Here is a 47,059-nt window from a genome sequence, read left to right on the forward strand (position 1 = left end):
AGAGCGGACATACCAGCAGAAAATGTATATGAAGTGAACATGTCTGAAAAAACAAATGCACTGAATGCTTATGTAAACGGGATCGGATCAAATCTACGGATCGTCCTATGGGATACAACACTTAATAAATTAAGTGATAACCAAGTCTTGTTTGTAATGGCTCATGAGATCGGTCATTATGTGATGAATCATCTGTACTGGAACTTGATTTCATCAATCGTGCTATCGTTCTTAGGATTATGGCTCGGAAATATAATCTATCGAAAATGGATTGAGAAGTACGGCAAGTCATGGGGGATAAAGGGGATAGGAGATCTAGCTGCACTTCCCGCACTGCTATTGATTTTTTCTCTGTTAAGCTTTGCTATATCTCCAGTCGAAAATGCGGTTTCAAGAAAAGCAGAACGTGACGCTGATCTGTATGCCATTCAGATGACAAACAATCCGAAAGCAGCAGTTGGTGCATTTCAGGAACTCGCGACCGTTTCTTTAAGTGAAGTGAACCCACCGAAGCTTGTTAAATGGTTCTTATACGGCCATCCGACCATGCTGGAGCGCATTCATTTCTTGGATAGCTATAAGACGAGTAAAAAGATGGAATGAAAATGAAAACTGGCTTCTTTGAAAGTGGAAATGTCACTTCAAGAAGCCAGTTTTTGTGGATTTATGAAGAAAGTGTTGTGTGTAATGTGTTTTTGTAGTTGATTCTTAGGATTTATGCTCGGTCCTTGGGATTTATGCTCGGTCCACGAGATTTATGCTAAGTCTACGGGATTTATGCTCGATCCACGAGATTTATGCTCGGTCCACGAGATTTATGCTCGATCCTTGGGATTTATGCTCGGTCCATGAGATTTATGCTCGGTCCTCGGGATTTATGCTCGGTCCACGAGATTTATGCTCGGTCCTCGAAATTTATGCTCGGTCCACGAGATTTGATTCCCATTGCCTTTCCACATATTTTCTAACACCGTCACCGCATTAAGCCGCTCAATCACTGCACAGCTTTCAAACTAACATTTGGCAAAACGAGTACTTCTACACGGCGGTTCTTTGCTCGTCCTTCTTGTGTTTTATTCTCTGATTTCGGACGGTATTCTCCATAGCCGCTTGCACTAACTTGATTCGGTTTCAATGCGGGATTCTCGAGCAGAACGCGCATAAAGTTAATACCTCGCAATGCGCTGAGTTCCCAGTTCGATTGAAAGTTTGCCGTGCTGATCGGTACGTTATCCGTATGGCCAGCGATTACAATATTTCGAGGTGGCGTTGTAACGAGTAGGTCAGAAAGTTTTTTTCCGATCTCTCTAGAACCAGGTTTCACTGTGGCACTTCCAGAATCGAACAAAGCATTATCTAAGATGGTGATCAACAAGCCGTTCTCTGTGAGCTTTGTTTGAAGACTAGAATTTAGTTTGTTCGTTTGAATGTAAGCATTGATCTTTCTTTCCATCTCTTCTAATTGTTCAAGTTCTTTTTTTGCTGCTTCTAGTCGTTCTTTTTCTTCTTTAGAAATCACTTCTTTTTGCGCATCAGGAATGGGGGTGGAGTCAGGAGAAGGAATTGGTACTTGTTCTTCCATGACGCCAGTTCCGCCTGTAAACTCATTTCGAAATGCACTCGCCATCTGTTTAAACTTTTGAGCATCGATCTCACTCATAGCAAACAAGACGATAAACAAAGCTAATAAAAGCGTCAGCATATCTGCATAAGGAATAAGCCAAGATTCATCCACATGTTCGTCATGATGTTTTTTCTTTTTAGCCAACCGAACCACCTGCTTTGTATTGATCACGTTCGCTAGTTGGAATATACGTTAACATTTTTTCTTCTAAAATTTTAGGTGAAGTTCCGTCTTGAATAGATAGAAGTCCTTCAATCATGATTTCTTTGATCATGATCTCTTTTTTTGATTTTCGTTTTAACTTGTTAGCGAAAGGATGCCACAATACATAACCAGAAAAAATACCAAATAAAGTGGCGATAAAGGCTGCTGAGATGGCTTTTCCTAATGCGGTGATGTCGGCCATGTTACCTAATGCGGCGACCAATCCTACTACTGCACCTAGGACTCCAAGAGTTGGCGCATATGTACCCGCTTGAGTAAAGATGGTAGCGTTGCTTGCATGACGTTCTTCTATGGTTTCTAAGTCTTTCATTAATACATCCTTGATGAATTCAGGGGGTTGTCCATCCACAATCATCTTAATTCCTTGTTGAAGGAAAGGGTCATCCACTTCTTCAGCTTTAGGTTCCAAAGCAAGCAAACCTTCTTTACGAGCGACCGTTGCCCATTCAATAAAAATCGTAACTAGATCTCTCATATCAATGAGTTTTTGTTCTTTAAACAAAATCTTAAAAAGAGCAGGGATTTTTTTGATCTCGTTCAATGGAAATGCGATAAGGATAGCTGCTGCAGTTCCGGCAAATATAATAAGCAATGCTGCTGGATTTAATAATGCTGTAGGACTTGCGCCTTTTAAAAACATTCCGACACCTACAGCCAGTATGCCTAATATGACTCCAATTAGTGTTGTGCGATCCATAATGGTGTTCCTCACTTTATCTTTAAATTCTGTATCTATTTTTCCTGAGCTATATTTTCTTTTATATCGGAAAGATAGAAGGAAACTTAATGATAAAAGTTGGAAATATGTGATCCGAATTGCTTTATTTAACGTTATCTTTATACATCCATCGTAAAAAAAGACAAAGATCCATCCCTTTGTTATGATAGGTTTATTCTGCGAGCAGTAAAGGAGACAAAAGATGGGTAGAACTTCTGATAACGAACTTTATCAAAAAGTTCAAGAAGAAAATAAAGAAGCCCTTGAAATGCTGTATGATCGATATGAAAAGCTATTGTTTTCTTTTTCATTTAAAATGTTGAGGCAAAAAGAGTTGGCTGAAGAGGCAGTTCAGGACGTTTTTATGAAACTGTGGCGAAAAAAGGGACTCTATTCAGAGGATAAAGGGAAATTTTCTTCATGGCTTTTAACCGTTACACGAAATGCATGTATTGATTTAATACGAAAGCAACAAAAAAATGAAGTTGAGATTCTTGAAAAAGACATAGATTACGAACGAACAGAAAGTGTAGAAGAATCCGTAACATGGAATGAAGAAAGAGAGGGTCTGAAGAAAGCTGTTTCTTCCTTAACAGAAGAGCAGCAAGACATTGTAGAGATGTTTTATTTCAAAGGCTACTCACAGTCGGACATAGCAGAGCGTAAGAATCTTCCTCTTGGTACCGTAAAAGGAAGGATTCGATTAGCGCTGAAACATTTAAAAAAAATCTACGCAGAGAGGAGGGATAAATATGGAACAGAAAATTTGTGACAACCTGCTGGATTATTATAATGAGCTGCTAGAAGGCGAAGAAAAAGCTGCCTTTGAAAAACACTTAAAGCAATGCGACGTATGTCAGGAAGAATGGAAAGAGTGGCAAGAACTTACAGCTGATCTTCCATATTTATCAGAAGAGGCTCAACCTCCGATCGGTATGAAAGAACGTATTTTGACAAATGTAACAGCTGATGATTCCAGTCTTACACAACAAGAAACGCAATCTAGTGTTAAAACAGATGAAATAGCAACCAAGATTTCACCGAGTTCTCAGCGCAAACCCAAACCGTGGGTTCAAGGATTACTTGCTGCTGGACTTTTAGTCTCACTTGGTACAAACGCGTATCTTATTAATGAAAATAACAAGAATGAACAAGTGATCCAAGAACAAGTTAATAAAACATTCAAAACGGTTCAACTAGCTTCTGAAGAAACAAAATCGACAGGTGTAGCATCAATGGTAAAGGAAAATGGTAAGATGAACCTTGTCGTTCAATCCAGTAACTTAACTCAACTTAAAGGAACAGAGACTTATCAAGTTTGGCTGATCGAAGGAGATAAACCCTATCGAGCTGGCACATTTACGCCTGACGAGAATGGAAATGGCGCAGTGGTGTTTCCTGTTGCATTTGAAGGTGAACACAATTGGGATGCTGTTGCAATCTCACACGAACCAACTTCAAACAGTAAGAAGCCATTAGGAACGATTGTTATGGCCTCTAATTTATAAGTACCCGACAGACAACAGCTTAAACATAAGTTGTTGTCTTTTCTTTTTTAGGATAATGGGTTTATCTTTAACTTATTTACAATGAGACAATAAGGGGGATTTTGCAGTTGCAGGACAAAATCCTTTATAATGAATAGTGCGAACCAACTTGAAAAGAGGAATTACTTTGAGAATAAAATCGATCTTTATACTTCTCCTATTTGCTGGCTTAATTGGCCTTGCATTTTATACGGCTGTTGATAAGAAGGAAGAGAAACCAACAGAGGTTAAGAATGAGGAAAATACCGGACTAAAACGTGGAAGCACAGCCCCAAACTTTTCTTTAAAAACGCTAGATGGAAAGCAAGTTGACTTAAAGGATTATCGCGGAAAAAAAATCATCCTTAACTTTTGGGCTACATGGTGCCCGCCATGCAGGGAGGAAATGCCCGAGATGGAGAAGTTTTATAAAGATTATAAAAAACAAGATGTAGAAATATTAGCGGTTAATCTTGAATATTCCGAAACAAATACAGAGAAAGTGAGTAAATTTGTTCAGGAATATAAGCTTTCTTTTCCGATTCCTCTTGACGAAAAAAACACAATTGGAAAACAGTATAGAGCGGTGTCCATTCCTACAAGTTATTTTATTGATGAAAATGGTATTGTCTGTAATTCTCATATAGGTCCAATGGATTATAAATTTATGAAGAATGAAATAAATACTATGAATAGGTAAATATTGTTTTAAAGCCTTTAAATAATTTTTTGAAGGCTTTTTTGTTTGATTTATATTTAACACTAAAATATTTTATTTTAATAAATAATTCTAAAGGCCTGTAACAATGATTTGGAAAAATGGGAAAGTTGTCCAATAGGGGATTCGATAAATTTGTCGAAATAAAAAGCTTAGTGAAAATATAGAGAAATAGATGAAGTGGTTAAACCTCATAATAACCCGAGCAACAGATATTGATACTCTGTAAATAAAAAGGGGACACATTAATGAACAAGCAATATGAAGAAGTCGAAATTAAGCGTATTGCCGAATTTCACCATTCTCTTAACCATTGTCCTATCCATCTTTTTGGTTTGCGAAGAGATGCCGAGGGTGATTATAAGTTTACCTATTCTGTTGGTTCCATGCTTGATGAACTCGGTGTTTCTATAAAACCCTCTCCTGGAACAAGCCTTCATGATCTTTATGCCAAAGAGTTAATCGAAAAGTGGACCGATTCGTTGGAAAAAGCTTTTTCAGGTATGACCCAAACCGCAAATATCAACTTAGGTGTAAGAAGTATACATACAACCATATATCCTGTAACTGGGAACACCCAAGATGTTTTAGAAGTTGTAGGTACCTCCTATATTGCAACCAATAGAGAAACAGAGCATACAGATGCGCAAAGTTTAAAAAAGTTTAAACAATTGTTTAACCATGCTTTAGAAGCGATTGTGCTGTGCCGATCCAACATGGAAATTGCCGAAGTGAACGATCGTGCGTGTCAGCTGCTACAGCTTTCAAAAGAAGAACTCGTGGGAATCGGTGCAGATCAGTTTTTTGTGGGCAGCGGTAAAGAAGTAATCCGCAAGAAATGGAAAGAAGTACTGAATGGAAAAAAGATTGAAGGAGAGTTTCGCTACAAAACACCAGATGGTCTAGTGAAAGAGATTGAATACTCTTGTGAAAAAGATGTCGTAGATGATTTACATGTTACGGTTTTGAAAGATGTGACAGATCAAAAGCTGACCGAACAAAAATTATTAAAAGCTGAAGCATTAAATGTAGTAGGAGAGCTTGCAGCAGGTGTAGCACATGAAATACGTAATCCGTTAACATCTTTGAAAGGTTTTGTTCAATTGATTCAGAATCAAACAGATGAATTTGATCAATATCTAACGATTATTCTTACAGAAGTGGACCGAATAGAGCATATTATTAAGGAGTTTTTGGTTCTTTCTAAAAGCAATTCACAAAACTTTGTGATGTCTTGTGTTACAGACATCATAAACGATACAGTTGATCTTTTGAACACACAGGCGATCATGAAAAATATTGAGATTAAAAAAGAATTAGAGAATCAAATTCCACTGATTTTCTGTGACCCTCTGCAGCTTAAACAAGTGTTTATAAATTTTTTAAAAAACGCGATCGAAGCTTCTGCTGTAGGTGATTGTGTAGAAATTAACATGAAAGTATCACAGAATAAGGAATTTCTTCAAGTGCAAATTCGTGACTATGGTTGCGGTATGGATGAAACGGTAATGAAAAAAATCGGAAAGCCTTTCTTTACTACAAAAGATGAAGGTACGGGATTAGGATTGATGGTAAGTACAAATATCATTAAACATCATAATGGGCGATTAGATGTAAAAAGTAAAAAAGGGAAAGGCACAATGTTTACCATTAACATCCCAATTCAATAAGAATCGTTAGCAATAAAAAAGCTTTCCCTAGGTGGGAAAGCTTTTTTTGAAATATTCTTATCCTTTAAACATTTGAACGAACATTTTACCGTATTGTCCACCATCTACTACACCGATACCAACGCTAGTGTATTCAGACTTAAGGATATTTTCACGGTGACCTTGAGAGTTCATTAGGCTAGTGTGCGCACCTTCTACAGATGAATTACCTGCAAGGTTCTCACCAGCTGTTTGATATTCAACACCAAACTTCTTCATCATATCAAATGGTGAACCGTAAGTTGGTGAGTTGTGATCGAAATAGTTGTTGTCGATCATATCTTTTGCTTTAACGCGAGCAACTTTTGTTAACTCAGGATCTGCTTTAAGTGCTGGTAATCCTTGTTTTTCACGCTCTTGGTTTACAAGGTCTAGCATTTGTTGCTCTTGTGCAGTAAGTTCTGCACCTGCTTCAGCTTTTGGTGCTGCTTCTGCTGGAGCTTTAGCTTGCTCTTGCTGTGGAGCTGGAGCTGGAGCAGGTGCTGGAGCAGCTTGTTGTTGCTGTTGAGGAGCCGGAGCTGCCTCTGCTTGTTGTGTTTGATTATTATTTAAAGAAGCGAATGGGCATGAAGATGCTGCTTCTGAGATTCCTGCGTTTGCGCCGAATAGGGAAGCGCCTAATACTGATGCTACTACTAATTTTTTCATAAGATGTTTCCCTCCTAATAATTTATCTTACGTGTACAGGTTTCGGGACTTTTGTAGGAGGGTTGGGGGTCTGGAATTAACTACCAGTTTAATGCACCCACAGTTTGGATACATCTTTTAATGAAACATCAATCTGATAAACATCTGGGTTGGATAGAAGCTCCCATTCTTTAAAGCCAAAAGAAGGATCGTACAAATTAATAAGGAGACTAAGCAGATTTCCATGCGTAACGATTAGAACTGACTTATAGGATTTTGCCTGCAATTCATTAATGAAGGAAGTGATTCTTTCCTTTGCTTCAAATGTGGATTCCCCACCAGGGAACTTTAAATGTTCTTCCTTATATGTACGTTCAAGATTACTTCGCCAATTGGGATCATTTTCAGCAGAAAGAATACGTTCAGCCAACCGATCATCTACCAAAATGGAACTTTCTCTTAACTCTGCAAAAGGTTTAATGGTGTCAATTGCCCTTTTAAAAGGACTCGAAATCACACAATCAAAATGCTGACCCTCTAAAAAAACAGCCAGATCTTTGGCTTGTTGTTCTCCTTCAGCAGTTAAAGGAGCATTACTTTCTTGACCTTCTGCTTTACAATGTCTAACCGCCGTAATCTTCATGAATTAATCCTTCTTTCTATTAGGTAATACTAAACAAGGTGTTGATGTTAAGTCTCTTATGCTTCATTGATAAGTTGATTGGAGTGTAGGGTGCGAGACTCCTGCGGGACAGGTGGGCAGGTGAGACACTTAAACGTGAAACGTTCGAATGTGGCTCACCGCCTGCCCCGCGGAAAGCGAAGCACCTGAAACGGAAATCAACACTTTAAAGAACATCACAGAATTTCCTATCATCACTCAATTTAAACAGTTGTTTAATCATTCGAGACGTTAAACCTAAAAACCTCCCGAATACTATTAATGTTGAAACTCGAAGGGAGATTGTTATGTATCCTGAATTAAATCATTTTAAACAGATGAAAAAAGAATATGATATCGATATTGCTCGCGCTCAAGAGAAGTGGCAGCAACTACATAAACAAAAAGAATGGTCTTCTAATGAATATGAAGAGTTACTAAATGCTTACGGTGTAAGAAACTCAAAAATCACTATGGATGATCTTACAGAAGTTAAGAATAAGTACCTTCTAGCGATGGAAAAAGAACGTAACGCCATGGAACAGCTGGATGAATTAAAAGAAAATCGTAATGACCGATTATCCGAGTATTTAAAAACCATTTACTCTTCACGCGACAGAGAATTAGATACAGCGAAAAATAGCATGGAAAAGAAAATACATCAGCTTGAGCGATTAAAAGCTGAGTATCTAATGATGGTTAAACAGATTCAAGAGATTCATGCTTATCGACAAAGCGTTGAAAAAGAAACAAATGATGCCATCACAAGTTATCAGCAAACCTATGAGCCAAAAGAGATTCTTCCTTTATATCCCTCATTGGCACGTTTAGAGATTCCGCTCTCTGATATTCAACACGTTTTTCAAAAAGGTGAACTGCCAGACCATTTGAAGAAATATATACATTTTAATGATGATCCTAAGCGTTTTCCAAGGTAAAAGGTTTGTGTTTTAAGAGGGAGTTAATGAATGGAGCTCCCTTTTATCTATGAACAAAAAAAGCCATAATCCTTAAAAAAGGATTATGGTAAAGAAAACCGAACGCATGATGAAGAAATGGGGGGTAGGGAATTGCTCTGCCGGCCTCTTGCCAACAGGAGAGATTTTGTATCTCACAATCATACTATATGTCCTGAGAAGACAAATGGTATGGACAAGTGCCATAGGCATTCATGTATTTTTAGATATATTGAAGAAAATAAAGCTTGTTCATGTTAAAAAGAAAGTCACTTCACTTTTTCTCTCCATTTTTTCAGGAGAGTCTTTTCTTTATCAGGATGTAAGCCTGCTTTCCAATCTTCTGGTTTTAAGTTGCGGCTTAAAGACCAATCCGCAGTATCTTTTATCGTTTCTTCTATCGGTCTAAAAATCAACCCTTTGTTTATTGCTTTCGAATCATTCGCATAATCAAGACCACGATAATCTTCACTTGCGATCCAGAGTGGCAACTCGACCCATTCACCGACTTCCTCTTTTAATAAGAATGATTCGGCAACAGGCACGATTGTCGAAGGTTCTTCACTCCGGAGACATTTTTGAACAACCTCATTGAAATCATACACACCTCCGACAGCTTGATAAATTCCGTTCTCTTTATTTTCAGCCATTCTTACAATCCAATTTGCTAAATCACGAACATCAATGAATCGAACAGTAAGATCTTTCATAGCAGGAATTAAGATTTCTCCGCCACGAGCACCTCTCGCTGGCCAATAAGTGAAACGGTCGGTGTAATCATGTGGCCCAACAATTAAGCCAGGACGAACGATTAAAGCGTTATCACCAAATACATCCAAAACCTCATGCTCACAAGCAGCTTTAAGGGCACCGTAATTTTCACCAATCTCAGTGATATTATGATCAGTAAGTTGAGCCGTTTTTGAGTTCTCCGTAATGTTTCGAACGGACTGATCGTCATAAACAGATACGGACGAAACGAAAATGTAGAAAGTTCCTTCTTTATTGAGTGCTTCAGCTGACTTGCGAACTTGTTTAGGAAAATACCCACACGTATCAACTACAATGTCCCAAAATCCATTTTCAAGTATAGACAAGTCGAGATCCCTATCACCGATAATCTCATGAACGTTTTTTGTTACCCCTTCTTTTGCTGTTTTACCTCTATGAAACAAAGTTACTTCATGATGATTGTTGTTAAAAGATTCCGCTACATGTCTTCCTAAAAAACGAGTACCACCAATAAGTAATACTTTCATCATCTACACCACCTATTCCATTTTTCTTAAAGCAGGAAGTTTCCACATGATTAAAAGGTTTACAACAATTAAAGAGAGTGCACCTCCTGACATAATGTTTTCTATAGAAAAGCCATAAGAGATGAGCATGGATGTTGCTGCAAGTGATAAAGGAGCAAGCCCCATGCTTGCCATTGTGAGTAACCCCATCAACCTGCCCAATAGTTGTTTATCAACAGAAGACTGCACGGCTGAAATAAGCGGAATATTGGTTGCAGGAAAGGTAATACCGATAAAAAAGATAGCAAACATACAGGCATAAAGAGAAGAGCTTTGACTAAACAATAAGAAGAATACATTCATGGTGAAAAGAGAAATGGTCACCATGAGACCGCGTCGTTTTTTAATATTTAATATGCCGATGATGATTGAACTAATAAGCATACCTGCAGCCATAGATCCTTCAACAAAACTAAACTCAAGTGCACTACCATCTAGTACGTTTTTCACAAAGATCGGTAAGCCCATCATCAAGGGGCCGATTACAAAAACATTGAGAAATACTGTACTTAAAAAGAGTGCTTTTAAAAATGCAGATTGTCTAACAACATCTAGTCCTTCTTTAATGGAATGCCACATACCAGACTTTTGGGTATTTGAACTCAATGAAGCAGGAACATTTAGCAAGAAAGCTAGGATAGCGGATATAAGAAGCATGACGGCAGGGACTCCAAATGAAAGCATGTAACCTCCACTGCTTGCAACAAGAAGACCTCCAATCATTGGTCCAAGGATTAGTGAGCTTTGTTGAGTGGTCTGAATGACTGAATTTGCGCGTGTTAATTGAGACTGATCGACCACAATCGGTAGAAGTGATCCGTTTGCCGGCCAGACGAAAGCATCGAGTGCACCAAAAAACAAACCAAAAATGATAAAAGAAAGCAAGGAAAGGTGTCCTGTTGCGAGCATGATTAACAAGCCGACTAACAATAATGTTCTTAAAAAGTTAGCGACGAACAAGATTTTCGTTCGGCTGACTCGATCTGCTAGAACGCCGCCAACGGCCATAAATAAAATCCGAGGAACGTTCGCTGCAATAAATACAATGCCGAGTGAAGCTTCTTTATCTAGAGTCTTTACGACGTACCAGCTCTGTGAGAATTGAAAAATGGCAATTGAAAATGAAGAACAAATCGTTATCGCCCATATGAATATAAAAGAGCGCATTTTGAATAGGGACTCTGTTTCACTTTTCTGGTGTACAGCAATTGTTTCAGCCATCTTACTCTAGCTCCTCTTCGGGATAAGGTGTCTCTTTCAAGGGGAAGGAGAGCATAAAATAGTGATGAATCTCACCATCATCACTCTTATTCTTTTTAAATTCTGAAATTAAATCTGAAATCTCTTTTGCTTTGTCATGTAACAGTTTTACTTGATCAGAAGAAAGTTTGACATGTCTATAGCCAAACTTAAGTGGAGAATCTGTATAAGCTAGTACTTCAGGGTCTAATTTACGAACCATAGACTTTGTTTTCTCAAGAGAAACTAATATATTCTCCTTTAGAGCATCAGATAGTTCCTCTTTAACGGCATGTCGCTGATCAGGCAAAATTTCCGTAATCGAAAATGAATGAGCAACAGGTCTGTAGAACTTTTGTATAATGCCATTCTTTTCTTCTGTTCTTTCCACGTTTATTAAACCAACTCTTTCAAGTTCTTTTAAATGATAATGAATCTTCGGTGCAGGGACTTCTAATAGATCTGATAGAATCTTTCCAGTCTTTGCTTCATCTAAAATCTCCCAAAGGATTTTGATGCGAAGCGGGTCAGAGATGACCTTTAACTGCTCAACTTCACGTATATGATAAATTTCCATCATGTTCAACACTCCTGAAACGTTCAAATATATTTGAACGTAATATATCCTAAATATATGCATGTCGTCAACTCTTTTACACATAATTTGTAAATAATAGTTCAAATGTTATGAAAATTCTTGTATAATGTTAGTATAATATTCGCATTACAACTTAGAGGCTGGAGGTTCATAGTATGGGGAATAAGGATTTGAAGTCCTATGTGGAGAGATTGGAGAAAGTGCATTACATTGTGTCAAAGCGTTTACACCCGGAAATTGCTATAGAAAAGGAGTTAACGAAAACACAGTTTGTACTTTTAAAGACGTTGTGTATCAGGAATAAATGGACCGTTTCAAAATTGGCTGACTATATGGGTGTAAAACCAAGTGCGATAACTGTAGGTGCAGATCGTTTGTACAAGCGTGGATTTGTAAGTCGTTACCGTAGTGACCTTGACCGTCGTATTGTTTATTTAGAGATTACAGACGAAGGGCACGAAATTTTACGAGAGGCTGAAAATGAGAGAGTTAATTCAATAAGTAGCTATCTTAATCATTTATCTCCAGAGGAATTAGGTATCTTCATTGATATTTATGAAAAGCTTGCTAGCGGAAATCATTCAAACCCAGACGAGATCGTTTTAACAACACAAACCAGTTGAAGAGCTGGTTTTTTTTTGCATATAACCCCGATTTCTTCAAAAAGAACCGTCTACTTAACAAACTAGCTGCTCAGTGAGCAAACGAAGTTAGGTCTCTCTATTATTTTTTCATAGATTGGATTCTATTTAAATTTTTAGCTGCATAGGATGTGATAGAAACGTTAACAGAAGTGGAGGGCTATACATGTTCACCCCGCAATTGAATATGAAGCGTTTACCTTTATTACTTGCTGGAGCCATGTTATTTATCGTTGTTGCCACTAGCTTTATCACATCCTTTGAGCACAAATATCGATTGAGTTCATCAACGATGCATAAGTGGTTAACGGAGTTTTCTGGAGAAGCACTTGTCTATTTCATAGGTTGGGAAAACAGATATTTCACGCAAGAGCTCCCAAAAGAAAGTGAACCACCGGCATTATCGAGTGTGTTGTTTGAATTAACAACAAGCATCAAACCAGGTGATATCCGAAGTCTGTTAGGAAACGAACTTCCTGGCTTTGCGCTCTATGATTCAACGATCATTGTTGCTGGGGAAGGAACGGATTATACAAACTTGGCGCATGAGTCACCACCACCGATGGAACTTCTATTAAGTGGCGAGGAAGCAGAAGTACAAGATATCGAGCGGTTAGAAGATCCAGGCCCATCTGATTCAGAGAACCCGCCAGGTCAAACAACGAGCGGAAAGAAAATCGCCTATATCTATCATTCGCACAGTTGGGAATCGTTCTTACCACACCTAAAAGGAGTAACGAATCCTGATCATGCCATTCATTCAAAAGTAAACATCACGATGGTAGGGAAAAAGCTCGGTGAAGAATTAGAGGCGAGGGGTATTGGTACATCCGTCGATATGACAAACATGACGGAGCTATTGAGGAAAAATAACACAGACTATCGAAAGAGTTATCCGATGTCACGTACACTCGTTCAAAGTGCGATGGCAAGTAACAAAGATATTGATTTGATCTTTGACCTGCATCGGGATTCAATGAGAGGAAAGTCTACAACAACAGAAATTAATGGTAAGTCGTACGCGCGTACATTATTCGTTATCGGTAAAGCAAATCCTAATTTTGAGAATAACCAAAAAGCGGCACAAGAGATCAACGCGATCTTAGATAAAAAATACCCTGGTTTAAGCCGTGGGGTTATTGGAAAAAACAAAACTCAGGGAAATGGTGTTTATAACCAAGACCTTTCTGACCATGCTTTGCTCATTGAGTTTGGCGGAGTGGATAACAACATGGATGAGTTGTATAGAAGTGCAGAAGCTGTAGCAGATGCTGTAGCAGAGTACTATTGGAAAGAAAATGGAGCGAAAAAAGAATAATGAATGTTGACTGGCTCCAGAGGTGGTGATAACCTCTGGAGCTTTTTTATGTGTTCTATTTTTGCGGAAAATTAAAGTGGAAAGTAAAAATAGCAGAGTGGACAGTAAATTTACAAAAGTGGACAGTAAATTAGCGGAAGCGGACAGTAAAACTCAAAGAGTGGACAGTATTTTCGTAAAAGTCGACAGTAAGTGCTATAGAGGAGTCTATGCATGGGCGCGGTTTTGTTGATGACGGTAATTTTTCAAATTGACTTGTGATTCTGTCCGATTTGAAGATTAATCTGTCGGATTGGTCACATAATCTGTCCAATCCAGCAAATAATCTGTCCAATTCAAAATTAACCACCGATTTGCCCTCTAATTTCCGAAGCGTCTGTCTATCAACCCAATGCGTACACAAAAAAACCGTTTCGAATGATTGAAACAATACCGAATTTCATAACAGTCGTCATATCTGCAAATCCTAAGAAAAAATGGTATAAAAAGATAGAAGACAATTGTTTTATTTACAAGGCAAAGGGAATAAAAGAGATAAAGAGAAGATTGGTAAAAAAGGAGCACGTGCATGAAACGAATATGGGAATTTTTCCTCACATTATTGTTACTCGTCTGCTTATACATTGTTTTCTTTGCTGAAGGATATGTGATAATTAAAACAGTATTTGGGCTCCTTTACATCGCAGTGATTCTGTATACGATCTATTCGTTAATGCTTGAGAACAGAACAGCTCAACATACACTTCTTTGGATTTATGTATTGATTCTATTTCCGTTTATCGGATATATGTTCTACCTGTATTCTGGTCAACTTTATTTAAAAGGCCATCTTTTTAAATCGAAAAGAAAAAAAGACAGAGACGAGTGGATCAGAGTATCTAAACAAGAAGAAAAGCCTGATTTTAGTGATTTGAAAAGGCATCAGCAATGCTTTGCTACCCATGCTCACCATATCACACTCACGCGTTTGAACAGAAAAACGAGTACAAAAATTTTAAAAAATGGCCAAGAGACGTTTCCTGAAATTTTTGCAAGGCTGGAAGAAGCCAAGGAATATATAAATATTCAGTATTATATCTTTCGTTCAGATCGCCTTGGAAAAGACATTATTGACCTTTTAATAAAAAAAGCAAATGAAGGTGTAAAAGTTAGATTTTTGTTTGATGGAATAGGAAGTCTGTCTCTTCAGCAATATGACATCGATAGAATGAAAAAAGCAGGAATCCTCGTTGAAGCATTCTTACCTGTACGATATGGATTTTTTAATCAAAAGCTTAATTTTAGAAACCATCGCAAAATTATCATTATCGATGGAAAGATTGGTTTTGTTGGAGGCTTGAATGTAGGCGTTGAGTATTTAGGAGAAGATCCTGAAATAGGTTTTTGGCGTGATACACACATGGTTATGGAAGGCGAAGCTGTGCAGGTTCTACACGCCATATTTTTAATGGATTGGGAATATGTTTGTGGAGAAGACCTATTAGAAGATAAACATCTTACAACAGCATACCCCGCAAAAGGGGATGGTACGGTTCATGTTGTAGCAAGTGGGCCTGATACACAGCTTGGTATCATGAGTGATCTGTTCTATTCTTTGATCTCTTGTGCGGAGAAATCCATCTGGATTGCTACTCCATATTTTGTTCCGAACGAAGCGATTCGAACAGCTTTAAGAGTGGCAGCAAAAAAAGGTGTCCAGGTTCGATTGCTAGTTCCTGAGATTAATGATGGTTTCTTGACGCAATATGCGACACGCTCTTATTTTCCAGAGCTTCTACGTTCCGGTATAGAGATTTATTCCTACAAAAAAGGATTTCTGCATCAAAAAGTAATCATTATTGATGGAGATACCGCTTCAATCGGTACAGCTAATATGGACATGAGAAGTTTTCATCTTAACTTCGAAGTGAACGTATTCTTGTTGAATACATCATCTGTCTCAGATCTTGTTGCACAATATGAAGAAGACATGTTGGAATCTAAAAAAGTGAAACCAGTAGAGTTCTACAAAAGAGGTTTGTGGGAACGAACAAAAGAATCATTTGCTCGTTTATTCTCAGGTGTTCTCTAGTTTTTGTTTGAAGAACGTAATCTTAAATTTAAGAATAGAAATTCCTCCTCAGGAATAGGTTGTACGAGACCATGAAAATTGAGGGGGATTTTTTTATGGATTGGCTCGAAGCCTTAATATTAGGCATTGTTCAAGGAATAACAGAATTTTTGCCTGTCAGTTCAACTGGACACCTTCTTCTTGGTAGGCAAGTGTTTCAGCTTGAAGAAGCCGGGTTGTTTCTTGATAGCATGCTACATATAGGAACACTGATTGCTGTTTTAACCGTTTATTGGAGAGAAATCCTTGAAGTCATAAAAAGACCCTTCAGCAAAACCGGGGTATTGCTTATCGCAGGAACAATACCTACAGCTGTTATAGGACTAGCATTTAAAGATTTTTTTGAGGAAATCTCAAAAACGGGGGTAACGGTCGGATGGGAGTTTTTGATTACAGGCTTTCTGCTTTGGTGGGCTGACTCTTATAAGCGAAATGGATATAAGGGCATTGAAGATATATCAATTCGGGATGCGCTTGTGATCGGAACGTTTCAAGGCGCAGCGATTCTTCCTGCTATTTCACGATCCGGACTTACGATTGCAGCAGCGCTCTTTTGCAAGATCGATAAAAAAGCAGCGGCCTATTTTTCCTTTTTATTATCCATCCCATCTATCGCAGGAGGAGTAGTACTGCAGTCAAAAGATCTATTTACTGGTGGACATCCTCCTATCTCATATACAGCATTATTGGTCGGTACTTTAGCATCTGCTCTGTTTGGATATGTAGCAGTAAAGTGGATGATCAAACTCCTTCAAACCGGCACGTTAAAAGGGTTTGCCGTCTATGTATGGTGTATTGGAATCGTCGTATTGACTCTTCAATTTTTAGGGAAAATGTAAAGTATTTGTTAACACTATAAAAATGGATTGACATTTAAATGATAGAGGATTACAGTATATGTAATTCAAAATTTAGCAGGCTTTAGATCGCTGAATTTACAGTTATTTTTATGGTGAAACTACTGTAAAACGGGGGAACCAATCTTTTGGGGTGAATTTTGCTCTATTTGCAAAAAGGGATACTCCAATCCCTAATCCGACAGCTAACCCCGTAAGCGTCATGTCACTGGAGAGGTCAATTTGGTGGAAAACCGGACCCGCTTTTTTGTGTGGTCTTTTTTTGTGTTTTTTTTACTTAAATTTGTAAACCTCTTAACCAGCAAGGCTAGATAACAACGAAGCAAAAAACTTCATGGATTTTTTAAGGGGAGAACGTAATGAAAAAACAATTCGCAGTTATTGGTCTAGGACGCTTTGGAGGCAGCATTTGCCGAGAGTTCGCCACAATGGGCTATGATGTTCTAGCTATAGATAAAGATATGGAAAGAGTAAATGAATTCGCTACGATCGCCACTCAAGCGGTTCAAGCGAATTCAACAGATGAGAAAGTAATGAAATCACTTGGAATTCGTAACTTTACACAAGTCATTGTTTCGATCGGTGAAGACATTCAAGCAAGTATTTTGACCACTTTACTTTTAAAAGAAGCAGGCGTTCAAAAAGTATGGGTAAAAGCACAGAATGACTATCATCATAAAGTGTTGGAAAAGCTAGGAGCAGACCGTATTATCCATCCAGAGCGTGATATGGCGCTTCGTGTTGCTCAACTCATTTCGTCTGAAAAGATTATTGATTTCATTGAGCTATCACACGAACACAGTATTGTTGAGATCGGTGTTACTGATAAGCTCGTAAACCAGACGTTAACAGATCTTGATGTACGAGCACGTTATGGGTGTAACATCGTAGCGATCAAACGAGGAGATGAAATACTCGTTTCACCAATTGCAGATGTTTCTCTTCAATATGGAGATATTCTCGTCGTGATCGGTCGAAATGAAGATCTAAATCGTTTTGAGGATGAGGAAGTGTAAGCATTGGCCCTACATGTAAAAAAGCATAAACGTTTCTTGCACAATCCGATAAAATTGAGTCCTCCTCAATTTTTAGCAACTTTATTTTTGTTTCTAATATTTGTAGGAATGTGTTTGTTAAAGCTTCCTGTAGCTCATGAAACTACATTATCATGGGTGGATGCTTTTTTTATTGCAACATCAGCTGCAACGGTTACAGGGTTGGCTACAGTAGATCCAGGCTCGACGTTTACACTATTTGGTGAGATTGTAATCTTGTTTTTAATTCAAGTCGGAGGACTAGGGGTCATGTCTTTTGCGTCCCTAGTCGTTATTATGATGGGAAGAAAAATATCCATCAAACAACGTGTTCTGATGCAAGAAGCACTTAACCAACCATCAATCGGCGGAGTAATAAGGTTAGTTCGAAATTTATTCCTTTTTTCGATTAGCATCCAGATCATTGCCATCTTCTTTCTATCACTCAGGCTTGTTCCAGATCTTGGGGTGAGTAAGGGGATTTATTACAGCATATTTCATGTTATATCAGCGTACAACAATGCAGGTTTCTCGTTGTGGTCTGATGGTCTGATGGGATATGTAGGAGATCCGATGGTAAACATCGTTATTTCGTTTCTGTTTATTACAGGAGGAATCGGATTTACCGTTCTTGTTGATATTTGGGTGAGTCGAAGCTGGAAAAAACTTTCCCTTCATTCAAGAGTGATGTTGCTATCTACTTTGATTTTAAATATTGTAGCAATTTTGTTCTTTTATTTATTCGAGTTTAATAATCCTAAGACCATTGGAATGCTTTCAGGAGCTGAACAATTCTGGGCTTCGTATTTTCAAGGTGTTACGCCGAGAACAGCAGGCTTTAACTCGATTGATATGACAGCGATCAATCCTGATACGTCCTTGTTGATGATTCTTTTAATGTTTGTTGGAGCAGGAAGTACCTCTACAGGTGGAGGGATAAAGCTTACAACATTCGTCGTTATTCTCTTTACGGTTGCGGCATTTTTAAAAGGAAAAGAAGATACAGTCGTTATGAAGCGCACTATCAGGAACGCTGTTGTATACAGAGCGCTTGCTATTACAACAATATCTATTCTTTTTATTTTTGCAGCATTGTTTATTATCACATTTGTACAGGAAGATACTTCATTCATGGTGATCGTGTTTGAAGTCGTATCTGCCTTTGGAACTGTTGGGTTAAGTATGGGACTGACCCCAGATCTAACAGTTATCGGGAAAGTTGTGATCTGTGCAGTGATGGTTTTTGGTAAATTAGGACCGTTAACGCTGGCGTTCAGTCTTGCAAAACAAACAAAAGATAATATAAGGTATCCAGACGGTGAAGTATTCACTGGATAAAGTCATGAAAGCTGACGCAGAAAGGGTGTATTCCTTGATTCTGCGTCAGCTTTTTGAGTTTTTATGGGTTAATCTCTTTACTCTTGGGAATGCTAAAACGAGATTTCAATGCTATTTTAAAGAGAGGAAGAGAATTGTCATGCAAAAGATTAAAGAAGCTTTTCTCGTTTCTCCCTTTCTTGTCTTTTTCCTCGTTCATTCTGAACAAGTAGGGGTAGGGGTGCTTGGCTATCAGCGTATCATTGCTAAATACGCAGGCTATGATTCTTGGATATCAGTAATCATTGCAGCTGTTTTTGTACATATTCTCATATGGATGATATATTATGTGCTCGATAACGGTGATGGCGATATTGTAACAACTCATAAATCGTTGTTTGGCGGTTTTCTTGGTAACCTATTCAACCTATTTTTACTTCTTTATTTTCTGCTCTGGTCGATTACGGTATTAAGAACATATATTGAGGTCATCCAAGTATGGATGTTTCCAACGCTAAGTACATGGAAGATCGCTGCAGTATTCTTAATATTAACGTACTATGTGGTTTCGTCTGGTTTTCGAACGGTCGCGGGTATCTGTTTTTTAGGAGTGGTCATTCCATTAGGGTTAATCGCGTTACTTGTATACCCATTAGAATTTACCCATTTTTCTAATCTGCTTCCGGTATTTGATGAGAATATAAAAGATTATTTAACTGCAACGAAAAATATGATGTTAAGCTATCTTGGGTTTGAAACCCTTCTTGTTTTCTATCCGTTTATCAAAAATGCAAAACGGTCTCAAAAATTTGCACATCATGCAAATCTTTTTACATTTATGATGTACTTGCTAGTCACTTTATTTTCATTTGCTTTCTTTAGCGAGGAACAGTTGTCTAGAAATATATGGGCCACTCTCTCTATGGTGAAGATCGTTCAAGTTTCATTCGTAGAACGATTTGACTTTGTTTTTGTTTCAATGTGGTGTCTTGTGATCTTGCCAAATATTACACTAGCCATCTGGTGTTCGAGCCGAATAGGAAAACTGATGTTAAATATTAGACAGCATATCACGTTGATTGTATTATTGGTTATTACATTGGCTGCTTGCTATTATTTAGACACTCGCCTTAAAATCAACTTACTCAATAACTATACGAACAAGATTGGTTTTTATTTAGCCATCAGTTATATTCCACTTCTATTTGTAATGACTTTTATTAAAAAGCACTTTAAGAAAAATAATAAAGAACAGGCATCACCCACTACATGATGCAATAAAAAGACTGACTGTTATGCTTTCTCAATCTTGCCTTGCTACAGGAAAGAGAAAAGTTAGCAGTCAGTTTTATTTTTTATTTTCTTTTAACTTAGGCTTGAAGAAGCATAGTCAGTCTCGTTTTATGTTTTTCGCGCTGCGAATCATCTGATGTGTTATGCCAATTCTGTAGAGTCTCGTTAATTAATTGCGTAACCATATGCTTTGTCCAAACAACATAAGCACCATACGTATCACCTTTAAAAAAGGAGGACAGCATATTGTTTTCAGGTCCGAAGAAAAATCCGAGCTGATCATGAATAAGTGTTGCTTCATCCATTGAGAAAGGCATAATTTTATCAGAAAGCGTAAATTGATAAGAATTGTTTTCTTTTTTAATAAATGCAATTGCATATACCTGTCCTTCTGGAAGGAAACCTTTTGTTGTAGGTAAGAGCAGTAACGGGTTATGTGCTTTGTCATAAGCGATAAAAAAGTCATTCACATCTTCCTCAAACTGTGGTGTGCGTGACATTGAAGCAAGAGCAATTTCTTTTTGTACGTTTAACATGTAACAACCCTCATTCCGTTATATTTCTTAGTACCATTCTTACCGCTAGTTTGATAGATTATACATGTCATTTTCTTTACTAAACTGCTGTGATAAGTTGTTGAAAGGGAATTGACGGACAAATTGTAAACGCATACACTAGAGATAGTTATTAGCCGTTAGAGAAAGAGTGATTCATGCAATGGCATTATCAAATGAACGTTTGATCGGTAAGATGGCGATGTTAGGGGTATTAGATGAGAGTTATCTGCCTGAAATTGAAAAACTGGGCTGGAAGTATTGCGTAGGCAAAGCCGGTTCCATGGATTCGCAAAAGGTAGTAGCTGCCATTGAAACCGCGGCCAAAAGTGAAAATGTGATTCAAACCGGAATATATCGTGAAACACATTCCTTATATCATGCCATCATGGAAGCTTTTCATGGGGTGACAAGAGGACAGGTTCAGCTCGGAACCGTTCTTAGAACTGTAGGTTTGCGTTTCATAGTTGTTCGGGGTAATCCATATGAGAAAAAAGAAGAAGGTGACTGGATAGCAGTCGCTCTATACGGAACGATCGGTGCTCCTGTAAAAGGCTTAGAGCATGAGGCGGTCGGTCTAGGAATCAATCATATTTAAATAGTGCCCATAGTAACTAGTGAATAGGGGGCGTATTCGAAGGAGTTTTCTTTCGGGTGCGCTCTTTTTGTTTTTTTATCTATACATTTTGAGGTTTCTTTTAATAGCTTCTTTGGAAAGTTGATAGAAGTGAAAGGTGCGAGACTCCTGCGGGATGAGTGGGACAGGTGAGACTCTTAACAGCGCAGAGCGCTAAGAGGCTCACAGCACACCCCGCGGAAAGCGAGTGCCTGTAACGGAAATCAACTACTTCGAAGAAAGAAAAGAACCTTAGTAAAAGAGGGATGAAGATGATTACATTAACAGGTAATACGCTTTCGATGGAAGAGATCAAGCGGATTCTGCATGAGAATGAACCCATTGAAGCTTGCCCGGTCAGTATGAAGAAAGTGGCTGATAGCCGAAAAGTGGTTGAGGAGATCGTAGCTGCGGGCAAAGTCGTTTATGGCATTACGACTGGCTTCGGGAAGTTTAGTGATGTTTTTATTTCTAGAGAGGACGTAGAAACACTTCAAATCAATCTGATTCGCAGTCATGCGTGCGGCATAGGAGATCCTTTTCCGGAGACGATTTCTCGCTTAATGCTTATCTTACGTGCGAACGCGTTATTAAAAGGTCTGTCTGGAATCCGACCAGTCGTAATTGAAAGGTTGCTAGAGTTAGTCGAAAAGAATGTTCATCCTGTTGTTCCACAACAAGGGTCACTTGGGGCGAGCGGTGATTTAGCTCCACTTTCACATCTGGCCCTTGTACTGGTTGGTGAAGGAGAGGCTTATTACAAAGGAGAGCGTCTTCCTGGCCAGGAAGCATTAAAGAGAGCGGGAATTGAACCTGTCATCTTAACAGCGAAAGAAGGGCTTGCTCTGATAAATGGAACGCAAGCCATGACAGCACAAGGAATTGCTGCCTATATAGAAGCGGAACGCATCGGACTCATGGCAGATGCGATTGCAGCGCTTACTACAGAAAGTTTACGTGGCATAACAGATGCGTTTGATGAGGATGTTCATCTTGCCCGAGGTTATAAAGAGCAAGTGGATGTAGCCAAGCGTTTGAGAGCCTATTTAGATGGCAGTCAGCTTACAACGAAACAAGGTGAGATCAGAGTCCAGGATGCTTACTCCTTAAGATGCATTCCTCAAGTTCATGGTGCCTCATGGCAGGTGCTCGGTTATGTAAAAGAAAAACTTGAGATTGAGATGAATGCTGCAACGGACAATCCACTTATTTTTGATGGTGGCAACAAGATCATATCAGGTGGGAACTTTCATGGTCAGCCGATCGCTTTTGCCATGGACTTCTTAAAGCTTGCTGCAGCGGAGTGGGCAAATATTTCTGAGCGGCGTATTGAACGGATGGTCAATCCTCAACTGAGTGACTTGCCAGGCTTTCTAAGTCCAAATCCAGGGTTAGAGTCTGGAGCTATGATTATGCAATATGCTGCCGCATCACTCGTATCAGAAAATAAAACACTAGCTCACCCTGCAAGTGTCGATTCAATTCCTTCATCAGCCAATCAAGAAGATCATGTGAGTATGGGAACGATTGCTTCTAGGCATGCCGCGCAGATTATTGCAAATGCAAGACGAGTGCTGGCAGTAGAGTTAATCTGTGCGATGCAGGCAGCAGATTTCCGCGGACCTGAAAAGCTCGCACCAAAAACAAAGAAAGTATATGAACAAGGAAGAATCGTTTGTCCAACGATACAATGTGACCGTATGTTCCACCGCGATATGGAAGCTGTTGCTTCGTGGATCCTTGATGCATCTTGGAATGACATCTTAATCGGATCAAAAATTCAAAAGTTAGCACATTAAAAGGAGGTATTTTTACATGTCAAACGTAAAACATTCTATATCAGCTGCTAGAGGTACCAAATTATCTGCAAAAGGATGGGTGCAAGAAGCGGCAATTCGCATGCTTATGAACAATTTAGATGGTGAGGTAGCAGAGAATCCTGATGAGCTTGTCGTGTATGGAGGGGTTGGTAAAGCTGCTCGAAACTGGGACTCATACAATAAGATCATAGAAACATTAGAACGCTTAGAGAATGACGAAACCCTTCTCGTACAATCTGGAAAGCCGGTTGCCGTATTTAAATCGCATACTGATGCTCCACGTGTTCTACTTGCGAACTCCAATCTTGTTCCTGCATGGGCGAATTGGGACACATTCCGTGATCTTGAAAAAAGAGGTCTGATGATGTATGGCCAAATGACTGCAGGAAGTTGGATCTATATTGGAACACAAGGTATCCTGCAAGGTACTTATGAGACGTTTGCAGAAGCAGCACGCAAGCATTTTAACGGATCTTTAAAAGGAACGATCACGCTTACAGCGGGTCTTGGAGGAATGGGGGGAGCTCAGCCTCTAGCTGTAACGATGAACGATGGTGTTGTGATTGCGATTGATGTAGACGAAACGAGAATTCAACGCCGTTTGGACACGAGATACTTAGATAAAATGACAAAGAGTTTAGATGAAGCATTAAGCATGGCGAAAGAATATGCGGCAAAAGGTGAGCCATTGTCAATCGGTCTTTTAGGAAATGCTGCTGAACTTTTACCTAAAATGATTGAGATGGGTGAAATTCCTGATCTTGTTACGGATCAGACCTCAGCACACGACCCGCTCTATGGATACTTACCAGTAGGATTTTCTATGGAAGAAGGAGCAGAACTTCGTAAACGTCATCCGGAACAATATATCGAAAAATCAAAGCGATCTATGGCCACTCATGTTCAAGCTATGCTTGAGATGCAGAAGAAGGGTTCTGTCGTATTTGATTATGGAAATAACATCAGACAAGTAGCATTTGATGAAGGAGTGAAAAATGCCTTCGATTTTCCTGGATTCGTTCCAGCGTTTATCCGTCCATTGTTCTGTGAAGGAAAAGGACCATTTAGATGGGTAGCGTTATCAGGTGATCCTGAGGATATCAGAAAAACAGATGAAGTAATTCTACGAGAGTTTAGTGATAATAAGCACCTCTCTAAATGGATCAAGATGGCTCAAGAAAAAGTGCAATTTCAAGGCCTGCCATCCCGCATCTGTTGGTTAGGATACGGTGAACGTGCGAAGTTTGGAAAAATTATTAACGAGATGGTTGCTAGCGGCGAATTGTCAGCACCAATCGTGATCGGGCGTGATCACTTGGATTGTGGTTCAGTGGCTTCGCCTAATCGTGAGACAGAAGGAATGAAGGATGGCAGTGATGCAATTTCAGATTGGCCGATATTAAACGCTATGATCAATGCAGTAAACGGTGCGAGCTGGGTATCTGTTCACCATGGTGGCGGTGTTGGAATGGGTTATTCTCTTCACGCAGGAATGGTTGTAGTTGCAGATGGAACAGAGGAAGCTGCTCGCCGTCTCGAGCGTGTACTAACGAGTGATCCTGGAATGGGAATCGTAAGGCATGCTGATGCAGGGTATGACCTAGCGATTGAAACGGCAAAAGAAAAAGGCGTAGATCTTCCGATGATTGAGAAATAAAAAGGAGTGTGACGAATGCTAGATACATTGATTTTTGCTGGACAGGTAGTTGTTCCGAAAAGTAATGGAGAAGCGCTTCGCGGAACAAAGATGAATGAACTATCCATCATTGATAACGGAGCAGTAGGTATAAAAGATGGCGTGATCGCTTTTATAGGAACAGCTGAGGAAGCAGCTCAGTTACAAGCAAAAGAAACGATAGAGGCAGCAGGAAAACTATTATCACCTGGCTTAGTGGACCCTCATACACACCTCGTGTTTGGGGGATCACGAGAGCATGAACTCGCTTTGAAACAACAAGGAGTGCCTTATCTAGAGATTTTGGCACAAGGCGGTGGGATTCATTCGACCGTTAAAGCTACCCGTGAAACAGCAGAACAAGATCTCTATGAAAAAGGGATGTTCCATTTAAACAGATGTTTAACTTATGGCGTTACGACGATGGAAGCAAAAAGTGGATACGGACTGGATAAAGAGACCGAATTAAAGCAGTTGAGAGTAGCAAAAAAGCTGAATGAAACTCACCCGATCGATCTTGTTTCAACCTTTTTGGGAGCGCATGCTATTCCTGAAAGCTACAAAGGTAGACCAGATGCCTTTTTAGAAGAGATGCTTTCCATGTTGAGTGTAATCTCTAAAGAAGGACTTGCAGAGTTTGTAGATATTTTCTGTGAAACAGGTGTGTTTACCGTAGAACAGTCTAGAATCTTTCTTCAAAAAGCAAAAACAGCAGGATTTGGTGTTAAGATTCATGCGGATGAAATTGATCCTCTTGGTGGAACAGAAATGGCTTGTGAGATAGGTGCTGTATCTGCAGATCACTTAGTTGGAGCAAGTAAAGAAGGCGTTCGTATGCTCGGTGAATCAGATACAATCGCAGTTCTTCTTCCAGGCACTACGTTTTATTTAGGAAAAGATCATTTCGCTCCAGCACGGGACATGATCTCAAGTGGAGCAGCAGTGGCACTGTCGACTGATTTTAATCCTGGAAGTTCACCGACAGAAAATTTGCAGTTCATTATGAGTCTTGCAGCATTAAAGCTTAAAATGACGCCAGAAGAAATTTGGAACGGTGTGACGGTCAATGCAGCTTTCGCCATTGGACGTGGAGATGTTGCAGGTAGTCTAGAGATAGGAAGAAGTGCAGATCTCGTTCTGTGGGATGTACCAAATTATAAGTATATTCCTTATCATTACGGTGTTAACCACGTTAATCAAGTATGGAAGAACGGTAAGTTAGTTGTTGGAAAGGGAGATATTCATGCAAACTATACCCTTTCTAAGTAAATCGGGTGAGGCGTCATTTACTGATCGAGGAATTAAGAAGGCAGGTCAGCTTTTAAAGCCTTGGTCAGGAGAGGAAGTAAGAGGAGTAGCGATAGCCGGGGCTCCTCTCTCTAAGACTTCAATTTCGCATTCAGGTGCACATCTTACACCGCAGACTATCCGTGCGATGATGAATTCGTTTTCCACATATAGCATTGAAGAAGAAAGTGATCTTTGGGATCAGAACATTACAGATTTTGGAGATATAGAAATGCATGTAACAGATCTCTTTACTTCACAATCCCGTATCCATTCGGTCTTAAAAGATATTGGAGCTCAGCATAAAGAAGCATGTGTGATTACGCTAGGTGGTGATCATTCTGTTTCTGCTGGAGCGATCAAAGCTTTCCAAGAAACGAGGGGACGGGTCGGCATCATCCAGTTTGATGCACATTTTGATCTTCGTAATACCGAGGACGGTGGTCCATCAAACGGTACTCCTTTTCGCCAACTCATTGAAAATGGTGTGATTACAGGCGACCAGCTCGTTCAGATCGGTATTCGAGATTTCTCAAACGGAAAACTATATCATGATTATGCCAAGGACCATGGTGTTACGGTGCATACGATGGGTGATGTAAAAAGAAGTGGGTTGCTTTCTATATTACAAAAATCAGTTTACCAGTTAAAACAGACAACAGATAACATATATATTTCTCTTGATATGGATGTTTTGGATCAAGCTTTTGCACCAGGATGCCCTGCGATCGGGCCTGGTGGATTAGACAGTGACTCGTTAATTGAAGGTATACAATATCTTGCACAAGAACCTTCTATTAAAGGAATGGACATCGTAGAGATTGATCCAACCTTAGATTTCCGCAATATGACGAGTCGATTAGCGGCGTACATCATCATACAATTCACGCTTTTTTATTCAAAGAGAAAAGGAGGATTAAGGGATGAGTGAATTTGGAAGGTTTATAGAAATGTCCAGAAATCAAAAGGGCTTGAGTAAATCAGAGCTTGCCAGAAGGTTAAGTATTACTCCTCAATACATGGCTGATATTGAAAAGGGAAGGATGATTCCTTCTGAAGAAAAGATAGAGAAGCTTGTAAAGACATTGGAGTTAAATGAAAAGGAAGCATTTAAACTAGCTGACAAGCTTCCATTACGTGTGTTAGCAGAGGCAAAACAACATTACTATAAGCATGGTTCCTAGAGTTTTATATTAATCACGCAATCTTACCTTTATATTTATTATGCAATTATTTTACGGAATGAAAAAACACCGCTAGCGATTTCCTGCTTAGCGGTGTTTTTGCTATGAACACTAACTCTCCCTTGGCTGAGAGGGTTTTGGTTTTATCATTTTTTTTAGCTTAGACCAACGTAACTCTATAAACGGCTGAGCTAGTGCGATAACGGGTTTGCTCGCTAGAAACAGGGTTACAATAACAGCTAAGAAAAGAAGCATAAAGTATGCGCCGTTTTCCTCAATAGACGCAAACAAATCTGTTGTAAACAAGTATTTCAGCACAAATCCATGCAACAGATAGATATATAATGTACGTTCTCCAAATTCAGTGAAGAACATTCTTCTGCGCGGAAGAAGTGCTAAAAAGCTGAAGGTTGCCGCAAACATAACACCGTACATAGCAAGCCGGACGATTCCACCATACCAATCGTTGTATCCGAGAATTTCCGAGTAAGAAGATGACGAGAGGAGCCATTCTTTTGTACCGTTAGGAAAAATAAAATGGTACGTAACAAACAGTACGACTAAGAATGCAGCAGAGATGATTTTGGCTCGTGGACGTAAAATCTTTTTAAAGTCTCTCTTTTCAAGCAGATGTCCAAGTAAAAAAACAGGGAAGAAGACAAATGTTCGAAGTAGACTTAAAAAAGTGCCAATATCATGAATATAGCCTACTGCCACTCCTATGCCTATGGCCAGTACGAGCGGATATTTCATTTTCACAAAGACTTTTAATAGTATGTTCCAAAAAACTAAACTTAATAAGAACCAAAGCGTCCAATGTGGTGAAAAGAAGTCTAGTTTCACTTCACTTTTACCATACAAATCGTAATAGAAAAAGCTGTAGATCAGTTGGAATATCAAATATGGAATCAAAACTTTTTTAAAGATTTTTGGAAGATAACCGTCACGCCAAACACCTTTTGTAAAGAACCCGGCTATTAATATAAATGCGGGCATATGAAAGGTATAAATAAAGTTGTAGATCGTGTAAAGCCACTCGTTTTGACTTTTTATCGGGGAAATAAAGTGCCCGAACACGACAAGGAAAATTAGAATAAACTTTGCGTTGTCGAAATAATAATCGCGTTCTTTTGTAGCAGTACTCATGGGTATTCCTCCAATAATTATTCACCTTATAAAGTATTCGTATGGATTTCTCATTTTTTTTACTTATTCTCTATAATTCCCAACATTACAGGTGTTTCTAACCTATAAATAGAAAAAAACGTGTTTCCTATTACAGGAAACACGTTTTCATTAGAAATCGATCTTTATTTTGATAAACCCTGCACTTCTCAATGCTTCATAGATAATGACGATAGCCGGACCGACGATCAATCCGATAAAGCCAAGAAGCTGGAATCCAATATACAAGGATACGAGAGCTGCTAGAGCAGATATGCCAAGGCTTGAACCGAGTATTTTTGGTTCGATGATTCTTCGAACAATTGTAATTACTCCGAACATGATCAGAAGGCCGAATGCTAGATGGTCATTATTGTTGATAAAGAAAGAATAAGCTGCCCAAGGGACAAGGAACGAACCTGTTCCGAGTATTGGAAGTATATCAACAATTACGATCAAGAGAGCGAGAATAACCGCATACTCGACATCTAAGATCATAAGTCCAATCAAGGCCAATGCATATGTAACAAAGCTTAATATGATTTGTGCACGAAAAAATCCTACCGTAGCTCTAGATAATTGGCTAAAGACTAGCTCAACTTTTTCACGGGCTGCCGTTGTAAACAGGTTAAGAAACTCTGCATACAAACGCGGAAGGTCCAATGAAAACAAGAAAACAGCTACTACATAGATAATAAAGTAGATTAGCAATCCAGGTATGGCTGTAATAAGCCCTAAAATACCAGATGTTAGATTCTTTGCAGTTTCAACGCCATAATCTTTTAAACCTACTAATCCTTCTTCAAGCGTCCTTACCACTTCAGGAGGTAAGCTAGCATAAAAGTTTTCCATTTCATAAAACGTATTCTCTGCTACTTCAAACAGATGAACAGAATAAGATGGAAGAATCGTTATAAACTCGATGACTTGAATTACAAGTGTTGTTGTAAGCCAATACGAGAAAATACCAAGCCCCGCTAGATAAAAGATAAAAGTAGCAGTGACGGCCAATAATCGTCTGCCTTTAAATAGTCTAATAAACAATTTCACTACTGGTTCTAGCATTATAGCCGTTAGCAATGCGAGAAGGAGAGGTATACTGTAAAAGACAAAGATGACGATTCCGGCAAGTAAAATGAGTAATAAGATTAAGTTTTTTACAGTCATTTTCCAGCCCCAATCTCCGTAATTTAACCGATCATTCTATTTTTTATTACTAACCATTATGACCGGAAAAAAAGATGTTAATTCTTTATATATACACAATGATGTTACGATAATGTGAAAATGTCAATCACAGAAATTGCAGTTTTCAAAAATCTTATTATTTTCTTAGTTCCCTCTTTAATGCCAAGATCGCATTCAACTGTCCACCAGCTATTAAGATCATGGCAGATAGATAGAACCAAACCATTAACGTTAAGATAGCACCTAGATTTCCGTAGATCTGTCCGTAGTCAAAAATTAGTACATAAGAAGAGAATAAGTAAGAAAATAAATGCCAGCCAGCTGTTGAAAAAATAGCTCCTGGCCACACATTTCTAAACGTTAATCTTACATTTGGTGCAAACCGGTATAAAGCTGAGAATATGGAGAGAAGCACTGAGAAACCAATTAGATAACGTGCTGTTTCCCATAAGTGCCAAACGGGATGAGAAAATCCAGTACGCTCAAATATGTAAATGCCAATACTCCTTCCAAAGACAGGCAAAAGGAGAGCAGTAATAACTGCAATCACAAGACCGACCGTAAGAAACATCCCTAATACAAGTTCTTTAATAAAAGGTCGGCTCTCTTCAACTTGGTAGGCTTGGTTAAAGACACGGATAATTGCATGTGTCCCGATTGTAGCTAGCCAGATCATGATGATTAATGAAACAGATAATACATCTCCTCTATGCTCGTCCAAAACTGCCACTAGATTATACTCTAGTAAAGCATATGCTTCTTCTGGAGCAATAGACTGAAAAAGTGATAGAACATAAGAAGAAGAAATAGGCAAAAAGCTAAGTATAGTGAAAATGAGAAAAACAAAAGGAAAAAGAGAAACTAGAAAGTAATAAGCAAGCTGTGCCGAAAGATCAAAAACTTTATCTTGAAAGAAACGGTGAAACCACTGTTTCATAAACCAGCGCATGAGGACACCCTCCAAAAATCTTATTATTCTATCCTGCATTATGCCCTAAATAAAAAAAAGAACGCTTATTTGAATCAAAACGTTCACTAAATATTATCAGTGATGTGAAGTTATAAGCTAAAAGCTGTTTATGCAATTACCTGTGTCTGTTTGAGCAACGAGGGCAACGACAAACAACAATTAAGGGAGAGCTTATTGGTGTAGGGTGAGGCTGAATACAAGGAAAACAACAAGGATGAATATCTCGACAAAATAATGGAACCCCACACAAGTTTACACAGGATTGGCATCTAGGCTTACAACTGCATGAACATGAATGCATTAATAACACCCCCTTTGCTCTTATTACATGTAGAAGTAGATAAGCCTGGCAGGGCATAAAGTGTGCGTGATTACCCATTCTTTTATTTTTTTTGTTTTCTATTTAGGTGTAAAGTACTATTAATGGAAGGTTTTAAATTAAATGTGATTCTTTTGTACCTGTTTAGACCTGTTTCTTAAATCATTGATGATTAAATGTCGATATGTAGATAAGGGGTATTCCAAGAAAAATGGGGGTTAAACAGATGTTTAAAAGAATTCAAACAAAAATCATGCTTTCTGTAAGTATTCTAGTTGCCATTACACTTTTATCTGTATCGCTTTTTTCTTATTTTCAAACAAAACAACAACTCGAGAGTAATAGCAACGAACAGGCAATAAGTCTTTCAAAAGAAGTTAAAGCCTCGACAGAGCTGTATCTGAAATCCTACGGAAATACGATCGATAGATACAGCCAGGATAGCAGACTTATCAATTATTTAAAAACATTAAAAACGGATGAAGCGAAAGGTCTGAAAGAAACGTGGCCGATTGTAGATCAGGATTTCAAGCACTTTTTGGATCTCAACAAAAACGTTGCGGTGTTATACATAGGTGCTGAAACCAAACAGTTCCAAACGACACCAAAACTTGAGCTTCCAGAAGGATTTGATCCAACTGAACGCCCTTGGTATCAAACGGCCAAACAATCACCAGAAAAAACGATATGGACAGAACCATATGAAGATGCAAGTTCTGGCGAATATGTTGTAACGGTTACGAAACCGGTGTTAGATCCAGCAACAGAGGAGGTACTTGGTGTAGTTGGTCTTGATCTAAATCTTGCTGGATTGACGAGCATGATTAATAAAACAAAAGTCAGCTACAAAGGATACCCAGTGCTTCTTGATCCAAAAGGGATGGCGCTCGTTCATCCAACGCAACAAGGAAAAGATTTAAGTAAAGAGACATTTATTAAAGAAATATACAAAAATGAAAAAGGAAATGTTTCTTATACTTATCAGAATAAAGACCGAGAGCTTTATTACACGACGATAGCCGACACGAATTGGAAGCTTGGTTTTGTCTATGATCAGAATGAGTTACTAAAAGATGCCGAAGAGCTTTTGAATATGATTTTAATCTTTACCTCAATCGCAGTCATCGTTGCTTTATGTGTAACCTACCTGTTGGCAAAAAGTATCTCTAATCCGATTGCTAAATTACAAGCACAAGTACAGAAAGTAGCAGAAGGAGACCTTACCGTATCAGTTGTAGCGAAATCCAAAGACGAAGTAGGGACACTCACTCATCATTTTAACGCTATGGTCGAAAACATGCGGGGATTGATAACGTCCGTCAGTCATTCTGTTGTAACCGTTAATGAATCTACTTCTAACTTGAGCGCCGTGTCTGAAGAAACAATCGCAGCTAGCGAAGAGGTATCTAGAGCTGTTGCAGAAATTGCTTCTGGAGCTACAACTCAAGCTGAAGATGCCGATGAAACAAACCGTCGAACGATGGACTTATCTATACAGATCGAGAAGGTAAACGAACAAGCAGAAGAGATGACACGGTTATCTTTATTGGCTGATGCTGCAAATAAAAAAGGAATCTCGCAAATGGACGTGTTGCGTGAAAAAACGGGAGAAAGCAACCAGGTTCTAAAAAACATCGAAGCTGTCATTTCTGGCCTAGCTGTTAAAGTAGAAGAGATCGAGCAAGTGATCCAATCTATTACAGAAATATCGAATCAAACAAATCTACTCGCATTAAATGCAAGTATCGAGGCTGCAAGAGCGGGTGAGAGCGGGCGTGGTTTTGCAGTTGTGGCCGATGAAGTACGAAAATTAGCGGAACAATCTGCTATTGCAGCAGATAGAGTACGTAAGACCATCTCAGGAATAGGAGAAGAGTCCGAGCGTGCTGTAAATGAGATGGCGTATACGAAAAGAATCGCTCACGATCAAAACATGACCGTAACAGATACCGAATCTGCATTTAATGAAATCTCAGGAACGATGGCTGATATGGTGAAGTCGATTGAAAAGATTACGAGTGAAGTAGAGATGATCAATAATTACAAGGAAGAAGTAGTAGCTTCTATCCAAAGTATCGCAGCAGTAGCTGAACAATCTGCAGCAGCAAGTGAAGAAGTAAGTGCGTCTTCTGAAGAGCAAGTGCGGGCATTATCCACGGTTTCTCAGTCGGCTGAAGAATTGAATGATGCGTCACAAGCACTTACTGAAATGATAAAACACTTCAAGGTTTAGTAGAGGTTGTAATTGGACAGATAATGGTGTCGAATGGCTAGATTATCTGCTCAACCGGACAGATTATCTTCCAAATCCGACAGATTATGGAGTCAATCCGACAGATTAACTGCGAGAACGGACAGATTACCTTCAAAAAACTAGAAATGAGTCACATAAAAAAGGAAACCGACTTCGGTTTCCTTTCTCTTTTTCTATTTTAATAGATATCTCGCTTAGAGAACGTAACGAAAGCGATGATGAACCCGGCTATTCCCCAGACAGCCAGTACGCTCATCGAGAAACCTAACGACATTCCTTCGATTGGTGTTGCCATTCCACTCACATAGTTCGTAAGGTTCAGGTTTACCATAAAGAAATATTTCGCGCTTTCCCAAGAAGATACCATGTTTGCTAGAATGGCTCCCGCAATGAGTGACGCGAGCATGATTCCCATAACGGCAGCAGTACTTCGCAACAATACGGACAGCATAAAGGTGAGTGTGCCTACAATCATACACACATACCATACGAGGCCAAACTCCATCAGAATGTATTGCCATTGTGGGACGATGTGGACGTTTTCGGTTAAAAGTTCATCTCCAGAAACCGTAAATCCTGTTAATAGAGGCATGTTCCATCCGCCATATCCGAAAACGACGCCAGATATTCCATATGATAAAACAGCTACTGATAAAACGATAAAGGAAATTGAGAGCAGCATCGCTAAATATTTGCTAAGCAGAATGCGCCATCGTTTAACAGGCCGGGTGAGCAAGAGCTTGATGGTTCCTCCGCTTGATTCAGAAGAAACGAGGTCTGCCACGATTACCATCACGAGTAACGGGAGAAGTAGATCGATCGAGCTCTCAACGAATATACGCATAAACGTTGGTGCACCCGGAGCGCGTGGATCGATATCGTTCTCTAAATAATATTGTTGCTGTGAGAGTCTGATCTTTAGAAACTTCCGCCATTCATCTTGAATACGGCTCGAGCTTAATCGGTTTTGTGTGTCAGTGATCTCTTGCTGCAGAGTTGTTCGCCAATCTTGGTTTCCCATCTTCTCACGTTGATCTTGAATCTCTTTGAACTGAGCATATGTAAAAAGAGGAACTAAGAACGCGATGATCAAGATGATGACATACAAACGTTTTTTTCTAAGAAGCTTTAACATTTCATTCCGGACAAGATTAATCAATACTTTCGCCTCCTGTTACTTCTAAGAACAGATCTTCTAAAGAAGGAAGCTGAGTTCTCATTTCTTTTACCTTCACTCCAGCTTTTACGAGCTTTTCGTTCCAATCTGGCAACAGTGGCTCATTATACAACGTGATTAATGTATCATCAGGACCTTCTGTAACTTCTGTTTCCATAGAAAGAATCTCTTTAGCGAGTTGAAGAGGTTCAGCGCGCCAGATCACACGTTCCTGTTCAGCCAATAGGTTATCTACAGAGTCTGTGCGTAATACAGTTCCTTTTGAGATGATCGCCACACGATCACACATCAGCTGAATTTCACTTAACAAATGGGAGGATACAAGAACACTTAAGTTCTCATCTCTTGCTAACTGTCGTATAAATTCACGCATCTCACGAATACCTGCAGGATCAAGGCCGTTTGTAGGCTCGTCCAAAATAAGTACTTTCGGTTTTCCTAAAAGAGCTTGAGCGATTCCTAAACGCTGTCTCATACCGAGTGAATAGGTACTTACACGATCGTGAATTCGATTTTGTAATCCGACCAGTTCAATTACTTCGGTTAATCTCGTCTTTGGAATGGAAGGATCCATTTTTTGAAAGTGTACAAGATTCTCCCAGCCTGTTAAGTACGGATACAGTTCAGGGTTTTCAACAATGCAGCCGAGATGTCTCATCGCTTCAGTAAACTCAGTTCTTACATTCTTACCACCGATTTTAATCGTTCCAGAAGTAGGAGAGATCAAACCAACGATCATTCGAATCGTCGTCGTTTTTCCAGCACCGTTCGGTCCAAGAAAACCAAAGACTTCTCCTGGAACGAGTGTAAACGAAACACCTTTTATGATCTGCTTGCCCTTAATTTTTTTAGTTAGATTCGTTACTTCTAATGCAGGTATTTGACTCATGATTCGTTCTCCTCCTGTTCAAAATTGATCAGTGAGGCTACACGTTCTGCAATCAACTGGTAACCTTCCGTGTTAGGATGAAATTGATCGGAATATAGATAGTTTTCTACTTGAAGCTGAAAGAGGTCAAAGGTTGGGACATATACGATATTATCAAAACCAGCTGCTGATTCAGCAGACTGAAAGTTCCAGTCTCTGACGATTGATGAAGTCGTTTTTGAATCGGGCATATTGCTAAAAGGGTTGTACAATCCGACATGATAGATGACTGCGTCAGGATTCAGTTCTCTAAGCTGAGTATAGATTTTTTTTATGTTGCTCAAGTAAATCTGTTTTTTACCGTTTATCGCATTCGCATCTAAATTTTCAAGAGTTGCTCCTTGTTGAAAGAGATCATTTCCGCCAATCGTCATCACAATAACATCTGCTTGTTTGGCTTGACGCTGGATCTCACTTTGTTGAAGCTGCTTTAGAAGTCCTCTAGATGTTTCTCCTTTAATAGCAGTGTTTAACAGATTTATATTTTGTTCTGTTTTTTCTTTTAACCGCTCTGTCAGATAGCCGGTATAACCTTTTCCATCAGCATCACCCGTTCCTCGAGTGAGAGAATCACCTAAGGCAAAGATCGTAAGTGTTCCGTCTTGCTTTTTGGTAGAAGTGGATTCTGTTTTTTCTTTAAGCTGTGTAACTTTTTCATTAGACGAGAACTGATCTTGTAACGTCCAGCTAAGGCCAAACAGCCATAATAGCGTAGCTGAAATAGAGATAATTGAAACGACTGTTAAGGTATATTTTTTCAAAACCGCTTTCATCCTTCCCAAATCCGTGATCTGTTCTTTATAGAATAGCAAATAATGACTCATATTCTAACTTTTTTGCCTATTTGAGGTAAAATAAACCAAAGGGAGTGGAATCATGGAAAAAAATTTTAAGTGTGGTTTGTTATGAATTTGAAGCCAGTCGGTGATCAAGAACGAATTCAATCGTTAGATATCATGCGAGGTATAGCCATATTTGGCATTCTACTCGTAAATATGAAGTCATTTTCAGGCCCTGATTCGCCCATTCGTGCGTTAAGTTATGAGTATTTTGCCGAGCCATATAACGTATGGACAAATGTGCTGTTGGAGTTTTTTGTTCAAGGAAACTTTATCACGATGTTTTCCTTTTTATTCGGGTTCGGTATCGTATTGATGGCAGAAAGAGCCAAAGCGAAAAATAAGAGGTTTGTTCCTGTTTTTCTAAGAAGACAGTTTGTTCTGCTTTTGTTTGGGATTCTCCACGTCTTGTTATTTTGGTACGGTGACATTTTGATTATGTACGCGATAGTAGGCTTGTTCATGCTGATCTTCTATCGCTTAAATAAGAAAGTATTAATCATAACCGGATTACTATTGATAACGGCGTACAGCCTATTTATGACAACCTTAACGTATGATTATTGGACAAGTGGCGCAGCTCTATCGTATCAAAGCGCTCAAAATAAGTTGAATGAACAAGAAATCGTTCAATCCATTGAAGTGTATAGCAATGGTACATACCTTGAGATCATGAAGGAAAGAGTTCATGAATGGGGAGATTTAAACAGATACTTTCTCTTTTTTATAGCAGGACTTCTACCCATGTTTTTATTCGGTGCATATGCTGCTAAGAAAAGAACATTCACGAACAAAGGACTATGGAGACTATGGCTCTTAACCTTGATCCTAGGTCCAGGTAGTAAAATGCTCGCCGTTATCTTCTTTCCTTTTAAAGGGGAAGATTGGCGCTATGATACTGCGATGTCATGGGGATACGAATTTGGTGGTGCGATGATGAGCATTTTCTACATCTCTAGCATCGTTCTTCTTTATCGAAGTGGAAGATTTAAACGTTTGTTTAACTACTTTCAATTTACAGGGCGAATGGCTTTTACCAATTACTTAACTCAATCCATGATTGCGACTACGATCTTCTATAGTTATGGATTAGGACTGTACGGAGAATTTGGACCTTTCATTGGTGTCATCTTGTCTTGTGGAATCTTTTTTCTTCAAGCTCTTCTTTCAAAGTGGTGGATAGAAAGATATTATATGGGACCTCTTGAATGGGTGTGGCGTTCGCTGACATATGGAAGAAAACAACGATTTAAAAGACTAGGTATAAGCAAGATTAAAGAAGCTGAGTAATTTGCTTCTTTTTTCTTTTGCACAATTCCAAAATATTAGGTACACTCTAAGTAACATATATGAGCATATGTTCATATAATAAATAAAGCCGTAGTTTAGGGGGCTGTTTTAATGACCGATGAACAAAACAAATATGAACATCTTGATGAGGAAACACTATTTATCGTATCTCAAACATTTAAAGCACTTTCGGACCCAACCCGAATTCGAATTTTGCATCTTTTAGGGGAGAGGGAGTGTAATGTATCTGAAATTGCTGAAGAATTGTCACTCATGCAGTCAACCGTATCCCATCAATTACGCTTTTTAAAAAATTTAAGACTTGTAAAGTTTAGACGGGCCGGAACAACACTTTTTTACTCAATAGATGATGAGCATGTGATGACTCTTTTGCATCAATCCATACATCATGCGAGACACGACTAACGAAAGGAGGACCATAAATGAAAGAGCATAAGATCACTGGATTATCTTGTGGCCATTGTGCATTGAAGCTTGAAGAACAGATCCAACAGCTTCCTGGTGGCGAGCGAGCAAAGGTACAATTTAATTCAAGTAAAATCGTATTAGATGAAAACATGGACATGGACAGAGTACGTTCTATCCTATCGACGGAGAATGTAAGGTTCGAATCAGACGGAAAGCCTACAGGACCAAATTGGCTGATGATCGGGTTGTATGTATCCGTTGCTTCCTTTATTGCAGCACTTAGTACAGAACATATGTTAAATACAGCGTATGTTTCCATACTATTCTATGCTGTTGCGACGATTTCTTCCGGTTATTCAACGTTTTTAAAAGGTCTTCGAAACCTGACGAAGTTTAAATTTGATATTAACACTTTAATGACAGTCGCATTAGTTGGTGCAGTTGCCATCGGTGAGTGGAAAGAAGCTGCACTTGTGGCAATCCTTTTTGGCATAAATGAACTGCTTGAATCTTACGGAATGGAAAAAGCAAGGCGCTCGATGGAATCTCTTTTAAAGGTAGCACCGAAAGAAGCGCTTTTGTTAAGAGACGGGAAAACAGAAGTCATCTCGATTGAAGAACTAGCAGTGGATGATGTTGTTCTAGTAAAAACAGGGCAAAAGATTCCGTCAGATGGCGTTGTTGTCTATGGAAAAAGCTCTGTGAACGAAGCAGCGATCACAGGTGAATCACTTCCAGTGGAAAAAGAAGATGGAGAGACGGTATTTGGTGGGAGCATCAACAACGAAGGTGTGCTTCATGTGAAAATAACGAAGACTTATAACCAATCAGCTCTTTCTAAAATATTGGCTCTCGTTCAGGAAGCACAAGAATCTAAAACGCCAACGGAGCTTTTTATTAATCGATTTGCAAACTATTACACACCGATCATCATGGTTGTTTCTGCACTAGTTATGTTAGTACCACCACTTTTGTTCAATGAACCATGGGGGGAATGGTTCTACCAAGGTCTTGCGGTATTGATCGTTGGTTGTCCTTGTGCACTTATTCTTTCATCGCCAATTGCGATCCTCTCTGGGATAACAGTCAATGCAAGAAACGGAATCTTGATCAAGGGTGGCGCTTATCTTGAACAGCTTGGTAAGATAGATGTCATTGCTTTTGATAAAACAGGTACTCTTACACTAGGTGAACCGCACGTTGTGGCGGAGAAAGCGTTCCATCCCGACTTTTATAAAGTAGCTTATGCGATTGAAAAGTCATCTTCTCACCCCCTTGCAAAAGCAGTTGTAGCAAAGTGCCAGGAAGTTGGTGCTGAAGAAGTAGAAGCGGATGAAATGACAACAGTTAGTGGTCAAGGAATTACAGCGGTAGTTGATCATAAAACGTATAGGCTAGGAAACGAAAAAATAATTGGCAGTACCCATGCGAGTGGGGACGTAAAAAGTGTTATCGATTCATATAAAGAAGAAGGTAATACGATCGTCCTTGTTGCAAGTGACACTGAAATTCTTGGTGTGTTTGCTATTGCAGATGAAATCAGAAAAGAAAGTCCCGATATTATCTCTATGCTTCATGAAACAGGAATAAAAGAGACGGTCATGCTGACTGGTGATCACCCAATTGTTGCGGATAAAGTTGCTAAGAAAACGGGAGTGTCTTCTTTCTTCGGAGGGCTGCTGCCGGAGGATAAAGTAGAAAAGGTGAGATCGCTTAAGAAGTCTGGCAAAGTGGCGATGATTGGCGATGGAATCAACGATGCTCCCGCACTTGCTACGGCTGATCTTGGTATTGCAATGGGAAAAGGAACTGATAGTGCAATCGAAACAGCAGATATCGTACTCATGCAAGATCACTTAGGGAAACTTCCGGATGCTGTGCAAGTTTCTAGGAAAGTAAACAAAATCATCAAGTGGAACATTGGATTATCACTTGGGTTGAAGCTTTTAGCTTTACTGCTTACGATTCCAGGATGGCTCACACTTTGGATTGCAATCCTTTCTGATATGGGTGCTACAATTCTTGTAACATTAATCAGTCTTACGGTCTTGCTTCACAATAGAAAATAGTGAAAGGAAAAAGTCATGCAGCTGCATGGCTTTTTTAGTACCATAAAGGGGTATGAGGTTAGTATTTTTTTAGGAGGAACGCATGTTATGTCAGAAATCGTTATTCAATTTTTCCACGAGTATAGCGAATGGGCGATTATCATTTCACTCGTACTAAATATATTAATTGGAATTATAGGTGTTATTCCTACTGTTTTTATTACAGCTGCAAATATTTTATTCTTTGGGTTTTGGTACGGTACATTCATTTCATTTATCGGAGAAGCATTAGGAGCAATGGTTGCTTTTCTTCTATATAGAAAAGGATTTAAACAAGTTTCTAGAGATAAGCTCAAAGGGTACCCCAGGGTGGTAAGGTTATTAGAAGCAAGTGGGAAAGAAGCATTTCTCCTTATTCTGTCACTTCGATTGTTGCCATTTGTACCTTCAGGCTTTGTTACATTTGCTAGTGCGATCGGTGCTGTTTCAGCCTGGACTTTTGTTGTGGCGAGTTCAATAGGGAAGTTACCAGCATTATTACTTGAAGCATATTCAGTGTACAACGTAACAGAATGGAATACAGAAGGAAAGATCATTTTAGGAGTTGTAGCTTTAGTAGGGATCTACATTTTTGTAAAAGAAAGAAGAAACTGATCAGAATATTTGATACTATAGGGGGGTATAGTATATACTAACTCTGTAAGCATCCAAAACGAAGGGATGAACCCATATGGAACAAAAAACACATCGCTGTGAAAGTGATAAACAAGATTTAAACAACCGTTTAAAAAAGATTGAGGGCCAAGTTCGTGGTCTTCAAAAAATGATAGAAGATGATCGTTATTGCATAGATGTTCTTGTTCAGATTTCAGCTGTGACAGCCGGATTAAAAAGAGTAGGATTTCAATTGATGGAAAGTCACACTCAGCATTGTGTGGCTGATGCGATAAAATCTGGTGATGGAGAAGACTCTATAGAAGAATTAATGAGGGTCATTAAGCAATTCTCTAAATCATAAAAGAAGGTGAAGACCATGAGCAAAAAGAAAGTAAATCTAGGAATAACGGGCATGACATGCTCAGCTTGTTCAACTCGAATCGAGAAAGTGCTGAACAAAATGGATCATGTCGATGTTAATGTCAACTTAGCCATGGAAAAAGCTTCTGTAACGTTTGATCCTCAGATGATCAGCCTTCAAGAGATCGAACAAAAAATTGAAAAGCTTGGTTACGGTGTTGCGAAAGAAAAGGTAGATCTTGATATTTCGGGCATGACTTGTGCAGCCTGCTCTACACGCATTGAAAAAAGCTTAAACCGCATGGAAGGGATCTCTAGTGCTACGGTTAACTTAACGGGTGAAACGGGATCGATAGAATATAACCCGTCGATTGTTTCTGTAGATGAAGTGTTAAACAAGATACAAAAACTTGGGTATAATGCGACTACTCACAAAGATCGTGAAACGAAAAAGACGAAGAAGGAAGAAGAGATTACGTCGAAGAAGAGAAAGTTAATTCTATCTATAATCTTGTCTCTTCCACTTCTATATACAATGTTTGCTCATATGCCTTGGGACTTTGGATTGCCAATGCCATCAGTATTCATGAACCCCTGGTTTCAACTTTTTCTCGCTTCCGTTGTTCAATTTTATATAGGAGGACCGTTTTATATCGGTGCTTTTCGAGCGCTTCGTAATAAGAGTGCGAACATGGATGTTCTTGTTGCGTTAGGAACGTCTGCTGCCTTTTTTTACAGCGTAGTTGAGGCTTTTAAGACGATTGGTAATTCTGACTATATGCCACAACTGTATTTTGAAACGAGCGCTGTGTTAATCACGCTAATCTTAGTCGGTAAATATTTCGAGACTCTCGCAAAAGGCAGAACAACAGAAGCAATCTCCAAACTATTGAATCTGCAGGCAAAGGAAGCTACTGTAATAAGAAATGGAAAGGAAGATAGAGTTCCTTTAGATCAAGTGGTAGTAGGAGATACGCTGCTTATTAAGCCAGGTGAGAAAATACCGGTCGATGGCACCGTGCTCTCTGGTAATTCTTCAGTCGATGAAAGTATGATTACAGGTGAAGCGATTCCTGTTGAAAAAACAGAAGGTGATACCGTTATAGGAGCTACCCTCAACAAGAATGGCACTCTCCAAATGGAGGCTAAAAAGGTAGGGAAAGAAACGGCTCTAGCTGGAATCATAAAGATTGTTGAAGAAGCTCAAGGATCGAAAGCACCTATACAACGAATGGCGGATTATATCTCTGGAATTTTCGTGCCAATTGTTGTAGGTATTGCACTACTTGCTTTTATGGTCTGGTATTTACTTGTAGATCCAGGTAACCTGCCTCAAGCTCTTGAAGTCAGCATTGCCATTCTAGTTATCGCCTGTCCGTGTGCACTTGGTCTCGCAACACCGACATCCATTATGGTTGGAACAGGTAAAGGAGCAGAGCAGGGAATCTTGTTCAAAGGTGGAGAGTATTTAGAAGTCGCACAAAGAATTGATGCATTGCTACTTGATAAAACAGGAACGGTTACAAAAGGAAAACCAGAAGTTACAGATCTTATAGAGTTAAAAGAAGGATTTATTTCTCATGTGATTTCTGCAGAGAAAAGCTCTGAACACCCTTTGGCAGAAGCTATTGTTGAGTACGGAAATAAACAGAATATACCTATCATTGAAACGGAGTCCTTTCATGCTATTCCAGGCCATGGGATTGAATCAGCCATGAGTGGAAAAACCGTACTCGTTGGAACGAGAAAGCTCATGAAAGAAAGAGCTGTAGAATATAAAGAACACGAAACGCTTCTTGAAGGCTATGAGAACGAAGGGAAAACAGCTATGCTAGGGGCGGTAGATGGAGAGCTCGTTCTAATTATAGCTGTTGCTGATAGGGTAAAAGAAACATCAAAAAATGCGATTAACTCTTTAACAGATCAGGGTATTGATGTGTATATGATCACAGGTGATAACAAAAGAACAGCACTTGCAATCGCACAGGAAGTAGGCATTACAGAGGTATTCGCTGAAGTGTTACCCGAAGATAAAGCGCGTATTGTGAAAGAGCTTCGAGATAAAGGGAAAACAGTTGCGATGGTAGGTGATGGGATCAATGATGCTCCAGCACTCGCGACGGCTAATATCGGAATGGCAATCGGTACAGGAACAGATGTAGCAATCGAAGCCGCTGATGTGACGCTTGTTGGTGGAGATCTCAATCATATTCCAAAAGCGATAGAGTTAAGCCGAAAGACAATGCGAAATATTAGGCAAAACTTATTTTGGGCATTGTTTTACAATACAGCAGGTATTCCGATCGCTGCATTCGGTTTGCTCGAACCTTGGGTCGCGGGAGCTGCTATGGCATTTAGCTCTGTATCCGTTGTAACGAATGCATTGCGTTTAAAACGCTTAAACTTAAAAGAGAACTAGGAGGAAAAGATGATGGAAACAAAAACATTAAATGTAGAAGGTATGACATGTGGCCACTGCAAAGCAGCAGTAACGAATGCGTTAAATGAACTAGATGGAGTGAAAAACGTTGTGGTTCACTTAGAAACTGGAAAAGTGGATGTAGAAGTGGATTCTTCGAAAGTTACAGATGCAGATATGCGAGAAGCGATTGAAGATCAAGGATATGATGTAAAGTAGTTTGACAAAGCTTCTCCAATTGGAGGGCACTGAAAAAGTCCCTCACTAGGAAAAAAAGAAAAACCGGTGAAATTCTACCGGTTTTTTCAAAAACCTCTCCAAGCGGAGGGGCTTTTTTTATAAGCGATTTTATAGATTACCTTTAAGTGCTTTTGCTACTTTTGCCACGCGATTTCCTAAACGAGAAGCCATTGTTTTTTCTGCATCCTGAGGCTGTTGACTGCCATCTGCTCCAGCTACGGTCGAAGCCGCGTAAGGCGAACCACCTATACCATCTGACGTCATCTGTTCTGGATTTTCTCCATATGGAAGACCTACATAAATCATTCCAAAGTGCATGAGTGGAACGAAAGAAGTGATCGCAGTTGATTCTTGTCCACCATGAATCGTATTGGAACTTGTGATTACGGCAGTGGCTTTGCCCTCTAGATCACCATTTGCCCAAAGGCCGCCTGCAGAATCAAGCAACTGTTTGATTTGTGCTGGCATCATGCCGTAACGTGTTGGAATTCCCCATACAATACCATCTGCCCATTTTAAATCGTCAAGTGTCACTTCAGGAATATCAGCCTGTGCTTCTTGAGCTTTTACATAAGCATCTTGTTGAGACATGTATTTTTTTGTGACTTCAAACTCAGGAACTTTTACAACTTTAACTTCCGTACCGTCAACTTGCTTTACACCTTCTGCTGCTGCTAGTGCCATCTCATGAATATGACCATAAGAACTATAATATACAACCAAAATGTTAGCCATTATATGCCCTCCTTGATTAATATGATCTATGTACACTTACTTCCCGTTTTTACCAAATTGAAATCATAAAAAAATCCGCCTGTGATTTAGGCGGTCTGCTTTAATAATAAGGATAAGGGTATGGATAGGGTGGATAGTAAGGATACGGATAAGGCGGATAAAAAGGATATAAAGACAAAGCTGCGAGAGTGGCGAGCGGAAAAATCTGACGATAATATCGTCGATAATATGGATTTCCATCCCATTGACGTTGATTCTGCTGATTTGTTTGTTGCTGTTGTTGTTGTTGTTGTTGTTGTTGTTGTTGGCTCTGCTGTCCAGGTTCGCTAGATGATTGCTCTGTTTGAGGGTTTTGTTGTTGGGTTTCTTCTGCAGGCATCATATTTTGCGGAACCATCATATATACATTTTTTTTATCTAAATCAGTAATAATTCCTTCGATTTCTTGACCGTCTCGCGTTTTAATCGTTACATGGTAATACATGTGTTGCTTACACATCTGATGCATGTTGTCAGCACGCTGGTCAATTGCCTTCCTTTGTTCATCGCTCATCGTAATCACTCCTTCCCATGTTATTCATATTTGATTTCAATCCTAGTTATGCCTGTACAAAACAACGTTTTTTTAAGAGTGAATAGCAAGCAATAAAAATAAAAAAGAACCGCTTATATAAAAGCAGTTCTTTACCTTAACTTTTCTCTGAGCTTTGAAGTTTTGTTTTAAACATTCGTTTAAAAAAGCTAAATACTGTTTCAGCCTCAAGATAATAAAACAGTTTAAAAAGGAGGCTACTAAGTAAAATTCCAGCAACGACATCTAGTACAACATGTTGTTTAACGAAAAGTGTCGACAAGATAATGCTGTAAGCGATGGTTGAGACAATGATATCTTTTCTTATCGTCCACATCTTACTATGGCGAATGCCTAAAATCATAAGATAACTGCTCAATACATGAATACTTGGAAAACAGTTGAATGGTTGGTCAGCACCATAAACATACTGAACCATCTTTGTTAGTATGCCACCTTGAACTAATTCAGGACGGGGAACTGTGGTCTGAAAAAAGAAGTAAATCACATAACATACCAGCATTCCCACACAAAAACTTAATAAGGTCCGGTAATAAATAGTTCTGTCATAAACACAAAAGTAAACAAACATTAGAAAGATAAAAGCATACCAAAGAACATAAGGTACAATAAAAATCTCTGCAAATGGGATTTGGTGATCCACTGCTGTAATAAGTTGCCTCGCCCCGCGTTCCCCATGATTTAATACCTGATAAATAATATTCAGTAAAGGGATAGAGAGGAGGAGACATAATGCTAAAATATTCTCTTTTATTATACGCAATATGAACTACTCCTTTATCTATATCATCAGCTTAATAACATATTCCCGTTTTAAAAGGTTTTACACGTTTTAAAATACACCTTATAGAGGTTACCATATTATGGTTTATTTGTCATAGGTCATGAGACGTATTCTACTATAAATTTTATATCAATTTATTGTTATGTCTAGTCTTCCCAAGTACTGTTACAATCTCTTTGCCACTATTTTCGTCAAGTAGTAAATGTACCCGTATATTATATATTCAGACGTTTACTTTTTGACTTTTCTGATAAAAGGAATATAATGAAGGTACAACCGTAAGACCTAATGCATATTTAACCTCTTTGAAAGGGAGTGTTATGGATGTATGTAGGCAATACCATAAAAGTAGACCGTTATAATGGTGAGTATTTTATGATCAGCCAAAAGTGGCTGATGGAAGTGGTCTGGAACAAATACAACATGCCATTGCACGAGTTTTTATTAGCGTATGACAAATCAGACAGTGACTACATCATGTCACTTGCTGAACGGCAAAGCATTCAATATCAAATCGAACATGATGAAGACTACCTGTACATTGGGTAGTTTTTTTATTTTTACGTATGTCAAAAGCCACTCTTCCTACATACAATGTGTTTAGGATTCAGGGGGAGGGCACATTCATGGCTAAAAAAAATGCAAAGAAGACGACAAAAAATAAATATGACAGCCAGGTTAACAAATATCAGCATACACAAAAGATGGTTACAAGTGAGACATGTATTGCTTGCAAGACGCAATGCTTAAGAGGATTGGCATACATGGAAAGGATGTCACAGCCAGGTGCTATGGGTAAAGGCGTACCATGCCATTTGACAAAAGGAAGAGGGCATAAATAATGAATATGAAGTTCTTTTCGTTGGCTGGCTCATATTTCATGGGCTAGTTTTTTTGTGTGAAAGGAGTGAAGAGCGTTTTTATAAAGATTTTTTAGCTAAGTCAACATAGGCGTCCAGTGCTTAGGGGATTGATGCTGGTTCGGAGGATTTATGATCGATGCCGAGGATTTATGATCGGTTCCGAGGATTTATGATCGATGCCGAGGATTTATGATCGAT

46 protein-coding genes and 1 riboswitch (1 of these 47 cut by a window edge) are annotated in these 47,059 nt (G+C 39.0%); of the genes, 29 read left to right on the forward strand and 17 right to left on the reverse strand.

From position 1 onward, the window contains the following. Nucleotides 1-603 carry the final stretch of a M48 family metallopeptidase gene (locus P4V41_RS14920; protein ID WP_328085856.1) on the forward strand. 663 nt of this gene lie to the left of the window's left edge, so 603 of the gene's 1,266 nt are visible here — the last part of the coding sequence; its start codon lies beyond the left edge, outside the window; its stop codon occupies nucleotides 601-603. Between the two features lie 391 nt (nucleotides 604-994). Here P4V41_RS14920 and motB read toward each other — a convergent pair whose 3' ends face one another. Both motB and motA read right to left on the reverse strand, forming a co-directional pair. Beyond that, entirely contained in the window at nucleotides 995-1,768 is a 774-nt protein-coding gene (gene motB, locus P4V41_RS14925) for a flagellar motor protein MotB (RefSeq protein ID WP_328085858.1), read from the reverse strand. Next, nucleotides 1,761-2,546: a flagellar motor stator protein MotA gene (motA, locus tag P4V41_RS14930; RefSeq protein ID WP_328085860.1), complete on the reverse strand. Its 786-nt coding sequence runs from the start codon at nucleotides 2,544-2,546 to the stop codon at nucleotides 1,761-1,763. Before motA ends, motB begins: the two co-directional genes overlap by 8 nt. Nucleotides 2,547-2,769: 223 nt before the next feature. Here motA and P4V41_RS14935 point away from each other — a divergent pair, with 223 nt between their 5' ends. The 4 genes from P4V41_RS14935 to P4V41_RS14950 all read left to right on the forward strand — a co-directional run bounded on the left by P4V41_RS14935 (nucleotide 2,770) and on the right by P4V41_RS14950 (nucleotide 6,481). Continuing rightward, complete coding sequence (locus tag P4V41_RS14935; RefSeq protein ID WP_328085861.1) at nucleotides 2,770-3,339, forward strand: RNA polymerase sigma factor; 570 nt, start codon at nucleotides 2,770-2,772, stop codon at nucleotides 3,337-3,339. Beyond that, entirely contained in the window at nucleotides 3,320-4,075 is a 756-nt protein-coding gene (locus P4V41_RS14940; protein ID WP_328085862.1) for an anti-sigma factor, read from the forward strand. The genes P4V41_RS14935 and P4V41_RS14940 overlap by 20 nt, the downstream gene beginning before the upstream one ends. 148 nt (nucleotides 4,076-4,223) lie before the next feature. Further along, nucleotides 4,224-4,793 carry a TlpA disulfide reductase family protein gene (locus tag P4V41_RS14945; RefSeq protein ID WP_328085864.1) on the forward strand — a complete coding sequence of 190 codons (570 nt, stop codon included), beginning with the start codon at nucleotides 4,224-4,226 and terminating at the stop codon, nucleotides 4,791-4,793. A gap of 266 nt (nucleotides 4,794-5,059) precedes the next feature. Next, a complete protein-coding gene (locus tag P4V41_RS14950; RefSeq protein WP_328085866.1) occupies nucleotides 5,060-6,481 on the forward strand; it encodes an ATP-binding protein in 1,422 nt (473 codons plus the stop codon). Between the two features lie 57 nt (nucleotides 6,482-6,538). On the opposite strand, the gene P4V41_RS14955 is transcribed toward P4V41_RS14950, so the two are convergent. Together P4V41_RS14955 and P4V41_RS14960 are read right to left on the reverse strand one after the other, a co-directional pair. Then, the gene (locus P4V41_RS14955) at nucleotides 6,539-7,168 is read right to left on the reverse strand and encodes a CAP domain-containing protein (protein ID WP_328085867.1); all 630 of its coding nucleotides are present in this window, start codon (nucleotides 7,166-7,168) and stop codon (nucleotides 6,539-6,541) included. An 88-nt stretch (nucleotides 7,169-7,256) separates the two neighbouring features. After that, complete coding sequence (locus P4V41_RS14960) at nucleotides 7,257-7,790, reverse strand: histidine phosphatase family protein (RefSeq protein ID WP_328085868.1); 534 nt, start codon at nucleotides 7,788-7,790, stop codon at nucleotides 7,257-7,259. Nucleotides 7,791-8,116: 326 nt separating this feature from the next. Here P4V41_RS14960 and P4V41_RS14965 point away from each other — a divergent pair, with 326 nt between their 5' ends. Then, nucleotides 8,117-8,746 carry a hypothetical protein gene (locus tag P4V41_RS14965; protein WP_328085870.1) on the forward strand — a complete coding sequence of 210 codons (630 nt, stop codon included), beginning with the start codon at nucleotides 8,117-8,119 and terminating at the stop codon, nucleotides 8,744-8,746. Between the two features lie 287 nt (nucleotides 8,747-9,033). Here the strand turns inward: P4V41_RS14965 and P4V41_RS14970 are convergent, their stop codons facing one another. Genes P4V41_RS14970 through P4V41_RS14980 form a run of 3 tightly spaced genes read right to left on the reverse strand, consistent with a single transcriptional unit; the run spans nucleotide 9,034 to nucleotide 11,881 of the window. Further along, nucleotides 9,034-10,026 carry an NAD-dependent epimerase/dehydratase family protein gene (locus P4V41_RS14970; RefSeq protein ID WP_328085871.1) on the reverse strand — a complete coding sequence of 331 codons (993 nt, stop codon included), beginning with the start codon at nucleotides 10,024-10,026 and terminating at the stop codon, nucleotides 9,034-9,036. A gap of 9 nt (nucleotides 10,027-10,035) precedes the next feature. Further along, the gene (locus P4V41_RS14975) at nucleotides 10,036-11,283 is read right to left on the reverse strand and encodes an MFS transporter (RefSeq protein WP_328085872.1); all 1,248 of its coding nucleotides are present in this window, start codon (nucleotides 11,281-11,283) and stop codon (nucleotides 10,036-10,038) included. Between the two features lies 1 nt (nucleotide 11,284). Beyond that, nucleotides 11,285-11,881 carry a helix-turn-helix domain-containing protein gene (locus P4V41_RS14980; RefSeq protein ID WP_328085873.1) on the reverse strand — a complete coding sequence of 199 codons (597 nt, stop codon included), beginning with the start codon at nucleotides 11,879-11,881 and terminating at the stop codon, nucleotides 11,285-11,287. 173 nt (nucleotides 11,882-12,054) lie between these two features. On the opposite strand from P4V41_RS14980, the gene P4V41_RS14985 reads away from it, so the two are divergent. The 7 genes from P4V41_RS14985 (at nucleotide 12,055) to P4V41_RS15015 (ending at nucleotide 20,449) form a co-directional block, all read left to right on the forward strand. Next, the gene (locus tag P4V41_RS14985; protein ID WP_328085874.1) at nucleotides 12,055-12,522 is read left to right on the forward strand and encodes a MarR family transcriptional regulator; all 468 of its coding nucleotides are present in this window, start codon (nucleotides 12,055-12,057) and stop codon (nucleotides 12,520-12,522) included. Nucleotides 12,523-12,706: 184 nt separating this feature from the next. After that, entirely contained in the window at nucleotides 12,707-13,858 is a 1,152-nt protein-coding gene (gene spoIIP, locus P4V41_RS14990; RefSeq protein ID WP_328085875.1) for a stage II sporulation protein P, read from the forward strand. A gap of 568 nt (nucleotides 13,859-14,426) precedes the next feature. Continuing rightward, the gene (gene cls / locus P4V41_RS14995) at nucleotides 14,427-15,929 is read left to right on the forward strand and encodes a cardiolipin synthase (protein ID WP_328085876.1); all 1,503 of its coding nucleotides are present in this window, start codon (nucleotides 14,427-14,429) and stop codon (nucleotides 15,927-15,929) included. A 95-nt stretch (nucleotides 15,930-16,024) separates the two neighbouring features. Beyond that, entirely contained in the window at nucleotides 16,025-16,807 is a 783-nt protein-coding gene (locus tag P4V41_RS15000; RefSeq protein ID WP_328085877.1) for an undecaprenyl-diphosphate phosphatase, read from the forward strand. A 78-nt stretch (nucleotides 16,808-16,885) separates the two neighbouring features. Continuing rightward, nucleotides 16,886-17,041, forward strand: a riboswitch (cyclic di-AMP (ydaO/yuaA leader). Between the two features lie 143 nt (nucleotides 17,042-17,184). After that, nucleotides 17,185-17,841: a TrkA family potassium uptake protein gene (locus P4V41_RS15005; protein ID WP_328085878.1), complete on the forward strand. Its 657-nt coding sequence runs from the start codon at nucleotides 17,185-17,187 to the stop codon at nucleotides 17,839-17,841. Between the two features lie 3 nt (nucleotides 17,842-17,844). Beyond that, nucleotides 17,845-19,197: a TrkH family potassium uptake protein gene (locus tag P4V41_RS15010; RefSeq protein ID WP_328085880.1), complete on the forward strand. Its 1,353-nt coding sequence runs from the start codon at nucleotides 17,845-17,847 to the stop codon at nucleotides 19,195-19,197. A 139-nt stretch (nucleotides 19,198-19,336) separates the two neighbouring features. Next, nucleotides 19,337-20,449: a GerAB/ArcD/ProY family transporter gene (locus tag P4V41_RS15015; protein WP_328085881.1), complete on the forward strand. Its 1,113-nt coding sequence runs from the start codon at nucleotides 19,337-19,339 to the stop codon at nucleotides 20,447-20,449. A gap of 97 nt (nucleotides 20,450-20,546) precedes the next feature. Here P4V41_RS15015 and P4V41_RS15020 read toward each other — a convergent pair whose 3' ends face one another. After that, nucleotides 20,547-21,005: a hypothetical protein gene (locus tag P4V41_RS15020; protein ID WP_328085883.1), complete on the reverse strand. Its 459-nt coding sequence runs from the start codon at nucleotides 21,003-21,005 to the stop codon at nucleotides 20,547-20,549. A gap of 181 nt (nucleotides 21,006-21,186) precedes the next feature. Between P4V41_RS15020 and hutP the strand changes: the two genes are divergently transcribed. The 6 genes from hutP to P4V41_RS15050 all read left to right on the forward strand — a co-directional run bounded on the left by hutP (nucleotide 21,187) and on the right by P4V41_RS15050 (nucleotide 27,605). Then, nucleotides 21,187-21,621, forward strand: coding sequence for a hut operon transcriptional regulator HutP (hutP, locus tag P4V41_RS15025; protein ID WP_328085884.1), 435 nt, complete (start codon nucleotides 21,187-21,189; stop codon nucleotides 21,619-21,621). A gap of 290 nt (nucleotides 21,622-21,911) precedes the next feature. Beyond that, nucleotides 21,912-23,438 (forward strand): histidine ammonia-lyase, encoded by a 1,527-nt coding sequence (gene hutH, locus P4V41_RS15030; RefSeq protein ID WP_328085885.1) that lies wholly within the window; start codon nucleotides 21,912-21,914, stop codon nucleotides 23,436-23,438. Between the two features lie 16 nt (nucleotides 23,439-23,454). After that, nucleotides 23,455-25,116: a urocanate hydratase gene (gene hutU / locus P4V41_RS15035; RefSeq protein ID WP_328085886.1), complete on the forward strand. Its 1,662-nt coding sequence runs from the start codon at nucleotides 23,455-23,457 to the stop codon at nucleotides 25,114-25,116. Nucleotides 25,117-25,131: 15 nt separating this feature from the next. Next, nucleotides 25,132-26,403: an imidazolonepropionase gene (hutI, locus tag P4V41_RS15040; protein ID WP_328085887.1), complete on the forward strand. Its 1,272-nt coding sequence runs from the start codon at nucleotides 25,132-25,134 to the stop codon at nucleotides 26,401-26,403. Then, nucleotides 26,378-27,352 (forward strand): formimidoylglutamase, encoded by a 975-nt coding sequence (hutG, locus tag P4V41_RS15045; protein ID WP_328085888.1) that lies wholly within the window; start codon nucleotides 26,378-26,380, stop codon nucleotides 27,350-27,352. The genes hutI and hutG overlap by 26 nt, the downstream gene beginning before the upstream one ends. Next, nucleotides 27,345-27,605: a helix-turn-helix transcriptional regulator gene (locus P4V41_RS15050; protein ID WP_328085889.1), complete on the forward strand. Its 261-nt coding sequence runs from the start codon at nucleotides 27,345-27,347 to the stop codon at nucleotides 27,603-27,605. Before hutG ends, P4V41_RS15050 begins: the two co-directional genes overlap by 8 nt. Nucleotides 27,606-27,716: 111 nt before the next feature. Here the strand turns inward: P4V41_RS15050 and P4V41_RS15055 are convergent, their stop codons facing one another. The 3 genes from P4V41_RS15055 to P4V41_RS15065 form a co-directional block, all read right to left on the reverse strand. After that, entirely contained in the window at nucleotides 27,717-28,751 is a 1,035-nt protein-coding gene (locus P4V41_RS15055; protein WP_328085890.1) for an acyltransferase family protein, read from the reverse strand. 150 nt (nucleotides 28,752-28,901) lie between these two features. After that, complete coding sequence (gene ytvI / locus P4V41_RS15060) at nucleotides 28,902-29,936, reverse strand: sporulation integral membrane protein YtvI (protein WP_328085892.1); 1,035 nt, start codon at nucleotides 29,934-29,936, stop codon at nucleotides 28,902-28,904. Nucleotides 29,937-30,093: 157 nt separating this feature from the next. After that, a complete protein-coding gene (locus tag P4V41_RS15065) occupies nucleotides 30,094-30,906 on the reverse strand; it encodes a YihY/virulence factor BrkB family protein (RefSeq protein WP_328085893.1) in 813 nt (270 codons plus the stop codon). Nucleotides 30,907-31,472: 566 nt separating this feature from the next. Between P4V41_RS15065 and P4V41_RS15070 the strand changes: the two genes are divergently transcribed. Then, a complete protein-coding gene (locus P4V41_RS15070; protein WP_328085894.1) occupies nucleotides 31,473-33,479 on the forward strand; it encodes a methyl-accepting chemotaxis protein in 2,007 nt (668 codons plus the stop codon). 199 nt (nucleotides 33,480-33,678) lie between these two features. On the opposite strand, the gene P4V41_RS15075 is transcribed toward P4V41_RS15070, so the two are convergent. Genes P4V41_RS15075 through P4V41_RS15085 form a run of 3 tightly spaced genes read right to left on the reverse strand, consistent with a single transcriptional unit; the run spans nucleotide 33,679 to nucleotide 36,366 of the window. Continuing rightward, a complete protein-coding gene (locus tag P4V41_RS15075) occupies nucleotides 33,679-34,659 on the reverse strand; it encodes an ABC transporter permease (RefSeq protein ID WP_328085895.1) in 981 nt (326 codons plus the stop codon). After that, nucleotides 34,652-35,566, reverse strand: coding sequence for an ABC transporter ATP-binding protein (locus P4V41_RS15080; RefSeq protein WP_328085896.1), 915 nt, complete (start codon nucleotides 35,564-35,566; stop codon nucleotides 34,652-34,654). Before P4V41_RS15080 ends, P4V41_RS15075 begins: the two co-directional genes overlap by 8 nt. Further along, the gene (locus tag P4V41_RS15085) at nucleotides 35,563-36,366 is read right to left on the reverse strand and encodes an SGNH/GDSL hydrolase family protein (RefSeq protein WP_328085897.1); all 804 of its coding nucleotides are present in this window, start codon (nucleotides 36,364-36,366) and stop codon (nucleotides 35,563-35,565) included. The genes P4V41_RS15080 and P4V41_RS15085 overlap by 4 nt, the downstream gene beginning before the upstream one ends. Nucleotides 36,367-36,510: 144 nt before the next feature. Between P4V41_RS15085 and P4V41_RS15090 the strand changes: the two genes are divergently transcribed. The 7 genes from P4V41_RS15090 to copZ all read left to right on the forward strand — a co-directional run bounded on the left by P4V41_RS15090 (nucleotide 36,511) and on the right by copZ (nucleotide 43,866). Further along, nucleotides 36,511-37,734: a DUF418 domain-containing protein gene (locus P4V41_RS15090; protein ID WP_328085898.1), complete on the forward strand. Its 1,224-nt coding sequence runs from the start codon at nucleotides 36,511-36,513 to the stop codon at nucleotides 37,732-37,734. Nucleotides 37,735-37,845: 111 nt separating this feature from the next. Beyond that, nucleotides 37,846-38,160, forward strand: coding sequence for a metalloregulator ArsR/SmtB family transcription factor (locus P4V41_RS15095; protein ID WP_328085900.1), 315 nt, complete (start codon nucleotides 37,846-37,848; stop codon nucleotides 38,158-38,160). Nucleotides 38,161-38,177: 17 nt separating this feature from the next. After that, entirely contained in the window at nucleotides 38,178-40,232 is a 2,055-nt protein-coding gene (locus tag P4V41_RS15100) for a heavy metal translocating P-type ATPase (RefSeq protein WP_328085901.1), read from the forward strand. 87 nt (nucleotides 40,233-40,319) lie between these two features. Continuing rightward, the gene (locus P4V41_RS15105) at nucleotides 40,320-40,865 is read left to right on the forward strand and encodes a TVP38/TMEM64 family protein (protein ID WP_328085902.1); all 546 of its coding nucleotides are present in this window, start codon (nucleotides 40,320-40,322) and stop codon (nucleotides 40,863-40,865) included. 76 nt (nucleotides 40,866-40,941) lie between these two features. After that, on the forward strand, nucleotides 40,942-41,229 hold the full coding sequence (locus P4V41_RS15110; protein ID WP_066391586.1) for a metal-sensing transcriptional repressor: 288 nt from the start codon (nucleotides 40,942-40,944) through the stop codon (nucleotides 41,227-41,229). 15 nt (nucleotides 41,230-41,244) lie between these two features. Then, the gene (locus P4V41_RS15115) at nucleotides 41,245-43,647 is read left to right on the forward strand and encodes a heavy metal translocating P-type ATPase (RefSeq protein WP_328085903.1); all 2,403 of its coding nucleotides are present in this window, start codon (nucleotides 41,245-41,247) and stop codon (nucleotides 43,645-43,647) included. A 12-nt stretch (nucleotides 43,648-43,659) separates the two neighbouring features. After that, the gene (gene copZ / locus P4V41_RS15120) at nucleotides 43,660-43,866 is read left to right on the forward strand and encodes a copper chaperone CopZ (protein WP_328085904.1); all 207 of its coding nucleotides are present in this window, start codon (nucleotides 43,660-43,662) and stop codon (nucleotides 43,864-43,866) included. A gap of 129 nt (nucleotides 43,867-43,995) precedes the next feature. On the opposite strand, the gene wrbA is transcribed toward copZ, so the two are convergent. The 3 genes from wrbA to P4V41_RS15135 form a co-directional block, all read right to left on the reverse strand. After that, the gene (wrbA, locus tag P4V41_RS15125; RefSeq protein ID WP_328085905.1) at nucleotides 43,996-44,622 is read right to left on the reverse strand and encodes an NAD(P)H:quinone oxidoreductase; all 627 of its coding nucleotides are present in this window, start codon (nucleotides 44,620-44,622) and stop codon (nucleotides 43,996-43,998) included. 100 nt (nucleotides 44,623-44,722) lie between these two features. Next, the gene (locus P4V41_RS15130; protein ID WP_328085906.1) at nucleotides 44,723-45,175 is read right to left on the reverse strand and encodes a hypothetical protein; all 453 of its coding nucleotides are present in this window, start codon (nucleotides 45,173-45,175) and stop codon (nucleotides 44,723-44,725) included. Between the two features lie 136 nt (nucleotides 45,176-45,311). Further along, on the reverse strand, nucleotides 45,312-45,977 hold the full coding sequence (locus P4V41_RS15135; protein WP_328085907.1) for a phosphatase PAP2 family protein: 666 nt from the start codon (nucleotides 45,975-45,977) through the stop codon (nucleotides 45,312-45,314). A gap of 345 nt (nucleotides 45,978-46,322) precedes the next feature. On the opposite strand from P4V41_RS15135, the gene P4V41_RS15140 reads away from it, so the two are divergent. Continuing rightward, complete coding sequence (locus P4V41_RS15140) at nucleotides 46,323-46,547, forward strand: hypothetical protein (RefSeq protein ID WP_328085908.1); 225 nt, start codon at nucleotides 46,323-46,325, stop codon at nucleotides 46,545-46,547. A gap of 77 nt (nucleotides 46,548-46,624) precedes the next feature. Further along, on the forward strand, nucleotides 46,625-46,840 hold the full coding sequence (locus P4V41_RS15145) for a hypothetical protein (protein ID WP_328085909.1): 216 nt from the start codon (nucleotides 46,625-46,627) through the stop codon (nucleotides 46,838-46,840). Nucleotides 46,841-47,059: the final 219 nt, after the last annotated feature.

The organism is Fictibacillus nanhaiensis, assembly GCF_036213205.1.
In the GTDB taxonomy this organism is placed as follows: Bacteria; Bacillota; Bacilli; order Bacillales; family Fictibacillaceae; genus Fictibacillus; species Fictibacillus nanhaiensis_E.

Excerpts from the sequence above, each read along its gene's own strand:
- motA (WP_328085860.1), bottom strand. The coding sequence starts at position 2,546 with ATGGATCGCACAACACTAATTGGAGTCATATTAGGCATACTGGCTGTA.
- P4V41_RS14935 (WP_328085861.1), top strand. The coding sequence starts at position 2,770 with ATGGGTAGAACTTCTGATAACGAACTTTATCAAAAAGTTCAAGAAGAA.
- P4V41_RS14940 (WP_328085862.1), top strand. The coding sequence starts at position 3,320 with ATGGAACAGAAAATTTGTGACAACCTGCTGGATTATTATAATGAGCTG.
- P4V41_RS14950 (WP_328085866.1), top strand. The coding sequence starts at position 5,060 with ATGAACAAGCAATATGAAGAAGTCGAAATTAAGCGTATTGCCGAATTT.
- P4V41_RS14955 (WP_328085867.1), bottom strand. The coding sequence starts at position 7,168 with ATGAAAAAATTAGTAGTAGCATCAGTATTAGGCGCTTCCCTATTCGGC.
- P4V41_RS14960 (WP_328085868.1), bottom strand. The coding sequence starts at position 7,790 with ATGAAGATTACGGCGGTTAGACATTGTAAAGCAGAAGGTCAAGAAAGT.
- P4V41_RS14965 (WP_328085870.1), top strand. The coding sequence starts at position 8,117 with ATGTATCCTGAATTAAATCATTTTAAACAGATGAAAAAAGAATATGAT.
- P4V41_RS14970 (WP_328085871.1), bottom strand. The coding sequence starts at position 10,026 with ATGATGAAAGTATTACTTATTGGTGGTACTCGTTTTTTAGGAAGACAT.
- P4V41_RS14975 (WP_328085872.1), bottom strand. The coding sequence starts at position 11,283 with ATGGCTGAAACAATTGCTGTACACCAGAAAAGTGAAACAGAGTCCCTA.
- P4V41_RS14980 (WP_328085873.1), bottom strand. The coding sequence starts at position 11,881 with ATGATGGAAATTTATCATATACGTGAAGTTGAGCAGTTAAAGGTCATC.
- P4V41_RS14985 (WP_328085874.1), top strand. The coding sequence starts at position 12,055 with ATGGGGAATAAGGATTTGAAGTCCTATGTGGAGAGATTGGAGAAAGTG.
- spoIIP (WP_328085875.1), top strand. The coding sequence starts at position 12,707 with ATGTTCACCCCGCAATTGAATATGAAGCGTTTACCTTTATTACTTGCT.
- cls (WP_328085876.1), top strand. The coding sequence starts at position 14,427 with ATGAAACGAATATGGGAATTTTTCCTCACATTATTGTTACTCGTCTGC.
- P4V41_RS15000 (WP_328085877.1), top strand. The coding sequence starts at position 16,025 with ATGGATTGGCTCGAAGCCTTAATATTAGGCATTGTTCAAGGAATAACA.
- P4V41_RS15005 (WP_328085878.1), top strand. The coding sequence starts at position 17,185 with ATGAAAAAACAATTCGCAGTTATTGGTCTAGGACGCTTTGGAGGCAGC.
- P4V41_RS15015 (WP_328085881.1), top strand. The coding sequence starts at position 19,337 with ATGCAAAAGATTAAAGAAGCTTTTCTCGTTTCTCCCTTTCTTGTCTTT.
- P4V41_RS15020 (WP_328085883.1), bottom strand. The coding sequence starts at position 21,005 with ATGTTAAACGTACAAAAAGAAATTGCTCTTGCTTCAATGTCACGCACA.
- hutP (WP_328085884.1), top strand. The coding sequence starts at position 21,187 with ATGGCATTATCAAATGAACGTTTGATCGGTAAGATGGCGATGTTAGGG.
- hutH (WP_328085885.1), top strand. The coding sequence starts at position 21,912 with ATGATTACATTAACAGGTAATACGCTTTCGATGGAAGAGATCAAGCGG.
- hutU (WP_328085886.1), top strand. The coding sequence starts at position 23,455 with ATGTCAAACGTAAAACATTCTATATCAGCTGCTAGAGGTACCAAATTA.
- hutI (WP_328085887.1), top strand. The coding sequence starts at position 25,132 with ATGCTAGATACATTGATTTTTGCTGGACAGGTAGTTGTTCCGAAAAGT.
- hutG (WP_328085888.1), top strand. The coding sequence starts at position 26,378 with ATGCAAACTATACCCTTTCTAAGTAAATCGGGTGAGGCGTCATTTACT.
- P4V41_RS15050 (WP_328085889.1), top strand. The coding sequence starts at position 27,345 with ATGAGTGAATTTGGAAGGTTTATAGAAATGTCCAGAAATCAAAAGGGC.
- P4V41_RS15055 (WP_328085890.1), bottom strand. The coding sequence starts at position 28,751 with ATGAGTACTGCTACAAAAGAACGCGATTATTATTTCGACAACGCAAAG.
- ytvI (WP_328085892.1), bottom strand. The coding sequence starts at position 29,936 with ATGACTGTAAAAAACTTAATCTTATTACTCATTTTACTTGCCGGAATC.
- P4V41_RS15065 (WP_328085893.1), bottom strand. The coding sequence starts at position 30,906 with ATGCGCTGGTTTATGAAACAGTGGTTTCACCGTTTCTTTCAAGATAAA.
- P4V41_RS15070 (WP_328085894.1), top strand. The coding sequence starts at position 31,473 with ATGTTTAAAAGAATTCAAACAAAAATCATGCTTTCTGTAAGTATTCTA.
- P4V41_RS15080 (WP_328085896.1), bottom strand. The coding sequence starts at position 35,566 with ATGAGTCAAATACCTGCATTAGAAGTAACGAATCTAACTAAAAAAATT.
- P4V41_RS15090 (WP_328085898.1), top strand. The coding sequence starts at position 36,511 with ATGAATTTGAAGCCAGTCGGTGATCAAGAACGAATTCAATCGTTAGAT.
- P4V41_RS15095 (WP_328085900.1), top strand. The coding sequence starts at position 37,846 with ATGACCGATGAACAAAACAAATATGAACATCTTGATGAGGAAACACTA.
- P4V41_RS15100 (WP_328085901.1), top strand. The coding sequence starts at position 38,178 with ATGAAAGAGCATAAGATCACTGGATTATCTTGTGGCCATTGTGCATTG.
- P4V41_RS15105 (WP_328085902.1), top strand. The coding sequence starts at position 40,320 with ATGTCAGAAATCGTTATTCAATTTTTCCACGAGTATAGCGAATGGGCG.
- P4V41_RS15110 (WP_066391586.1), top strand. The coding sequence starts at position 40,942 with ATGGAACAAAAAACACATCGCTGTGAAAGTGATAAACAAGATTTAAAC.
- P4V41_RS15115 (WP_328085903.1), top strand. The coding sequence starts at position 41,245 with ATGAGCAAAAAGAAAGTAAATCTAGGAATAACGGGCATGACATGCTCA.
- copZ (WP_328085904.1), top strand. The coding sequence starts at position 43,660 with ATGGAAACAAAAACATTAAATGTAGAAGGTATGACATGTGGCCACTGC.
- wrbA (WP_328085905.1), bottom strand. The coding sequence starts at position 44,622 with ATGGCTAACATTTTGGTTGTATATTATAGTTCTTATGGTCATATTCAT.
- P4V41_RS15130 (WP_328085906.1), bottom strand. The coding sequence starts at position 45,175 with ATGAGCGATGAACAAAGGAAGGCAATTGACCAGCGTGCTGACAACATG.
- P4V41_RS15140 (WP_328085908.1), top strand. The coding sequence starts at position 46,323 with ATGTATGTAGGCAATACCATAAAAGTAGACCGTTATAATGGTGAGTAT.
- P4V41_RS15145 (WP_328085909.1), top strand. The coding sequence starts at position 46,625 with ATGGCTAAAAAAAATGCAAAGAAGACGACAAAAAATAAATATGACAGC.